Source organism: Olleya sp. YS, from assembly GCF_029760915.1.
Lineage (GTDB): Bacteria > Bacteroidota > Bacteroidia > Flavobacteriales > Flavobacteriaceae > Olleya.
In genome coordinates, this window is sequence record NZ_CP121685.1 from 873,700 (window position 1) to 931,370 (window position 57,671).

The following is a 57,671-nucleotide window of genomic DNA, read 5'->3' on the forward strand; positions in this document are numbered from 1 at the left end:
AATTGGTTGCTCAACTATCTGAATTTGTAAAAGGCAGTCGCGAGTTAAACACCCTAGGTTATGTGTATCTTCGAGCTAAAGCTTACGATAAAGCAATCTATACCTTTACATTAAACACACTTATATTCCCTTATAAATATAATGTTTATGATAGCTTAGGAGAAGCCTATTTTGAAAGTAAAAACTACACAGAAGCCATAAAAAATTACAACAAAGTTTTAGAGTTAAACCCAGAAGATAAAAATGCATTGGATATGCTTGAAAAAATTAAATTAGAAACTACAGACTAACTCTAAACTTATCCAGTAGGATGCTTAATTTTAATATCTTGTTTTTTATCTTTGAAAGGATTAAAAACTAATAATTATGAAATTTTTAAAATTCCTATTACTTTTTATAACGTTTAATGTTTCTGCCCAACAAGGTGGCATGTGGATTCCTTCGTTGCTAGAAGGGATGAACGAAACCGAAATGACCAATCTTGGTAGTAAACTAACTGCAAAAGATATTTATGATGTCAACAACTCGAGTTTAAAAGACGCCATTGGACATTTTAATGGTGGCTGTACCAGTGAAGTGATTAGCGATAAAGGATTAGTATTAACCAATCACCATTGTGGTTTTGGACAAATACAATCACATTCGTCATTAGAAAACGACTATTTAAAAGATGGATTTTGGGCAATGTCATTAGACCAAGAACTGCCAAACGAAGGATTATACATCGAATTTATTGTTAGAATAGAAGATGTTACCAATCAAGTCCTTAACGGAATATCAGACAACATGACTGAAAAAGAAAAGCAGTCATTAATCGATAGAAATAGCAATGCCTATCAAAAAGCAGTTGCTAAAGAAGCTTGGCAAGACACTAAAATCAAATCATTTTATAATGGCAATCAGTACTTTTTATTCGTTACAGAACGTTTTGAAGATATTAGATTAGTTGGTGCACCACCAACTAGTATTGGTAAATTTGGAAGCGATACAGATAACTGGGTGTTTCCTAGGCATACTGGAGATTTTTCGATGTTTAGAATTTATGCTGATGAAAACAATAGACCAGCTAAATACAGTAAAAACAATAAACCATATAAACCAAAACACTTTTTACCAATCTCTTTAGATGGTGTTGAAGAAGGTGATTTCACAATGGTATTTGGTTTTCCTGGTCGTACAAACGAGTATTTACCAGCTGTTGCCATTCAGCATATTACAGAAGAATTTAACCCAACCAATATTGCCATTCGTGAAGCTGCCTTAAAAGTTATAGATGCTAAAATGAAGGAAAGTGATGCAGTTAGAATTAAATATGCGTCTAAACAAGCACGTATTGCTAATGCATGGAAAAAATGGATAGGCGAAAATCTTGGGATTGAAAAAAGTGATGCAGTTGCAAAACGTCGTGCATTTGAAGCCACTTTTACTAAAGCTTTAAAAGAAAAAAATCTTGAAGATAAGTATAGACATATCTTATCGGATTTTGATAAATTATATAAAGATTTTGGTCCAATAAATATCAAACGTAGAAATTTTATTGAAGTCTTTTTGGTAACAAATGAGTTGATGCAAATGACCTTTAGAGCTTACCAAATGGAACAAGCTATAGCAGCTAATCTAGAAAATTTTGAGAAAGCAAAAGCAGGTTTAGTTGCAAGATTGGAAGGGATTCATAAAAATTACGATGTTTCAGTAGATCGAGGCGTCTTTAAAAATGTAATGCCTTTTTACACCAATAAAGTAGATGCTACTATCTATGATAAAACAGCGTTTACCAACTTAGACTCTGCTTTAAAGTTATTGGAAGGTGATGCTAAAGATGTTCTTAAAAAACTAAATAAAGATGCAGCTTACCAATATGCTAAACCTTTAATTGATACGTTTTACAACTCTATTGATAAAGACTACCAAGAAAAAAACGAACCGATTACTGCCTTACAAACTAAATATATGACTGCATTAATGGAAGCCTTACCAAATGCACGTTATTTTCCAGATGCCAACAGTACACTTCGTGTGACCTATGGTCAAGTAAGAGGCTATTCTCCAAGAGATGCTGTGTATTATAATCCTGTAAGTTATTTAGATGGAGTTATTGAAAAATATGTTCCTGGAGATTACGAGTTTGATGTACCAGAAAAATTACTAGAACTACATAAAAACAAAGATTATGGACAATATGCAGATAGTAACGGAAAAGTACCTGTTTGCTTTTTAGGAACTAATCATACCACTGGAGGAAATTCTGGTAGTCCTGCAATTGATGCTAATGGTAACCTTGTTGGATTAAATTTTGACAGAGTTTGGGAAGGCACAATGAGCGATATGAATTATGATCCAGAAATTTGCCGAAACATAATGGTAGATCTGCGTTACGTTCTGTTTATTGTAGACAAATATGCTGGAGCAACCCACTTAATTGACGAGATGAAGTTGGTGCATCCTAAAAAGCAATAAGTCATAATCAATTTAATTAATGAAACACTTACTAATCTTATCCTTGATAATTCTTTTTTCTTCTTGCTCCTCTAAAACAGATACAAATCAGAACGATTTTATAAAGGATTATTTAGAACGATTAGAAAATTCTAAAACGTATTTAATTCTTGTTGCTCAAGAGATGCCAGAAGACAAATATGTGTTTAAAGCATCTCCTGAATCCATGAGTTTTGCGGAACATCTAATGCATATTGCTTGGGCAATGGATTGGCACAGTCAAACGCTATTAGGTGGTCGTAAAGCAAGAGATTGGGACACAGATTTAGAACTTAAAGTTGATAATAAGTCTAAAAAGGAAATGATTGCAACCATTAACAAAACATTTAATCAAACGCTAAAATTAATTTCAGAATTTGACATTACTAAGCTGAATGATAGATTGGATTATTTAGGATTAGAGAGATCCAAACGACAAATTTTTCTATTGCTCGCTGACCATATTTCCCACCACAGAGGGCAAATGATTGTTTACTTACGACTAAATGGACTTAAGCCACCTAGATATGTTTTGTATCAATAAGTTTAGTGCAGACAAATTAGTTTAAAATTAAAAGGATTACACAATCTCCATCTTTTTCAATAAAAAACTAGCATTCATATTTTGGCAAACGCCTTTTTTAAAAGTATAATCAAAATAGAGTTCGTCATTTATGATTTGTGCATCAAAATAATAGTTTTTAACTTCCTCTAACTCTTTTTCAATTTCGCAAAGACTTAAATCGTGAGTAGCTATTATTCCTGTAGCGTGACTAGAGACTAGTTTTTCGACAAATTTTCTGGAACCAATTGCTTTGTCTGTGCTATTTGTTCCTTTTAAAATTTCGTCTAAAATAATAAAGTAATTATCTTCTTTTATAGCATCAACAATATACTTTAATCGAGTTAATTCAGAAAAGAAATAACTACTGTCGTCTGTTAAACTATCGCTTGTTCGCATGCTAGTAATTAGTTTTACAGGACTGTAAACAGAAGACGTTGCACATACTGGCAAACCTACATTTGCCATTACAATATGCAAAGATACTGTGCGTAAAAAGGTACTTTTTCCTGCCATATTTGCTCCAGTGATAATAAAAAACTGCTGGTTTTTTATTTCAAAATTATTGTCAATACGTTTATCTGGATGTAATAAAGGGTGACCTAACTGATTTACTTTAGTGTCTTGATTAACCTCAACAATATCTGGATACACATAGTGCTGGTGGTTAAAGGCGTAATTACCTAAGCTATTATAAGCATCAAAAAAGCTAACTACTTCAAACCAATGACTTACTGTGGATTTATAATTGTCTATCCATTGCTCAATAGTATACGTGTGCTTTATATCTGTTAAAAAATAACCATTTCCGAAGATTGCAGAAATTAAATTATTGCGATTATCCAAAGCGTCCATTGCTTTTGACAATTCGTTTAAAATAGTAGAAGCTTTTTTGTCTTTTAAGTTAATCTTAGCTTGTTTTTCTAGCAATAATTTTGAAGTAAATGTTTCGTTTTCAATAGCATGCAACAATGCTGCATATTGTCTAAACGTATCGCGCATTTTGTCTGTGTTGGCGCTTAGCATATTAATTTTTTTTAGGTAACGACTAGTAATTAATAACCCAACAAATATCCAATATCCAAGTATCGCTAATGGAATAATCTTAGTTAATGCTAGTCCAATAATCGTTACTGTAGCAATTGAAACAACTAAAGGTAGATACTTAAACACTTGTGGTAAGAACGGTTGGTGCGATTGTAAAAATTTAAGAATGGCTTTGGCTTCCGTGTCTACTTGTATCAAACTTGCGGTAGCCTGAAACTGTTGTCGCCATCCTGCTTTTTGAGACAATTCTTTAATGGCATCTTGCCTTTTAGTAATATCTTTAATTTCATTAGCTTTTAAACTATTGGCAAGTGTAATTGTACCATCGACTGTTGCTGTTCTGTCTAAAAACTGAAAAAAGCTACCACGTCCAAACAAATCGATATCTAAAGCATAGTTATGGGTAGAATTTAGAAACTGTAAGCCTTCTTGTTTATGAAAAAAATCTCCTGATGCTATTCTAATTTCTTCTTGATTAATCTTTAACAATTCTTGTTTTAAAAGATAGGTAGATTTTATATTGGTATAATACGATAATAATATAATAAATAAAACAGAACCAACTATTAAAACACCTCCAAATACTACCCAATTACCAAATGTAAAATACAATCCAACTGCTGTTACAACAAATACTAATAATCTAGCTACACTTAAGCTAGTTAATTGTTTATAAAGTTTAGAAATCTCGGAAGTATACTTTATACTATTGGAATTGTAATAATCGATTGTTTTTGTCATATAGTTAGCAAACTTAATAAAGTTATATATTTGTAAAATAAACAATATTCGAAAATAAATGTTATATAAAAATAGATTTGTAATACTATTTTTACTGTCCATTGTAGTTTTTAGCTGCAATACATCTTCTCCAGAAAACAAAACACCTAAAAACTATCTTCTTGAGCAACTCACTCCCGAAGAAACTGGTGTTGATTTCTCCAATCAATTAAAAGAAGATGAAAACCATAGTATAATTAATTACATATATTTTTACAATGGTAGTGGTCTTTGTGCAGGAGATATCAATAATGATGGTTTAAGCGATTTGTATTTTGTGTCTAATCAAGGACAAAATAAATTATACCTTAATAAAGGGAATCTTCAATTTGAAGATATCACAAAAAGTGCGAATATAAATTCTAATTCAGACTGGAATACAGGTGCCACAATGGTAGATATTAATAATGACGGTTTTTTAGATATTTATTTATGTTCTGTTTCTGGAATACTTGATTTTAAAGGTCGTAACGAACTTTTTGTAAATAATGGTGATGGTACATTTACTGAAAAAGCTAAAGAGTATGGATTAGATTTCTCAGGGTATTCTACACAATCTTACTTTTTTGATTATGATAAAGATGACGATTTGGATGTGTACATTGTCAATCATGCAGTACATACTAATCTGTCATATGGTCCTGCGTCACAAAGAAATAACAGAGCGGATTTAGTTGGTGACGTCTTATTAAAAAACGATAACGGTAAGTTTGTTGATGTTAGCGAAGAGGCTAATATTTTTGGTGGACCTAATGGTTACGGGTTAAGTGCCTCTATAGCAGATTTTAATAATGATGGTTGGGATGATATTTATGTGTGTAACGATTTTCATGAAGATGACTATTATTATATAAATAACCAAGATGGGACGTTTACAGAAAGTCTATCGGATGCGTTTTCTACCATTAGTCGATTTTCTATGGGAAGTGATGCAGCAGATATCAATGGAGATGGATTTGTAGACTTGATAACTTTAGACATGCTTCCAGATCAAGAAAAAGTCATTAAACAGACTGAAGGTGATGATGCCATGTATAACATGCAAAAACAGTTAAAAAAGCTTGGTTACAGAGATCAAATATCCAGAAATATGCTTCAAATAAATAATAAAGGAGACTATTTTATAGAAACAGCATCTTTTAATAACATTGAAGATACAGATTGGAGTTGGGGACCGCTTTTTGCAGATTTCGACAATGATGGCTATCAAGATTTATTTATTTGCAATGGTATAATAAGACGACCAAATGATTTAGATTTTAGAAAATACGTATCTAGTACCTTTAAAAAATACGGTAGTCACGAGGGTTTAAAATGGTTATATAAATCTATTGACAAAATGCCTACTGGCGAATCTTCCAACAGGATTTTTAAAGGAAACAACAGCAAGTTTGAAGATAAAACTGGACATTGGATAGCAGATACTCCATCGTTTTCTAATGGAGGTATTTATATAGATTTAGATTTGGATGGCGACTTAGATATTGTCACCAATAACCTTAACGGAAAAGCCGAAATTTTTAGAAATAAAACTAACAAAAGTAAAAACCATTTAACCCTAACATTTAATTATAAAGGCAATAACAAAGAAGGTTTAGGAACTAAAGCAATTCTGTATTCCAATGGGACCTCACAGTTTAAACAACTATATAAATCAAGAGGGTTTTTATCTGCTGGAGACGGAAAACTATATTTTGGATTAGGTGATAATTCTGTGGATTCATTACATATTATTTGGCCTAATAATAAGCTACAAAAAATTACTACGGTTGACATTAACAAAAATCTTAAAATCGATTATCAAGATTCAGAAACACCTTATTCATATCCTAATTTAAAAGCGAATACGATCTTCAAAAAAGAAGCTTTAATAGATTACACACATATTGAAGATACTTATGACGATTTTTTCCATGAACGATTAATACCATATAGAGTCTCTATTCAAGGTCCTGCAGTAGCAATTGCTGATATTGACAATAATGGATTTGAAGATATTTTTATTGGTAATACCTCTGGTAAAAAGGCAAAGTTATTTATGAATAATGGTTTATCATTTAATGAAAAAGAAGTTGCCGATATCCAAAAAGACTTGCTATTTGAAGACAATGTAGCTACATTTTTTGATGCAGATGGTGACTCGGATTTAGATCTTTATATTGGTTCTGGAATAGAACTTATTAGAAGAAAAGCGTTTGAAAACGACCGATTGTATATTAACAACAACAATACCTTTGAAAAATCCACTAATAAAATTCCAGATAATTTAAATAATACCTCAAGTGTGGTGGCTTATGATTATGATCAAGATGGAGACCAAGATTTATTTGTCGGTAATTTATCTAATCCAGATCATTTTGGGTTAAATCCAACCTCTTACATTTTGGTTAATGATGGTCAAGGTAATTTTACTAAAGACCAAACTTTTAGCTTAAATGTAAAGGTCACTTCTGCAACTTGGAGAGATATTAATAATGATGGAGTTAAAGATTTATTAGTGTCTTCAGAGTGGGATTCGCCTAAAATATATATCAATAATACAGGTAGTTTAAGCCCAATAGAAATTCCTGAACATTTAAATGGACTTTGGCAAACCATTACAACTTATGATATTGATGCAGATGGAGATGAAGATATTTTATTAGGAAACTGGGGGGAAAACACTAGATTCAATAAGGTTTCAACCGAGTCACCTTTACGAATGTATAATTCAGATTTTGATAATAATGGAACAAACGAAACCATATTAGCCTATAAAATTGACGACAACTATTATCCAGTTAACTCTAAAGACGAGTTAGCCTCACAAATGAATATAATTAGTAAACGCTTTGTGGACTATAAAGATTTTTCGCTTAGACCTATTGAAGAAGTCTTAACACCTCAAGCGCTAAAAAAGACGACTATCAACGAGGTACAAACATTAGCTTCTGGTTATCTTGAAAATAATAACGGAACGTTTAACACGTTTATTGAGTTTAAAGCCCAATTACAATTGGCACCAATCAACTCGTTTGATGAAGTTACAATCAATAACGAAAAAGGATTGATAGTTAGTGGTAATTCTAACAAAGTTGGTACTTATCATGGTGCCTATTTAGCATTAAAAGGTATCTTTTTGAAAACAAATGAAGACTTTGAACAAGTTTCAAATTACGGAATTGAGCCTTTTAATGGGCAAGTCAAACAGACTGGGCTTATAAAAATGAAGAACAAAGATGTTTTTTATGTAATAACTAATAATGAAGAGCTTAAAACTTACACCTCAAATTAACATATTATGATTTTTAAGGTTAAACATATCCTTTCTATTTTAATAGTTTTAGTACTTTTTTCTTGTCAAGAAAAAAGTACACCTATTACAATAACACCTAATCATTTTCATGAAACGGTTGACCAACTAACCAAAGTCATGATTCATGATGTGTTTTCGCCACCAGTTGCTAGTAGAATTTATGTGTATCCTAATATTGCTGCTTATGAAGTGATTAGTTATAATAACAAGACCTACAACTCACTAACTAATCAACTAAATGATTTTGAGCAGTTTCCAGACATTCCTTTAAATGAAAATACCAACACACCATTAGCAGCCCTTATTGCTTACATGGAAGTAAGTAAGGAATTAGTGTTTTCTAGAGAAAAACTTCTTGTTTACACAGACAGTTTATACAACCATTGGTCAAAAACTAATTCAAAAGAATTTAATGACGCCAAACTGTTTGGAGAGCAAGTTGCAAATCATGTAAAAAACTGGATGCATAAGGATAAGTATATTGAAACCCGAAATATGCCTGTCCATAATATTTTAACAGACGATCCTTTTAAATGGATACCTACTCCTCCAGCGTTTATGGCTGGTATAGAACCACACTGGAATAAAATAAGACCACTAATCTTAGACTCAACTAACCAGTTTAAGCCTAAAGCACCTCCTACACCTTCTTTAGACAAGAGTAGTGATTTTTACAAAGAACTCATGGAAGTTTACGCCATAGGAAATTTAATTAGAGAAGATGGTAACGATTCAGAAAAGCTAAATATTGCAAGGTTTTGGGACTGTAATCCTTATGTGTCTGTAAACAAAGGACACTTTATGTTTGCAGAGAAAAAGATTACTCCTGGAGCACATTGGATTGGCATTTGTAAAATAGCTTGTCAAGACGCTAAAAAAGATTTTGAAAGTACAATCTATGCTTATACCAAAACATCCATAGCAATTAATGATGCTTTTATTAGTTGTTGGGATGAAAAATATAGAAGTAATTTAGTAAGGCCAGAAACCTTAATCAATAATCATATTGATAATGCTTGGTTACCTTTATTACAAACACCTCCATTTCCAGAATATACTAGTGGACATTCAGTGGTTTCAGGTGCAGCAGCAGAAGTATTAACCACTATTTTTGGAGATCATTTTGCATTTGATGACACTACTGAACTACCATATGGTTTAGGAGTTAGACAATTTTCATCCTTTAGAAATGCTGCTCAAGAAGCAGCAATTAGCAGGTTTTATGGCGGAATCCATTATATGTCTGCTGTAGAATTAGGTCTAGAACAAGGTAAAAAAATAGGACATTTTGTGAATGATAATATTACCTTTAATGCAAATAAAAACCCAAGCGTTAGCTTAGGTTTTTAGTGATATAATTTATTTTAAAAGTGTGTTTACCCTTTTAAACTCGCTGCTAAATATTCGCGATTCATACGTGCAATATTTTCTAATGAGATGCCTTTAGGACATTCCACTTCACATGCTCCAGTGTTGGTACAATTACCAAAACCTTCTGCATCCATTTGGTTAACCATATTTAAAACACGCTCAGTCGCTTCTACTTGACCTTGAGGTAATAATGCAAATTGAGATACTTTAGCTCCTACAAATAACATTGCAGAAGAGTTTTTACACGTTGCAACACAAGCACCACAACCAATACAAGTTGCTGCAGAAAACGCATCATCTGCATCTTCTTTATTAACTGGAATTGCGTTAGCATCAATTGTATTTCCAGAAGTATTTACAGATATAAATCCTCCAGCATGTTGTATACGGTCAAAAGCAGTTCTATCTACTACTAAATCCTTAATTACAGGAAATGCTTTAGCACGAAATGGTTCTATAAAAATAGTATCACCATCTTTAAACATACGCATATGTAATTGACAAGTGGTTACACCTCTATCTGGTCCATGCGCTTCTCCATTTATGTATAAAGAACAAGATCCACAAATACCTTCACGACAATCATGATCAAATGCTACTGGCTCTTCTCCTTTTTCTATTAATTCGTTATTTAAAACGTCTAACATTTCAAGAAAAGACATATCTGGTGACACATCGTTGATGTTGTAATCAACCATTTTCCCTTTATCGTTAGCGTCTTTTTGACGCCATATTTTTAACGTTAAATTCATAGCTTTTCTTTATTTATTTTCAAAATTCATATTAGACAAAAGCTTTTTGATTTTAGAATTCTCTTTATCCTTAATTCTATCATAAGCTTCCATTGCTTTTGCTATATTATCTTCTTTTTCTTCAGTTTTATCAGCATTAACTACATTGGCATTGATATGTTTTCTCAAAACTTTTTTTATACGTTTAACATGCTTTTTATTAGTCGGCTCATATGGCTCTACTCCCACAGCAGCTATAAACATTCCCATTTTTGCTCTTAAGTCTATAACGTAAGTTTTATTAGCTTCTAAATTTGCCTCAACAAAATCTCTATTCTCTGATGCTGCCCAAAATAAATGCTCACCTGGGTCACACTCATAAATAAAATAAGCGCCTGAAGGAAGTGCCCCTAAAAATTTATCTTTATCATAAACTCTAAAATTAAGTCCAGCACCAAGGTTATTACTTCTCATAATATATACTAAAGACTTTCCTTCGGTTGGCTTTTCTAATACTTGAGAGGTAGCTTTATATGATGTAAAAGCAAATACTATTAATAAAATGGTTGTTATTTTTTTCATTTCTTAAATACTCTATTTATAACTTCTTTCTTTTACTTGAATATTCTCGTATACTAAGTCTTCTTTATGAAGCACTGCATCTTTTGGTTCTCCTTTATATTCCCAAGCAGATACATATTGGAACTCTTTACGACGCATTGCTTCACCTTCAGGTGTTTGATACTCTTCTCTAAAGTGTCCACCAGCAGATTCTTCACGCTGTAACGCGTCCTTAGCAAATAATTCTCCTAGTTCTAAAAAGTCTGCTACACGTCCTGCTTTGGCTAATTCTTCATTAAACTCGTTTGCAGTTCCTGGTACTTTAACATCTTTCCAGAATTCTGCTCTTAACTCAGAAATTTCAGTAATTGCAGATTTTAGATCTTCAGCATTTCTAGCCATTCCACATTTATTCCACATGATTTTTCCTAATCGCTTATGGAAATAATCTACAGAATGTGTCCCATTATTATTAATTAAATGGTCAATATTTTTTCTAACTTCAGCTTCAGCATCATCAAACTCTTTAGTATCTGTAGGTATTGGACCTGTTCTAATATCATCAGATAAATAATCTCCTATCGTGTATGGCAATACAAAATAACCATCTGCTAAACCTTGCATTAATGCAGATGCACCTAAACGGTTAGCACCATGATCAGAGAAGTTTGCTTCTCCTATTGCATATAAACCAGGTACTGTTGTCATTAAATTATAATCTACCCAAATTCCTCCCATAGTATAATGTACCGCAGGATAAATCATCATAGGTGTTTCGTATGGGTTTTCATCAACAATCTTCTCATACATTTGGAATAAGTTACCGTACTTATTCTTAACCACTTCTTGCCCTAACTTTTTAACTAAAGCAGCATCGTTTTCATCTAAACCTTTAACGTGTGCTTGTTCTTTTCCGTATCGCTCTATTGCTGCTGCAAAATCCAAGTATACAGCTTCACCAGTTGCATTTACACCATAACCAGCATCACAACGTTCTTTAGCTGCACGAGAAGCTACATCACGTGGTACTAGGTTACCAAATGCTGGATAACGACGCTCTAAATAGTAATCGCGATCTTCTTCAGCAATCTGTGTAGGCTTTAATGTTTTGTTTCTTATTGCTTCAACATCTTCTTTCTTTTTTGGTACCCAAATACGTCCATCGTTACGTAACGACTCTGACATTAAGGTTAATTTAGATTGATGGTCTCCAGAGACTGGAATACAAGTTGGGTGAATTTGTGTATAACAAGGGTTTGCAAAAAAGGCACCACGTTTGTGAGCTTTCCATGCTGCAGTTACATTACTTCCCATTGCATTAGTTGATAAGAAAAACACGTTACCATAACCACCTGTACCTAAAACGACAGCGTGAGCTGAATGTCTTTCAATGTCACCAGTAATTAAATTACGTGTTATAATTCCTCTTGCTTTACCATCTACTTTTACAACGTCAAGCATTTCATGACGGTTGTACATTTTTATTTTTCCACGTCCTATTTGACGGTTCATTGCAGAGTATGCTCCTAGTAATAACTGCTGACCTGTTTGTCCTGCAGCATAAAACGTACGAGACACTAAAACTCCACCAAATGAGCGGTTATCTAACAGTCCACCATACTCGCGAGCAAAAGGAACACCTTGAGCCACACATTGATCGATAATGTTAGTTGACACCTCTGCTAAACGATACACGTTAGCTTCGCGAGAACGATAATCACCTCCTTTTACAGTATCGTAAAACAATCTGTAGGTAGAATCTCCATCTCCTTGGTAATTTTTTGCTGCATTAATTCCACCTTGTGCTGCAATAGAGTGAGCACGTCTAGGAGAATCCTGAAAGCAAAATGCTTTTACATTATAACCTAACTCTGCTAAAGTAGCAGCAGCAGATCCACCAGCTAAACCTGTACCAACAACAATAACATCTATGTTACGTTTGTTAGCAGGATTTACTAAATCTATGTGATTTTTATAATTAGTCCATTTGTCTGCAAGTGGACCTTGAGGTATTTTAGAATCTAAAGCCATATTAGATATTGTTTTTAATGATTAAAGTGATGAAATAATGCAATGAAAATAAATCCTAACGGAATACCAATTGCATATACTTTGCTAAATCCCTTTAATCCTTTGGTGTATTTATTATTTGCTCCAACAGATTGGAAAGCAGAATTAAATCCGTGTAATAAGTGTAGTGCTAAAAACACAAATCCAATACAATATAAGGCGACACGCCAAATTGGTTCAAACTTATGTACTAACTCTTCATAATATCTAAACTCACCATTAGGTAAAGTCCCTGACATATCTCCTACAATATATTTAGTGTTGATTTCTGGAATCCAAAAATCTATAAAATGAATAACTAAGAACACTAAAATGAAACCACCACTCCAAATCATGTTTCGGCTCATCCAAGTAGAATTTGCTGATCCATTATTTTTAGCGTAGCTAATTGCTCTTGCTCTGTTGTTTTGGATTTCTAAAATAAATCCCATAACAAAATGAAAAATAACACCAAAAATCAATACTGGTTGCAACAAGTATTGAACAGCCCAAAACGTTCCCATAAAGTGAGACGCTTCATTAAAAGCATCTGGACTAAAAACAGAAAGGATATTGATTGCAAAATGTTGTAAAATGAAAATCATAAGAAAGAGTGCTGAAAGTGCCATAGCAAACTTTCTTCCTATTGAAGAATTAAAAATTCCGCTCATTATAATTGTAGTTAATTATTTGTTATACAAAGATAAGGCTCAATGCATACTGAAACAAATTTTAACTATTTTTTATGCTATTTAGAATGTGTTTAAGTAAGTGATATTTATTCTACTTCAAAACTCTTTTCTACACCATCTATTTTGACTTTATACTTTCCTTTAACAAGGTAATATTTATCATTTTTAGCTTTATTAATGTCAAGAGTTGTATTATCCTTCATTAAGGCTTTTCTTCCTTTTTCATGGATGGTTAAATCGTAATTTACATAATTAAATCCTTGATCTAGTTGTACTGAAAAATTTTGAAGTTCTTTATTATTTTCAGATAGTATTGTCACGTCTTTTTTCCCCGAAGTATTGCTATATACTTTAATTGTAGTACTTGGTTCAAACGGTTGCATCCATTTACTCCATGAGTTTCCCCAACGTGAATAATAGCGAATAGCATCCAAGTCGAAAATAGTAAGCTGATTACGTAAAGTCATACCAGCATCAAACTTTTGAAGTGGTGCTACATTGGCTTTGTAAATACTTCTTCCATGAGTTCCTAACAGTAAATCATTGCTTTCTTTTTGCATTTTAATATCATGTACTGCTACAGCAGGTAAGTTATTGGAAAACGCATTCCAATTTTCGCCATTATTAAAGCTTACATATGCTCCATTATCTGTTCCTAAATACAAAATATTGTCTTTAACTTCATCTTCAATAATGACATTCACAGGTGACTTTGGTATATTTCCATTAATTGGTTTCCAAGTTTGTCCATAATTATCACTCATATAAACGTAGGTGTTAAAATCATCATTTCTGTAACCATTTAAAGTAGCATAAACACGTTCTTTTTTATGCTTAGAAGCCACCACACGACTGACCCATAAATTTGCTGGTAAGTTTGTTGAAATATTATCCCAAGTGGCACCTTGATTTTTAGTCACATGGATTAATCCATCGTCACTACCAACGTATATTAGTCCAAACTCAAAAGGAGATTCGCTAATAGTAGTTAACGTTCCGTAAGCCACATTACCTTGTTTTCCGCCTTGTGTTACATCGTTACTTATAGCTTTCCATGTATCACCTTTATCTAAAGATCGCATTAACTTATTACCACCTAAATACAGAATATCTTGATTATGACGTGATAAATGAATGGGTGTTTGCCAATTAAATCTGTATGGTTTTTCGCCTAATTCATGCTTAGGTTGAATATAGGTTTGATCTCCAGTCTCGCGATTTAATCTAAAATAATTTCCGAATTGATACCCAGTGTAAACTATGTTAGGATTACGGTTGTCAATCTCTATTTGCATTCCATCTCCTCCCATAATACTTTCCCAAGGATACTGTCCTGATTGGTGCCAAGCTTTGTTTTCTGGAGCGTTGTGTGCACCAACCCAAACACCGTTATCTTGCAATCCACCATACACACGATATGGGTTTTGGTTATCTACATTAATAGCATAAAATTGTCCTACAGAAGGCGAGTTGTTTTTAATCCAATTCTTACCATCATCGTAAGAAATATTAACTCCTCCATCATTACCATTAACTAAATGGTTAGGGTTTTTTGGGTTTATCCATAGTGCGTGGTGATCTGCATGCACATTTTCTGCACTTATAGAGGTAAACGTTTGTCCACCATCTTTAGATTTTAAAATAGGCACACCATAGATATAAATATTATTCTGGTTAACAGGTGACACGTGTACATGCCCAAAATAGTAACCATAACTATAATATAAATCGTCCAGATAATCGTCGTGAGTTTTGCTCCATGTTTGTCCACCATCTGTACTTTTATAGACTTCTGCTCCAATAACTGGTGTGTCAAACAACATAGAATTAGCATCTTCTAAATAATGAGCTAAGTCTATTGGTTTTACATTTCCGCTACGTACCATTTGCTTCACATTTTCTGCTCTGTATTTTTCTTGAAAACCATTTGTCTTTAAAAACCCATTTAACTTTTTATCCTCTAAGTTTAAGAACTCGGTAGTACTCATGGTTTTAAAATCGTCTTTTTGCAAACCTCTTCGTTCTTCTTTTTTTCCTTTAGAAGGTCGTCTAAATTGGCTATCATGAATCGCATAAACAATATTATTATCATAAACCGCCAAGCCAATACGTCCTACACCATTTCCTGTAGGGAAACCACTTTTTTCTGTGGACACTTTAGTCCAAGTCTCACCAGCATCTGTACTTTTATAAATAGCCGAATTATTTCCACTTCCATCAAAATTCCATGCTTTTCTATCTTTTGTCCATGACGAAGCAAACATCACATTATAATCGTTTGGCGAATGCTGCACATCTATAATTCCGCTAACCTCATCCACATACAAGGTTTTAGTCCAAGTTAGTCCTCCATCTTTAGTTTTATAAATTCCTCTGTCGTTACTTTTAGTATATAAAGCACCTGTCACTCCAACAACTACTTCGTTAGCATTATTAGGGTTTATTAATATGCGTCCAATATGTTGCGAGTTTGGTAAACCTACGTTTTGCCACGTTTTTCCGTTATCTGTAGATTTTAAAATCCCAATTCCAGCGTAGGAAGAACGCGAAGCATTATTCTCTCCTGTACCTACCCAAATAGTTCTATTTTTCCAATCGACTCCTATATCACCAACATTTTGCGTGGAAGAACTGTCTAAAATAGGTGTGAAAGTTGTTCCATTGTTGGTGGTATGCCAAACACCACCAGATGCGTAGCCTACATAAAATTCTGTTGGGTTTTCTGGATTTACATCTAAATCGGTAACACGACCACTCATAACTGTTGGTCCAATGTTTTCAAAAGGAATGTTTTTAACTATCGATTGCTGTTGAGCAGATAGTTGAAAAGTCAAAAAACATAAAATAGATAGAATATAATAGCGCATAGTTTGTAAAATTAAAGATGAAAGATAATTAAAGTTCATTCAACCTCAAAGCTTAATAATAATTTTAAGAGTGACCAGACCTTTAAGCTACCTAGAATCTTCAAATTAAAGACCTCTTTATTATTACATCTGTTTTAAAGTTGTTATTTTTGAGAAAGACAAATTAATAAATTAAGATTTCCATACTTATGGAAATTAAAAATATGTTTTTCAATGAAATACCATAAAATAGACTCCAAACTCTTTATCAAAAACCGCAAGAATTTTGCTGCGCAAATGCAACCAAAAAGTATTGCTTTTTTTAACTCTAACGATATTTATCCAATAAGTGCAGATAGTACTATGCCTTTTGAGCAACACAGAGACATCTTTTATTTAAGTGGTGTGGATCAAGAAGAAAGTATTTTAGTCCTATTTCCTGACTGTCCAAACCCTAAAAACAGAGAAGTATTATTTTTAAAAGAAACTAACGAGCATATTGCAGTTTGGGAAGGCGAAAAGCTAACTAAAGATGCTGCTTTTAAAACTAGCGGAATCAAAACCGTGTATTGGATACAAGACTTAGACAAAGTTTTGTTTGAAATGATGACACAAGCAGAAACCGTTTACATCAATACCAACGAACATTACAGAGCCAATGTAGAAACCGAAACTAGAGAAGATCGTTTTACCAAATGGCTTAAAGACAAATATCCTGCGCATCGTGTCGCGAAGAGTAATCCTATTTTACAACGTTTACGCTCTGTAAAAGACCAAATAGAAATTGATTTAATCCAACACGCGTGTGATATTACCGAAAAAGGATTTAGACGTGTTTTAGATTTTGTAAAACCTGGTGTTTGGGAGTTTGATATTGAAGCCGAATTTATGCACGAGTTTTTACGTAACCGTTCCAAAAAATTCGCTTATACACCAATTGTAGCGTCTGGAAATAATGCTAATGTGTTGCATTATATAGAGAATAACCAGCAATGTCAAGCAGGTGATTTAATTTTGCTAGATGTTGGTGCAGAATATGCCAATTACAGTAGTGACATGTCACGTACTATTCCTGTTTCAGGACGGTTTACAAAGCGTCAAAAAGAGGTATATAATGCAGTTAACCGAGTAAAAAATGAAGCCACAAAACTATTAGTCCCTGGAACTTTATGGAAAGAATACCATGAAGAAGTCGGTAAAATCATTACCAAAGAGTTGTTAGACTTAAAACTACTAGATAAGACAGATGTAAAAAACGAAAATCCAGAATGGCCAGCTTATAAAAAATACTTTATGCATGGGACGTCTCACCATATGGGATTAGACACGCATGACTACGGGATTTTAACCGAGCCTATGCAACCTAATATGGTATTTACTGTTGAGCCAGGAATTTATATACCTGACGAAGGGTTTGGAATTAGATTAGAAGACGATGTGGTGATTCAAAAAACAGGAGAACCTTTTAATTTAATGCGAAATATACCTATTGAAGCAGATGAGATTGAGGAGTTAATGAACAAATAATAGTGCATAATTTTAAAAAAAGAGAGCCTTTACAGCTCTCTTTTTTAATTAGTAGAAATTTTGACTTTCAAAAAAAAAATCTGCTAACTTCGTTTAATGACTGATATAAAACATTGAAACGTTTTCATATCATATAAGTTGTAACACATTTAACCAAACCAATAAAAATTGAGTAAATTAAGTGAATTAATAGACCAAATCACGGAATTCGGAATTAATCCAAAAGTGGAATTGACCAACAAAACTGATGTTCTGAAAAAACTGTTAGTTGGAATTTACTCGGAATTTATAAATGTGGAATTTGAATTTGACGAAACGGATTATGATGAAGAACCTGATTTTGATTACAACGAAATAAAAGAAAATGTTAAGTCTAATTTCCCTGACTTCGATTGGTATAGAATAGTTTTGGATTCAAACAAAATGGAACCTAATATTGAAATCGGAATTGGAGACGAATTGGACGATTTGACTGACATTATAAAAGATTTGTTGGAAGTTAAATGGAGATTGGAAAATACCAGCGTGAATGACGCTCTTTGGACTTTTGAGTTTTTTATGCGAACACACTCTGAACAGCATTTAGTAGATTTATTAAAACGACTGAAAGAAAGGAATGAGTAGCATTTTAGAACCAAAGAAAATAAAATGGACGAAAGGAATGTCAATTATAAGTTTCATTCTCATTTTAATGATATTCATAATCGATAATATCAAAGAACCTTTATTTGGATTAAAAGATGGTTATGCACCATATAATTTTGGTCTGTACATATTCATAGTTGGACCTTCGATGTTATTATCGTTTGTTTTAAGCATAATTGTAACAGTTAGAATTATTAAATATTGGAAAGTTTGGCCAAATTCAAATAGTAAATATTTATTTTTTGGGCTTGCTCTACCTGCAATAATAATTTATATTGATTTGCTAATTAGAATATTTAAAAATTAAAAACGTTTTACAACAACGTGTATAATTCATTGCTAGTACTCTCCTACTTACGAAAATCCTCGCGGATTTTCTATTCGGTTTGTATTTGCTAAATTAGTTGCTGAAACACGCAACGAAATCATACACAAACACGTTAAACGAAAGATTATTAAATTAAAATTTTACCTTTACACAAATTGTTAATTATTTAACAGCATGAAAACTATTGCTTCCTGTGTAGAAGACATTTTAATGACGCAACCTTTTTTAGAAGAAGCCTTGTCTAGACATATTATTAATTATTCTGCTTTAGCTGAAGAACTGAATGCACCAATTAGTGCTATATTAGGTAAACCTATAAAATCTGGAGCCATCATGATGGCTTTGCGACGTTATAACACACCTAACACTACTCTACGTCATTCTTTAAAATTAAAACGTGCGCTACAAAAATTAGGAGATATTACAGTACGCTCTAACCTTAGTGACTTTACGTTTCAAAATTCGGAAACCCTAATACAAAGTCACACCAAAATTTTAGAGCAAGTAGAAGCTAACAAAGATATTTTTTACGCCTTTACTAGAGGAATTTTTGAGAGCAATATTATTATTTCAAGTTCTGAAAACAAACAAGTTTTAGCGTGTTTTTCTGCTGAAAAGCAAATAGGATTACAAGAACATTTATCTGCCATAAGTGTACGTTTGCCTAAAGATAACTCCAAAGTATCTGGTTTGTATTACCAAATCTTTAAACGATTAGCTTGGGAGAACATACCTATTTATGAAGTGGTTTCAACCACCAATGAGTTTACTATTTTGGTTGAAGACCATGTGGTGGACAAAGCGTTTTCTGTGATTAAAAATTTGAAGAATTAACTCTTTTTTACAATTAATTCGCCAGCTTTTAAAGCTTTATTATAATTAGCTTCAACTGTAGTTTGTAAACCAAAAAACTTAGTGCCATCTTTTTTCTTTAACACCACATATGTATTACCATTGTCTTTGGTTATGACCTCATCTACCAAAACTTCATTATTAATAACAGGTGTATAGCTAGCTAATTTACCACGTTTTACTAATGTGTTTAATTTAGGAAAATCTATTTGGTTATAAAATTGTGCAGAAGGTGATTTTACTATCAACACATCGCCAACTTTAGGTGTGTTTTGAGCAAATGAAAACAAACAAACGCAAATAAATGATAAGGTTAATAGTAGCTTTTTCATGAGTAAAAGGTATTAATTTGATACTCAAATTTAAGAAAAGCTTTTCTTTTTATGAAACAAATTAACCAAAACAAAACCAATAAAAGCAGGTAATACCCAACCCAAACTATCTTTTGCAAATGGAATGTAACCCATTATTTGTCTTAAAGTATCTGAAGGACTTAAAAACCCAACAACATCAGGAATACTAAAAATAAAGGTTAATATTACAACCACTTTAAATACTAAACTAGATGCGTATGCATTTGGAATGGCGTTTAGTAGTATAAGTACAATGGTTATAGGATAAATAAATAATAATATTGGTAATGCAATAACGATAATGGAGTTAAAATCTAGTTGCCCAACAACCACACCAAATACACAAGCGATTATTGCAGTAATTGTATAAACTAATTGCGAATTTTTAATTAAGCCTTTAAAATAGTCTGCTGTTCCAGTAACAATACCTACTGCTGTAGTAAAGCAAGCCAAAGAGATTAATACGCTTAAAACAGTGTTGCCAAAAGTTCCTAAAGCTTTTGTGCTTATTCCAGTTAGTAAATTAGCACGTTGCATATCACTACTTAACTCTTGATTTAGGTTAATTTCTGATCCATAAAAGGCTCCAACCGAAATTAATCCAGCATAAATAATAAATAAGCCAAAGCCAGCAATTAATCCTGACTTTTTAATTAAGTCTTTTTTAACTTCAAAAGAGGCATTAGATTTTAAGTTGATAGAAATAATAATAACAGCTCCAACCACTACTGCTCCAATAGCATCAAACGTTTGGTAGCCTTCTAATATTCCACTAGTAATAGGTACTTCAAATTGTGGAGTGTTTGTAATCATCTGTGTAGAAAATAAACCAATACCAATTACTAAAAGCAACATAATAACTATAAAAGGTGTCAAATATTTGCCAATAAGACTTAATATTTTTGAGCGGTTTAAAGCAAACACTAATACCAAAACAAAATAAATACTACTAGTTAACAATGGTGACGTCCCAAAGTTTGGATGTATGGCAATTTCATGCGTTGCTGCTGCAGTACGTGGTGACGGGATTGCGACTGCAATAACATAAATAAGCACACAATAAATTAAACTAAAAGCAGGAGATACTTTTTTACCAAAGTCATACAACGTCCCTTGTAATTTGGCGTGTGCATAAATCCCAATTATTGGTATAGCAACAGCTGTAATGATAAATCCTAGTGTAACCCAAAACCAATCGTCACCAGCTTTATAACCTAAAAGTGGTGGAAGTAGTAAGTTTCCTGCTCCAAAAAACAGAGAGAATAAGGCAAAACTGGTAATAAAAAGGTTTGTATTGGTTTTCAAATTAATTGGTTTTTTTAAGTTCTAAATTCTGGAAATCGAAACTAAAATCGGTAATTGGAGCAATATAATTCATGGTTGCACTAACTGCCTTCCCTTTTTCATTAAAAGTAAATTGTACAAAAACATCTGCATCATAGCTTCTGTTATTCCATTTTGCAACGTATGTTGTTGCGTTGTATGGCAACAATTGACCTGTTAACGTTTTAGAGTTCTTACAAATAATGGTTAAGCCATTATTGCTTTCAGAAATAATTACATCTCCAAACCAATCATCTGTATAAGTTCCAGTAATTGCTGAAGGTTTAGTAAGTGTTGGGCTGTTTTTCATTTTTGATACTTGTGCATACACACTTGCCTTTATACTATCGTTATACTTTAACCAATTGGTGTTGCTTTTACCTAAACGCTCTAACCAATTTCTATTGTCGTATCCTAAATAGCTATCTTTAATCGTATTGGTAATAGTTGTAAACGCAGAGCCATTCATTTGATTAGTTAATACAACTATTGCCAAATCCAAATCTGGAATCATAGTAAATTGTGTAACAGTTCCAAGCAGTCCACCTGTGTGATACACTTGTTTGTATCCACCTTTAACATCTGTAACAAACCAACCTAATCCATAACCTTTAAAATTAGAATCGTAACTGTCATTTTTTCTTACTTTTAAAGGGGTTTGGAGTTGCCAAAGCTCGTGAAACTGTTCCTCAGATAATAAACATTCGCCATTTTTGGTCACTGCATCATTCATTAAAAATTGTGCCCAAGTTAGCATATCTTCTACATTACTTACAATTCCTCCTGCTGCATTTGCAGTATCACTCCAATCATGCGGAATTTGCTCTAACTTACCATCTGCCAACGTATGCGCTTCAATGATATTTGATTTGTCCGTCACACGATTGTAAGAGGCTTTACTACTTGTCATTCCTATAGGCTTCATGATTTTAGTTTCAATAAACTCTTCCCATGACAATCCGCTTACACGTTTTAATACTTCTCCAGCAACAATAAACATGTTGTTATTATATTCAAAAGTGCTTCTAAAAGAGGATTGTGGTTCTAAATGTTTCACATTCTTAATAACGTCTTCCACTTTAAAATGACCATTTTCTGGAAAAAACATCAAATCGCCAGAGCCCAACCCTAATCCACTTCTGTGAGTGACTAAATCTCTAACGGTAAAATGTGCTGTAACCCATGGATCTTGTAATCTAAATTCTGGAATATGCTGTGTGACTTTATCATCCCATTTTAGCTTACCTTGATCTACCATCATGGCTAATGCAAAACAGGTAAAGCCTTTACTATTGGACGCAACACCAACTAAGGTGTTTTTATTCATCTCTTTTTTATTGGATAATGCGCGTACACCATGACCTTTGGCATAAACGACTTCACCATCTTTTATAATACCTACAGAAATCCCTGGAACTTCAAATGTTTTTAAGGTATTTTCTATAAGTTGGTCAAGCTGAGCCTCTTCGATTTGTGCCGAAATGAAATATGGACAGATTAAAAGTAGTAAGAATAGAACATTTTTTAGCTTCATAACAACGATTTTAAATATTGAAAGTCATCAAATATAGTAAAAATACTTCCGTGTAAAACGGAAGCAAAAACACAACAAATACTATCTTTGTTTTTATGACAATTACATACAAAAATGCATCTATTTGGTATACAGTAACTGGAAATGGACCTGCTATTGTTCTACTTCATGGGTTTTTAGAGGATAGCTCTATGTGGCGAGACTTAGTACCATTACTTTCCAAAAAAAATAAAGTAGTGTGCATAGATTTATTAGGTCATGGAAAAACCGAATCTATAGGTTATGTGCACACGATGGAAGATATGGCAGATGCTGTTTGTGCAATCTTAAAGTATTTAAAACTCAGAAAATATACATTTATTGGACACTCCATGGGTGGATATGTCGCACTGGCTTTTGCAAAACTATACACCAAAAACGTAAAAGGACTGTGCTTATTAAACTCTACTTACGAAGCTGATGACGAGGAGAGAAAACTATTAAGAACTAGAGCTAACAAAATGATTCAAACCAATTTTAACAATATGGTACGCATGAGTTTTGCTAATTTATTTAGTGCAGAAAGTAAAGTTAAACATCAAGAGGCTTTTGATGCTGCTTTACAAATTGCACTTAAAACACCACTACAAGGTTACATGGCTGCACAAGAAGGTATGAAGTTACGTGAAGATAATTCTAAATTTTATGCAAATGCGACATTTAAAAAGCAAATTATAATAGGTGAAAAAGACCCAGTTATAAATGTAGAAAGCACTATTGCTTTTGCTAAAAAATATTCTATTGACTATCAAGTGTTTAGTGAAGGACATATGTCTCATATTGAAAATAAGGAAGAATTCTTACAAGAAATAGTGCATTTCATCGAATAAATATAACTTTTTGTCGAAGTTGTTGTTTTTTGTTTATATATTAGAACATCGCTAATTATCAGATTGTTAATCTAATATGTAAAATCTCACAAAAAAACCTACTTATGAAAAAAGTTGAAAACATTAATAGACACAAAGGTAGTTTGTATTGTTCAATTTTTGGGCATAACTTTCAAGTTAGCAAAAAAGTGACTTATCATGTAAAAGAATATAACTGCTGCAATTGTAAAAAACAAATGACTACAAATGGCAATGGATATTTAACAGAGTTGACTGATAAGTTTAGAGAAATTAATTCGGTTTTAGAGCGTATTCATAAAAACAAAATGAAACGATTTGCTAAAAACAAAGAGGCCTTTTCTAATTTAAAAATGACCTCTTAATCTTTATCAAAACTATTCCAACCTTGAGCAGTTAGTTTTATTTTTTGATCAGCTCTAGTCACTAAGTGTGCTCCAGCATTTTCTTCTGTTATAAAACCAATAACCGTCAAATTTGGATTAGCTTTTATTTTTGGAAAATCTTCTTGAGAAATGGTCATTAATAATTCATAATCTTCACCTCCATTTAAGGCTATTGTCGTACTATCTAAGTTAAATTCTTCGCAAGTAGAGATTACTTGAGGGTCTAACGGTAACTTATTTTCATATAAATCGCATCCTACTTTACTATGCTTACATAGATGTAAAATCTCAGAAGATAACCCATCACTAATATCTATCATTGAGGTAGGCTTAACATCTAAATCTTGTAATAATTTAATGATATCTTTTCTAGCTTCTGGCTTTAATTGACGTTCTATTATATAGGTATAAGCATCTAAATCGGGTTGATTGTTTGGGTTAACTTTAAATACTTCTTTTTCACGTTCTAAAACTTGAAGACCTAAATAAGCACCTCCTAAATCTCCTGTAACCACTAATAAATCATTAGGTTTTGCTCCATCCCTATAAACTTCATTTCCTTTCTCAACTTGACCAATAGCAGTCACAGAAATAATTAATCCAGACGTTGATGACGTTGTATCTCCTCCAACTAAATCTACATTGTATAATTTACAAGCAGTTTGAATTCCTGCATATAATTCTTCAATTGCTTCTAAGGGAAAACGATTAGATACAGCTATAGAAACTGTAACTTGAGTTGCTTCTGCATTCATAGCATACACATCAGATAGGTTAACAATAACAGCCTTATAACCTAAATGCTTTAAAGGCATATAACTAAGATCGAAATGAACACCTTCTACTAAGAAGTCTGTGGTAACTACTACTCGTTTATTTTCAAATTCTAAAACAGCAGCATCATCACCAATAGTTTTAATGGTAGACTGTTGTTTAACTTCAAAGTTTTTAGATAAATGGTCAATTAATCCAAACTCTCCTAACTGACTTAATTCTGTACGCTGTTGATTTTTGTCTTCTATCATAGTGCAAAAATAGTAACCATAACTTAATAGTAGATAAAAAAGGAATGAAATTGTTTTTATCTTTTAAAAATTACATAGTAATCTGGAGAAATTAAGCAATTTAACACGCGTTTTAGGCTATTTGTCGGTAATTCTGCTAAATTTGTAACACTAAAATTTAGAAGAACTTAACCTGATGACTATTTCAAGAAAATTATTGACAACTTTAACATTAATAATTAGTCAATTAATAATGGCTCAAAGTCCGTGTGTTGGTGGTTTTGCAACTCAAACTATAGACGGTATAACAACTAGTTATCCTTGTGATGGATACGATTTAATGTCTCGAGTACCAATTTCAACTTTAGCAACCACTCTTGGTAACGAAGAAGGTAGCGATATTTGGGGTTGGACTGATCCATTAAATGGTGACGAGTATGCAATTGTGGCTACTACAAATAGCACAGCTTTTGTTAATATAACAGACCCAATTAATCCTATTTTTTTAGGCAGAATAGAAACTGCCAATGGTAATACCTCTTATTGGAGAGATGTAAAAGTGTACAACAATCATGCTTTTATAGTCGCAGACATTATTGGCAACCATGGTATGCAAGTTTTTGATTTGACTAATCTGCGTTCTGGACCAAATCCAGATTTAACCTACACTAGTAGTCCTTCCGATGGTAATGTTTTGAGGTTTCAAGGTGACAACGGTATAACTATAGGAAGTTGTCATAATATTGTAATAAACGAATCAGAGGGTATTGCTTATTTAGTTGGATGTGCTGGAGCTGCAAGTGGAGGTCCTGTTTTTGTAGATATTTCCACACCTTTAAGCCCAACAATAATTGGTAGTTATTCTGCTGCTGGTTATACACACGATGCTCAAGTTATTACATATAATGGAACAGATACTAATGCAGACATCAGTGGTGTATCAAGTTATGTTGGTAGAGAAATTTTGTTGGCAAGTAATGGTGGTTCAAATGATAGAGTTGTATTATTAGATGTAACGGACAAAACTAATCCACAGTTTATTTCAGAAATTACGTACCCAAATCCTGGATATGCACATCAAGGATGGTTCACAGAGGATCATCGTTATTTTATTTTTGGAGATGAAACAGACGAGCAATCCTATGGAAGCAATACCAGAACATTTGTTTTTGACCTCCTAGATTTAGATAATCCTGTGCTATCCTCAATTTACACAGGTCCTTCATCTGCAATAGACCATAATGGATACGTTAAAGGCGATTTATTTTACATGGCTAATTACAGAGCTGGCTTACGCATTTTAGATATAACTAATATAGGAGCAGCTACAAACTCTATGACAGAGATTGGTTATTTTGACACCTATCCTAACAATAATGGAACTGCTTTTAATGGTGCATGGAGTACATATCCTTACTTTAATAGCGGAAATATTGTTATTAGTGATATAGAACGCGGTTTATTTGTAGTTAGAGCAACTAATAACCCTTTAACTACTGAAGAGTTTAACTTAGAAACTACGTTTATACTCTCACCAAATCCAGCTAAATCAACTTCAACAGTAAAAGCTAGTAAAGGACAAACAATTACCTCTATTGAAATATATAATGTATTAGGTAAAAAGCTATTTTCTAAAAGCAATATTAATAAAGAAACTTTCGTTTTACCAATACAACAACTTAACAATGGCATATATCTAGTCAAGATTAACAATTCTACTTCTAAAAAATTAGTTGTCAATAAATAATACTATGAATCTACTTAAAAAGCTATTAAAATCTACTACTCTTATACTAACAGTTTGTGCTATAGTGTTAGTATATCAAAGTTGCTCAAACGACGATGATAATTCAGGAACTAACGCTCCTGACACTGATCAAGATGGTGTAGCTAATGCAGTAGATAATTGTCCAGATATCGCAAATCCCAATCAAGAAGATGCAGATAACGATGGTATTGGTGATGCTTGTGAGTTAGACAGTGATAACGATGGTATTATTGACGATTTAGATAATTGTCCAAACACGCCAAATCCAAATCAAGAAGATGCAGATAATAATGGTATAGGTGATGCTTGCGACACACAACAACCTCTACCTCAATTTCCGTGTGTAAATGGTATGGCTGGTCCGTATCCTTGTAATGGTTATGACTTGATGGCTGAAATAGACCTAGCTACTTTAAGTGGTATTGCTAATGCTGATGGAAGTGACATTTGGGGCTGGACAGACCCTTTAGATAATAAAGAGTATGCTATAATAGGACTTTCTAATAGTACGGCTTTTGTAGATATCACTGATGCTGCCAACCCTGTGTTTTTAGGAAGACTAAATACAAATGCTGGATCAAACGTTTGGCGAGATGTTAAAACTTACAACAATCATGCTTTTATAGTTGCTGATAATGTTGGACCACATGGTATGCAAGTGTTTGATTTAACGAGATTAAGAAATGTAACCAATGCACCAGAAACGTTTACTGCAGATGCAGTATTTAACGGTGTTGGAAGCTGTCATAATATTGTAATTAATGAAACTGAAGGCATTGCGTATTTAGTGGGTTGTGTAAGTACTAATGGAGGAGGTCCTATCTTTGTAGATATTTCGGACCCTACAAACCCAATTTACTTAGGAGATTATACTGCTGTAGGCTATACACACGATGCACAAGTGGTCACATATAATGGACCAGATTCTGATTATTCAGGTCGAGAAATTTACGTAGGTAGTAATGGTAATACAGATCAGGTCGTAATTTTAGATGTTACAGACAAATCAAATATCACTGAAATTAGTAGTTTCACCTATCCACAAACCTCTTATGCACATCAAGGTTGGTTTACAGATGATCAAAAATATTTTATCCTAGGTGACGAAACTGATGAAACGTCTTTTGGTTTTAATAGTAAGACAATCATTTTTGATTTCACAGACTTAGATAATCCTGTTTTACATGCAGATTACTTTGGACCAACACCTGCTATAGACCACAATGGATATGTTAAAGGTGATGAATATTATTTAGCAAACTACAGAGCTGGATTACGAGTTTTGGATATTTCTAATATCGATTCTACTACTAACCCAATGAACGAAACAGGTTTTTTTGATACTTACCCATCTAGTGACAGTGCTAATTACAATGGAGCATGGAGTGTCTATCCTTACTTTGCCAGTAATAATATAATTATTGGTGATATAGATAGTGGATTAATAATTGTTAGAAAAAGTAATTAATAATGCTTTTAAAATCGTCTTATTATTCTTCATTAACAATAATTATGATATTGTTATTTACCTCATCTTGTAAAGATGATGATAACCTTTTACCTGCTAATAACCCAACCTCAGCACAAGGAATTCTTGAACAAGTTACTACTTTAGGAGGCACAAAAAACGAAAGCGGACAATCCGTTAAAAACACCTCAGATGGTGGTTTTGTTATTTTAGGATTTACACAATCTATGGATGGAGATGTGATCACTAAAGACAATGAGAGTTATGATGTTTGGCTATTAAAATATGATGAAGATAGTCAATTAGAATGGTCAAAAACTTATGGTGGAACCAATGACGAAAGAGGTAATCAGGTCATTCAAACCCAAGATGGTGGCTACGCTATAATTGGACATACTTATAGTAGTGATGGTGATATTACTATCAACAATGGTCAGGAAGATTTTTGGGTTATTAAAACAGACGCACAAGGTAATTTAGTATGGCAAAAAACTTATGGTTACTCTGGAATAGATACTGGATATTCAATCTTGCAGACTAGTGATGGTGGTTATTTTATCACTGGTGTTTTAGATGTAACCGCTTCTGGTGGTGCAGGAAATACTAAAAGCTTACAAACACAACACGCTGGAGGTGATTATTGGACCCTAAAACTAGATCAAACTGGAACTATTCAATGGAGTAAGTACCTTGGTGGATTATTCACAGATACAGCTTTTGATGCTTTACAAACTGATGATAATGGCTTTTTAATTGTTGGTTCATCAGATAGTGAAGATACCGATATCTCTAACAATAAAGGGTCTTATGATTTTTGGGTAACTAAAGTCTCTTCTTCAGGAGTTTTACAATGGGAAAAATCTTTTGGTAGTACAGAAATTGATGAAGCTAGAGCAGTTATCGACTCTGGTGATGGTAATTATCTTATCATTGGAGATACCAGAGGAGAAGATACAGATGTTAGTTCAAATTTTGGAGCAGCAGATGTTTGGGTCATAAAAATTTCTCCTACTGGAGAATTACTTTGGGAAAAGACTTATGGTGGTGAAAACTTTGATGTAGGTCGTGCTATTGCGGTAACTAACGATAATGGTTTTGTTATCTGTGGAAGCTCTAGAAGCGCATCCGGAAACCTAACCGAAAACCAAGGACAAAATGATGCTTGGATTATTAAAATTGGTAGTTCAGGAAATCTAGTATGGCAACAAGCTGTTGGTGGAACAGATGTCGATTTTGCTTACGGTATTGCAGAGCTTGAAAACGGAACTATTATAACCGTTGGAGAATCCAGTAGTAATGATGTGGACATTACAGAAAACAAAGGGTTTACGGATTTACTGTTAATAGAAATACAATAAAAATGAAAAAGACATTATTACTTTTAATAGCATCTATTTTAGTAGTTGCTTGTCACGAAGATCCAGATGACAATACCACGCCATTAGCAAGCGTATCATTTAACTTCACACACCATTGGGATGACACGGTAATAGATAATAGTAATCTTCAAACCGAAATCGTTACAAACGAAAATGGAGAAGTAATTAGTATGAGTAGAATTAGATATCTAGTGTCAAAGTTTCAATTAGCGAATACATCTGGAGATATATATACTTTTGATGGTTACAAATTTACTGATGTTTCTGATGAAACGACTTATAATTTCACTCCAGAAATTAATAACATTCCAACAGGAACTTACACTCTAAATTTTATTTGGGGTTTTAATGAAGCAGATAATATTGATGGTGCTTATCAAGATTTAAATACAGAAAGTTGGAGTTGGCCAGCAAATTTAGGTGGTGGTTATCACTTTTTACAATTTGATGGAATGTACAACGTAGATACAACAGCATCAAGTCCTTTTAATTATCACAACGGAACAGCAAGAGTAAGTGACGGAGTGTTTGAACAAAATTTTGCAGTCATTGTATTAGAGACGCCAATTATTATATCAAATGATGCTTCCATAGAAGTTAAAATGAATATTGCAGAGTTCTTTAAAAATCCAAACACATGGGATTTAAATGTTTTGGATACACCACTAATGCCAAATTATAATGCACAAAAAATGATGCAAAACAATGTGTTGAGTGTGTTTAGTATTGGTGAAATTTCTTTATAAAATGAGATATTGGATTACATTATGCAGTATTATATTAGTGGTTTTATCATGTTCTAAAACAGATGAAACGTCTCAGAATGCTTATGTGCCAATACCTTATCAATTAGAAATCCCTCCTCTTTTTGAAGAAAAATTGATAGACCCAATCATACCAATAAATAATCCTCTAACTGTTGAAGGTGTTTCTTTAGGCAAACGTTTGTTTTTTGACAACATCCTTTCAATAGATAACTCTAAGGCTTGTGCTAGCTGCCATTTACCACAAAATGCGTTTTCAGATCCAAACCAATTAAGTATTGGTGTTTCTGGTGGTTTAGGTAGCAGAAACAGTATGCCATTATTTAACTTAGCGTGGAATTTTGACGATAAATATTTTTGGGATGGTCACGCTTTAGGGCTAGAACAACAAGCATTAGAACCTGTAATTGACCCAAACGAATTGGGTAATCTAGATTGGTCAACAGTCGAACAAAAACTTAATAATCATCCAGAATATCCCACTTTATTCAATCAAGCGTTTGGAACTTCGACTATAACAAAAGAGTTAGTTTCAAAAGCAATTGCACAATTTGAACGGATTATAATTTCTGCTAATTCTAAATTTGATAAATTTTTAAACGGACAAGCTACACTAACACCTCAAGAGCAAAATGGTTTTGATGTTTTTATGGACGAAGAAAGAGGTGACTGTTTCCATTGTCACGGAAACCCAAATAATCCCTTATGGACAGATAATCAGTTTCATAACAATGGATTAGATGCTAGTTTTACTGATTTAGGATTAGGTCAAGTCACTGGTAATCCAAACGATAATGGTAAATTCCGTTCACCGTCACTACGTAATTTAGCATACACAGCGCCTTACATGCACGATGGACGATTTACAACTCTAGATCAAGTCATAGAGCAATACAGCACAGGGCTTAAAGCTTCTTCAACCATTGACCCATTAATGAAAAAAGTAGATCAAGGCGGAGTTAATCTTTCCAATCAAGATAAAGCAGATTTAAAAGCCTTCTTATTAACCCTATCTGACCCTTCATTTATTAATAATCCTGCTTTCCTTCCTCAATAAACAAAATCAATCAAACCATATGCTAATATAATGTTAGTTGATGTGGTAAAAAGCGACTGATGTTGTATCTTTGCACTCAATTTAGATTTAATCTATTTAACAGATATGATAAAAGTTTCTGATACAGCTAAAAAAAAGGTCATCGAGCTAATGAACGATGATGGCTTTAACCCAAGCACAGACTACGTTCGCGTGGGTGTCAAAAGTGGTGGTTGTTCTGGTTTGTCTTACGATTTAAAATTTGACAAACAAAAAGCAGAGGAAGATAAAGTTTTTGAAGATAATGCTATAAAAATTATTGTTGACAAAAAAAGCTTTTTGTACTTAATAGGAACTACTTTAGAATATTCAGGAGGATTAAACGGAACTGGTTTCGTGTTTAATAATCCTAATGCTAACCGTACTTGCGGTTGTGGTGAATCGTTTTCATTATAATTTAATATAAAGACAAACTATGTCAAAATATACAGAGGATGACCTTAGAGAAGAATTAAAAACCAAAGAATATGAATATGGTTTTTATACAGATATAGAATCTGAAACTTTTCCTATTGGTCTAAATGAAGATATTGTTCGTGCTATTTCTAAGAAAAAAGAAGAGCCTGAATGGATGACTAATTGGAGATTAGAAGCCTTTAGAGGTTGGAAAGACATGGCAGAACCAGAATGGGCTAATGTAAATTATAAAAAGCCAGATTTTCAAGCTATAGCTTATTACTCTGCTCCAAAGTCTGTGGATCCAAACAAGACTTTAGACGATGTTGATCCTGATTTATTAGCGATGTATAAAAAATTAGGTATTTCTGTTGACGAACAGAAAAAGATGAACAACATTGCTATGGATATAGTTGTAGATTCTGTTTCAGTAGCTACAACATTCAAAAAAACACTTGCAGAAAAAGGTATTATTTTTATGAGTATTTCTGAAGCGATAAAAGAGCATCCAGAACTCGTAAAAAAATACATTGGTACAGTTGTCCCGACAAAAGATAATTTTTATGCTGCTTTAAACAGTGCAGTTTTTAGTGATGGTTCTTTCTGTTACATTCCAAAAGGGGTACGTTGTCCTATGGAATTATCAACTTATTTCAGAATTAACCAAGCAGGAACAGGTCAGTTTGAGCGTACATTAGTAATAGCAGATGAAGGTAGTTACGTATCCTATTTAGAGGGATGTACTGCACCAAGTCGAGATGAAAACCAATTACACGCAGCAGTTGTAGAGCTTATTGCTTTGGAAGATGCAGAGATAAAATATTCTACAGTTCAAAACTGGTTTCCAGGAACTGCAGAAGGAAAAGGTGGTGTTTACAACTTTGTAACCAAACGTGGTATCTGTGAGAAAAACGCAAAAATCTCTTGGACACAAGTAGAAACTGGTAGTGCTGTGACATGGAAATATCCTAGTTGTATTTTAAAAGGAGACAATTCTGTGGGCGAGTTTTACTCGATAGCAGTTACCAATAATTTCCAACAAGCAGATACAGGTACTAAAATGATTCACTTAGGAAAAAACACTAAGTCAACTATTATTTCAAAAGGTATTTCTGCTGGACAATCACAAAACTCTTATAGAGGGTTAGTACAAATTAGTAGTCGTGCAGAGAACGCACGTAATTTTTCACAGTGTGATAGTTTATTAATGGGTAATGATTGCGGTGCACATACCTTCCCATATATTGAAGCTAAAAACAAATCAGCTCAGATAGAACACGAAGCTACGACCAGTAAAATTGGAGAAGACCAAATTTTTTATTGTAACCAACGTGGTATAGATACAGAAAAAGCTATTGCCTTAATTGTCAATGGGTTTAGTAAAGATGTATTAAATAAATTACCAATGGAATTTGCAGTAGAAGCTCAAAAACTTCTTGAAATTTCTTTAGAAGGATCAGTTGGATAAAACCCATTTAATATGAAAAAACTAATCATCATCATTATAACCTTATCGTTTTTTGTGTCTTGTAAGCAAGACAAAAAAGAGACCAAAACTGTTGATACTAAACAACAAGAACCCGTAAAAATGTTCATGTTTGATGGTGGAACAGTTCAGGTCAACATGTTGGAAATTTTCTCGCAAGGAGATTTGTATAAAGGAGAAACTAAAACGTTTGCAGATGCCTTTTATGTAGTTCAACATCCAGAAGGGAATTTGCTTTGGGATGCTGGTTTGGGTGAAGGACTGGTTGGACAAGAACCATTTACAACGCCAAATGGCGCTTTTACGGTGTCAAGAGAAAAAGGTATTGATGAGCAACTTAAACAAATAGGTTTAACACCAAAAGATTTTAAATATATAGCATTATCACATACACATTTTGATCATACTGGATCCGCTTCAAAATTTACTGATGCGACATGGTTGGTTCAAGAAGAAGAACTTGAATTTGTTACCAGCGAAGCACAACAAAAACAAAATGCGGATAACTATAATGCTATAAAAGATCTTAAAAATATTAAAAGACTTAATGGCGATTTTGATGTTTTTGGAGATGGTAAGGTTGTGATTAAATTTACACCTGGTCACACACCTGGACATCAATCTTTGTTTATAGATCTAGAACAAGAAGGTCCATTGCTATTAACTGGAGATTTGTATCATTTTGAAGAAAATAGAAGTGGTGGAGTTGTTCCTAGTTTCAATTTTAATGTCGAAGATACCAAAGCCTCAATGTCTGCATTTGAAGAGTTTGCAGAACAAACAGGAGCGCGTGTTATTATACAACACTCGCAAAAAGATTTTAACAGTTTAAATCATGCACCAGAACCAATTCAATAAGTATTAAAAATGAAAAAAATAGTCACTCTTTTAGTATTACTAGCATTTGTAAGTTGTAAAACTGATCAAGGAGAACTTTTAATTGGCGACTTTGTGTATTACGCAGATGCTGCAGTGTTTCAGGTTGGTAATGATATTCATGGTGTCATTTTAAATGACAAGGTAGATGATATTGCTAAACAGGCTAAAGACCTTCAAAAAGAGCCAACAGATATGGTAAAAATTGAAGTTTTAGGGCATTTAATTGCCAAAGATTCACTTGAAGAAGGTTGGCCTTATAAATTGAAAATAAACAAAGTTATAAGCGTAAGCGCTTTAGACTCTAATAGAAACGACGTTATCAAACTAGGAAAATAATTAGTATGTTAAAAATAAATAATTTGCACGCAAGTGTCGAAGACAAAACAATATTAAGAGGTATTAACCTTGAAGTAAAGGCTGGAGAAGTACATGCAATCATGGGACCAAATGGTTCTGGTAAAAGTACTTTAGCATCAGTTATTGCTGGAAAAGAAGATTATGAAGTTACAGAAGGTAACATCTTTTTAGATGATGAAGATATCGAAGAGTTATCGCCAGAAGAGCGTGCACACAAAGGTGTGTTTTTATCGTTTCAGTATCCAGTAGAAATTCCTGGAGTTAGCGTAACTAACTTCATGAAAACTGCAATAAACGAAACACGAAAAGCTAAAGGATTAGAAGATATGCCTGCTAACGAAATGCTAAAGCTAATCCGTGAAAAATCTGAGCTTTTAGAAATTGATCGTAAGTTTTTATCACGTTCTTTAAACGAAGGATTTTCTGGAGGTGAAAAGAAACGTAATGAGATTTTTCAAATGGCTATGTTAGAACCTAAATTAGCTATTTTAGATGAAACAGATTCTGGATTAGATATCGATGCGTTACGTATTGTCGCTAATGGTGTAAATAAGCTTAAAAGCAAAGATAACGCTGTTGTTGTAATTACACATTACCAACGCTTGTTAGACCATATTGTACCAGATTTTGTACATGTATTATACAATGGACGTATAGTTAAATCTGGTGGTAAAGAATTAGCGCATCAACTAGAAGAAAAAGGTTACGATTGGATTAAAGAAGAAGTAAATGCTTAAATAGTTGACAGTAACAGTCGCAGTTTTTTAGTACTTACTCGGTTGTGAACATTCAAAATTTTAAAGCATCAATTAATATAAAAATTAGTACAGAATTTTTTCGCTTTTTTATACAACTGAAAACTGCGACTGAAAACTGAAAACTGAATAATATGAGTTTAAAAGATAAATTAGTGTCATCCTTTTTAGCATTCGAAAATCATGTCGATATCGATTCTAAAGTGCATGATATTAGAAGCGAAGCTATAAAGACCTTTGAAAATAAAGGGTTTCCAACAAAAAAAGATGAAGCTTGGAAATACACGTCTTTAAATAGTGTTTTAAAGCACGATTATAGTGTCTTCCCAAAGCAAGAAAATGCATTGGAATATAGTGATGTAAAAAAATATTTTATTCACGATATTGATACTTATAAAATTGTGTTTATCGATGGTAAATATTCTTCTCATTTGTCTCAAACAACTCATGATGGTATTGATGTATGTTTGATGTCTGCAGCACTAAGCAAGCCTAAGTATCAGTTAATCATTGAAAATTATTTTAATAAGGTCGCTGTAAAAGATGGGCTAACATCTTTAAATACCGCTTTTTCTAAAGAAGGCGCTTACATACATATTCCAAAAAACAAAGTTGTTGCAAAACCTATACAAATTGTACATTTTTCAACTGGCAAAGAGTCTGCATTAATGCTTCAACCTCGTAATCTAATTGTAGTTGACGAAAACAGTCACGTACAGATTATAGAGCGTCACCAAAGTATTACAGATAATCCAGTATTAACTAATAGTGTCACTGAAATTGTGGCTAACAAACGTGCTATTGTAGACTATTACAAAGTACAAAATGACAACCTAAATGCGTCTTTAATTGACAATACATTTGTCGAGCAAAAGCGTGAAAGTCACGTCTCTGTTCACACCTTTAGTTTTGGAGGAAAACTAACACGTAACAATCTTAATTTTTATCAAAACGGAGAGTATATGGACTCTACATTAAATGGTGTAACAATAATTGGCGACAAACAACATGTCGATCACAATACATTAGTACACCATATTGAACCAAATTGCGAAAGTCACCAAGATTACAAAGGTATTTTTACAGATAGTGCAACTGGTGTTTTTAATGGTAAAGTCATCGTTAATAAAGAAGCACAAAAAACCAATGCGTTTCAATCTAACAACAATATATTACTAAGTGATAAAGCTACTATAAACTCTAAGCCACAATTAGAAATTTTTGCAGATGATGTAAAATGTTCTCATGGATGTACCATTGGACAATTGGATGACAGTGCTTTATTTTATATGAAATCTAGAGGAATCCCAGAAAAAGAAGCCAGAGGTTTATTAATGTATGCATTTAGTAATAATGTCCTTAACTCTGTTAAAATACCAGAGTTAAAGCAAAGAATCACCAAGCTAATAGCCAATAAATTGGGTGTAAATATTGGTTTTGACCTATAGTAAAAGCTATGGATATTTTAAATTTATCGTCAAAGACTTTTATTAAAATAATTTGTATTTGCTTATTAATCGCAACCCTAACTGGATTAACTTACTATTTTACTAAAGGTGGTTTTTTTGATGGTATATTATTAACCTGTGTTGGGTTATCCTGTACTTACTTAATTCTAGTATTATCGCTTTTAATATTTAAAAGCATAACTAATGTCTTAGCCAAAAATACCATAAAAGTGTGGATGGTCATTCTTTCATTTGTCGCTACAGTTAGTATCTGTGGCTATTTGTTTCTGTTTCTTTTTAATAGGATAGCAGGAGAATTTAAAGTGTAATAAATTATGTTTGATGTTAACAAAATACGTAAAGACTTTCCAATACTTTCAAGACAAGTAAATGGAAAACCTTTGGTGTATTTTGACAATGCAGCAACGTCACAAACACCACAACAAGTCATTGATGTTATTGTAGATTATTACTCTAATTATAATGCTAACATCCACAGAGGTGTTCATACCTTAAGTCAGGAAGCTACAGATAAGTATGAAGCTGCAAGACATACCATACAACAACACTTTAATGCTAAACACGCTTATGAGATTATTCTAACCTCTGGGACAACTCATAGTGTAAATTTAGTTGCAAATGGCTTTGTTTCATTATTAAATAAAGGAGATGAGTTAATTGTTTCAGCTTTAGAGCATCACAGTAATATTGTCCCTTGGCAAATGTTATGTGAAAAAACAGGAGCTATTCTTAAAGTTATTCCAATGACTTTAGAAGGTGAGTTGGATATGGATACTTATTCTAAATTATTGTCTGATAAAACAAAACTAGTTTTTGTCAATCATATTTCTAATGCATTAGGAACTATTAACCCAATTGAGCGTATAATTAATCAAGCACATCAAGTAGGAGCAGCTGTACTAATAGATGGTGCACAAGCCTGTCCACATATCAAACCAGATGTCCAAGCACTAGATGTTGATTTTTATGTCACCTCAGCACATAAAATATGTGGTCCAACAGGTGTTGGAATGCTATACGGAAAAGAAGTATGGCTTAATAAAATGCAACCGTATCAAGGAGGCGGAGAGATGATAGACCAGGTTTCTTTTGAGAAAACAACATACGCAGGATTACCTCATAAATTTGAAGCAGGCACACCCAATATTTGTGGAGGCATCGCTTTTGGAGCTGCAATAGATTATATGAATGCTATTGGTTTTGACCAAATTGCAGCTTACGAGCATGAACTTTTAGAATACGGAACAAAAAAATTATTAGATATTGAGGGTTTAAAACTCTATGGTACATCCAAAAACAAAACCTCGGTCATCTCTTTTAACTTAGAAGGTATTCACCCATATGATGTCGGTACTTTACTAGACAAAATGGGTATTGCAGTGCGTACTGGACACCATTGTGCACAACCAATCATGGATTTTTATAATATCCCTGGAACTATTCGTGCCTCTTTTGCATTTTACAACACCAAAGAAGAAATTGACGCTTTGGTAGAAGGTGTTAAAAAAGCCAAACTAATGCTCTCTTAAGACCTTACATACATAACAAAATAAACGCTCAGCCAGTTGTCTAATTGGTTGAGCGTTTTTATTTATTATACATCTTATCGAAAAAGTGCCAAATAAATTTATATCTCTTAATTTATTTGTTGATTTTGCTTATTTTCAACAAATCTTTAACAAAATTATAACAAATATGAAAAAATTATTCCTAAGTATGGCTGTTGTGGCCTTACTATTCTCATCATGTAGTGATGACAAATCAGAAGTTATAAATGACGACCAATCTAAAGTTGATATGTCTGATTTTTACGTTTACACAGATGCAGATGTAGACGAAACCGCTAGACAAGCTCAAGGAAAAACGGTGTGTCATAGTATGGTTAACTTAAATAGACTACTTAATGAAAATCCAGGTTTAGAAAAGAAAATGTATGATATTGAATATGATACCAGGTCTTTTCTTGCAAATGCTAAAAAACCAGGTAAAGGAAACGGTAATGGTGGAGGACCTGGAGGAGGTGGCTCTGGTGGTGGAGACCCAATAGATAACTTAGGTGTTGTAAATATTCCTGTATACGTACACGTTGTGTATAGCAACTCTCAAGAGAATGTAAGCGATCAAAAAATAAACGCTCAAATTTCAGTGTTAAACAACGACTTTAGAGCTTCAAATAATGATGTAAACCAAGTTCCTTCTGAGTTTGCTGGATTGGTAGCAGATACAGAAATTAACTTTACACTAGCTGGTACGTTTAGACATGCTAACTCAACATCTGCTTGGAGCACTAATGACGCAGTAAAAGCTGCTTATCCACCTGTGACACCTTCAACTCACTTAAATATTTGGGTATGTAACATTAGTGGTGGTATTTTAGGATATGCACAATTTCCTGGTGGTCCATCTGCAACAGATGGAGTTGTTGTATTATATTCTAGTTTACCTGGTGGCTCTGCAGCACCTTATAATCAAGGTAGAACATTAACTCATGAAGTAGGTCATTATTTAAACCTGCGTCATATTTGGGGAGACGGAAGATGTAAGCAAGACGATTTTGTTGCTGACACACCATCTTCAGATGGACCAAACTACGGTTGCCCATCATATCCTACAGTTAATTGTCGTTCAAATGACATGACAATGAACTACATGGATTATGTTAACGATGACTGTATGTATATGTTCTCAACTGGTCAAAAGTCTAGAATGAGAACTATTTTCCAATCAGGAGGCTCAAGAGCAGCACTAGTAGGAAACTAATATTTTATTGATTTTATATAAAAAGACGCCAACTTTGGCGTCTTTTTTGTATTATTAAGTTAAAGAAACAAATTTTACAATGAAAACAATTACTATATTTCTATTTTCAATACTATTAAATGGTTGTGGAAGTACAAACCAAGCTAATGCTACTACAGATATGAAGCAAAATATAAGCGATAATCTAAATGGCTCTTTTGTTGTAAGTAAATTAGGAGAAAGCACCTCTGTACAAAACGACTTGACTATAAAATTTGATGATGCCACCAAAAGAGTATCTGGTTTTTCTGGTTGCAATAATTTTTCAGGTAGTTATCAAATTAAAGATAAAAAAATAGCTATTCTTAATCTAATTTCGACAGAAAAAGCATGTTTAGACGATACAAACATGGTAGAAAGTAAATTCTTACAATCGTTAACAAAAGCTAACAATTTTAAAATTAAAAACAATGAAATTGTTTTTTTAAATGACTCTAAACAATTGTTTAATGCTAAACCTAATACGATTACAGATACTGCTAAACAAAGTCAAGATAACTCAATGATTATTGAATATACAGCAATAACAAGAGGGACTTACAAGATGGTTAAAGTTGACCAAAATAGTATTAAGTCACAATTAAGTAGAACTGCACAAGAAGAAACAACTGCTTGCAGCAAAGACAATTGGGACACTTTAAAGAGCTTAGTAGAACCTATTAATTTAAAAGCTTTAAAAACCTTAGAACCGCCTAGTAAAGCTCATCAACATGATGGTGCTGCAATAGCAAATTTGACTATCATAGTTAATGGTGAAACTTATCAAACACCAGCTTTTGATCATGGAAATCCTCCAAAAGAAATTGCAGATTTAGTAAATAAACTTCTAGATTTAACAACACCTGAAACAAAAAAAGAAAACTAAAACAGCTAACACTATCTTTAAGACTTCTTTAGTAGTAAATCATTGGATATTGATTAATTTTGTAGCCGAATTAAATTTGAAAAATGAAGACGATTAAAGAAATACAAGACGACATTATTGATGAGTTTTCAATGTTTGAAGATTGGGAAGAGCGCTATCAGTATATGATAGATTTGGGTAAAACACTTCCGTTAATAGCTCCAGAATATAAAACTGAAGACAATATTATTAAAGGTTGCCAAAGTAAAGTTTGGGTACACGCAGAGCTAAACGACGATACAATTGCTTTTACAGCAGATAGTGATGCTATAATAACAAAAGGGATTATTGCCATTTTAATCCGTGTATTTTCCAACCAACACCCTAAAGACATAATTGAAGCTAATACCGATTTTATTGATGCTATAGGATTAAAAGAACATTTATCACCTACCAGAGCTAATGGCTTAGTTAGTATGATAAAACAAATAAAAATGTATGCAATTGCATACCAAACACAATTACAATAATTATGAGTGACACTACAATAGATACAGCAGAATTAGGTGAGAAAATAGTACGCGTATTAAAAACTATTTTTGATCCAGAAATACCAGTAGACATCTACGAACTAGGGTTAATTTATGATGTTTTTGTTAATGAAGATTACGATGTCAAAATATTAATGACCTTAACCACTCCTAATTGTCCAGTAGCCGAAACTTTACCTTTGGAAGTAGAAGAAAAGGTAAAATCTTTAAACGATGTAAAAGATGCAGAAGTAGAAATTACTTTTGATCCACCTTGGACGCAAGACTTAATGAGTGAAGAAGCTAAACTTGAATTAGGAATGCTTTAATCCAGTTGGCAATGTCCAGTTGCAGTTGGCAGTGCTTACTCTGCTTTGATTACTCAAATGTAATACGCATATCCTAAAACTAAACTAAATGTCACACTGAGCGCAGTCGAAGTGTCTTGTTAGTAAAACTTAACAACCTAAAAATTGAAAGACGAAATCATAAATCGCGTCGCGAATAGCAAATTGGTCACCATAGACCTTGAGGACTTCTATCCTGAAGGGAAACGTGTACTTTTTGATATTAAAGATTGGTTGTTTCAAGAGTTGGTTTTAAAAGAGAAAGACTTTAGAGATTATATAAAAAATCACGACTGGAGCCAATATAAAAATCAGTACGTTGCTATCACTTGTTCGGCAGATGCTATCATTCCTGATTGGGCTTTTATGCTATTGGTCGTTAATTTAGAGCCTTTTGTCGAAAAATGCCATATTGGCTCATTGGAGGATTTAGAGACTTCGATTTATCAAGATATCATTAATGACATTGATGGTACAATATACCAAGATAAACCCGTCATTATAAAAGGGTGTAGTAATAAGCCAGTGCCTGTAAATGCTTATGTTTTGCTAACAAATAAGCTTAAACCTTATGCTAAATCCATCATGTATGGTGAAGCGTGCTCTTTTGTTCCTTTATTTAAACGTTAACAACTCTGTTAATTATTTAATTGATTGATTTCTAAATATTTATGTTTCTGTTATATTTTTATTGAAATTATAGCGATACGTTATATTTGCAACCGTTTTATTAAAACTTAAAATTTATGAAGAAAATAGTATTATTAGGAGCATTTTTTATTGGATTGGTATCAATGAATGCTCAAACAAAAGAAGAGTTACAAGCTCAAAAAGCAGAAAAACAAGCAGCAGCAGATGCACTTCAAAGTGAAGCTGATGCACTACAAGCACAAATAGATGCACTTCCAGGATGGCGTAAAGGTATGTTTGGTACTATTGGTGGAAGTATTTCAGAATTTAGCAACTGGTACTCTCAAGGAGCTGCTAACAATGCTTCTGGTAACATTGGTTTTACGGTTAATGGTTTTGCAAATTTAATTGAAGACAAATTTTTCTGGAGAAATAATCTTAATGTTAATTTAGGTTGGGTTAAGTTAGACAATAAAGACATTGCAACAGATAGCGAAGATTTTAACGCTACTACAGATGTATTTAATATTTCTTCTTTATATGGAAGAAACATTGCTAAAAATTTAGCAGTTTCTGGATTAGCAGAATACAGAACAACTATTCTAGATAATTTAAATGATCCAGGGTATTTAGATGTTGGTGTTGGTTTAACTTGGACACCAATTGAAAACTTAGTAGTAGTAGCACACCCTTTAAACTACAATTTTGTTTTCGCAAAAAATGATGCTGTTTTTCAGTCTAGTTTAGGTGCTAAAATAGTAGCAGATTACACGCGTCAAATAGGATCAGTTAGTTTTAAATCTAACTTCTCTACTTTCCAATCATATGAAAATGGAGATTTATCTAACTTTACTTGGATAAATAGTTTTGGATATAACTTATGGAAAATGATTGGTGTTGGTTTTGACTTTGGCTTAAGAAGTAACAGACAAGAGGCTGCTAACTTCCAAGGGACAACCTTATCTGCAGCAGATAATAAATTACAATCGTACTGGTTAGTTGGATTAAACTATCAATTGTAATATCTAGAATATACAATATCATAAAAAAAGCACCTTAATTAAGGTGCTTTTTTATGCGTTAAGGATAGGAGTGACATCCTTTTTTTGCTGCCACATATGGCAAAAAAAGATATAACGGATAGCCTGACCCTTTAGGGTAACGCCCAAATCAAACTACTCCTCTTCTCCCATATTCTCATAATCGTAATCTGGATATAGAAAGTGATTATAAGGAAAGCGTGTTACATGAATTTCTCTAACCTCATCATACACTCGTTTTTTGAAATCTTCAAGATTTTTCTTGTTTAATGCAGATATAAATAAAGCATTATCCTCTCCTACTCTATTCATCCAAGTTTTTTTCCACTCGCCTAAAGTATAGTGTTCTTTTGTTCGCACTTCTTGTAAATTTGAAGGATCAAAAGGTTCTGGCTTATAAGCATCTATTTTATTAAAAACCATAATCACAGGTTTGTCTGCACTATCAATTTCGCCTAAAATTTTATTTACTGACGCTATATGGTCTTCAAAATTAGGATGTGAGATATCTACGACATGTAATAACAAATCGGCTTCTCTTACCTCATCTAATGTGCTTTTAAAACTTTCTACCAATTGCGTTGGTAGCTTACGTATAAATCCAACAGTGTCTGTTAATAAAAAAGGTAGGTTTTGTATCACTACCTTTCTAACAGTGGTGTCTAGAGTTGCAAATAATTTGTTTTCGGCAAAGACGTTGCTTTTGCTAATGGTGTTCATTAATGTAGATTTACCAACGTTAGTATAACCTACTAAGGCTACACGTACCATTTTACCACGATTACCACGTTGCACAGACATTTGCTTGTCTATAGTCTTGATTTTAGCTTTTAATAAGGCTATTTTGTCACGTACAATACGTCTATCTGTTTCAATTTCTGTTTCTCCAGGTCCACGCATTCCGATACCTCCTTTTTGACGTTCAAGGTGCGTCCACATACCTCTAAGTCTTGGTAGAAGATATTCGCATTGCGCCAATTCTACTTGCGTTCTTGCAGAACTGGTTTGTGCGCGCTGCGCAAAAATATCTAGTATTAAATTAGTACGATCTAGTACTTTTATATTTAATATTTTACTAATGTTTCGCTCTTGAGATGCAGATAACTCGTCATCAAAAATAGCGGTACTTATGTCATTATCTTCTACATATTGTCTTACTTCCTCCATTTTACCAGTCCCTAAAAAAGTTTTAGGATTAGGCATCTCCATTTTTTGGGTAAAACGTTTTTTTACATCTCCTCCTGCTGTGTAGGTTAAAAACTCAAGCTCATCCAAATACTCTTTAGATCTATCTTCATCTTGATCTTTGGTTACAACACCTATTAAAACTGCTTTTTCAAGCTCTGTATCTTTTTTTTCTAACATATAATTATTTATACTGCAAAGTTACATAATTGTAACCATAATAAATTTGCTATTTTTAAACCTCTAAAATTAGTGATAATTGAAATTTAATCTCTTTAAATCCAAGACCAATAAACAAACTGTTGCATTTTACAACATAGAGAACCTGTTTGATATTTATAAAGACGAATTGACACGGGACTTAGATTTTAATCCAACTTCAGAAAAACGTTGGACTATAAAACGTTACAATAATAAATTGCGTAAAATTGGCTATGCAGTATCCAATATTGGACGTAAAGAAACTAATACGCATCCTGCCATTATTGGATTAGCAGAAATAGAAAATGAAGCAGTAATTAAAGATTTGTTAGCCTCAAAACATCTTAAGGAATACCCTTACAGTTATGTACATTATGATAGTAAAGACGAACGTGGAATTGATGTCGCTTTATTATACGACCGCAAAAAATTTAGTGTTTTACATTCTGAAATCTTTGAGTTTTCGTTTCATACTGAAGGCTATATAGATCATACTAGAGATATTTTGTGGGTTAAAGGGTTATTTTTAAACGAAGAGATAAATTTTATTGTCAACCATTGGCCATCAAGACGATCAGGTAATAACGAAACAGAACACAAACGAAAAGCTGCTGCTGCATACGTAGAAATGATTATATCTAAAATAAAAGTAGACAAACCAGATGCTAAAATTATAATCATGGGTGATTTTAATGATGATCCATCTAGTAAAAGTGTACGACAATTAGTTAATAATCAAGGATTATTTAATCCAATGGAAACTTTAATTTCTATAGACAGAGGGACTACTGTTCATAATTTTGAGTGGAATTTATTTGACCAAATAATTATTACTCATAATTTTTTTGAACGTAAAGCCAAAAGCCTGCGCTACGTTAAAGCCGATATTTATGATGCTGATTTCCTAAAGCAATTTGATGGTAAATATAAAGGCACTCCTTACAGAACTTATGTTGGTAAACACTATAAAGGTGGTTATAGTGATCATTTTCCTGTATATATGATTTTAAATAAAAAATGACTTTAATTATGTAAGCTTTTGTAAAAATTATATAAAGCTAATTGCTTATTGATCCTGTAATTTTGTTGTGCATTTAATTATAAATCTTAAAAATCATGATACAATATCAAGTGGGCAGTGCTGCAATACAAAACATACTTGCAATGAGTTATGATTTGGAACGCTCTTTACAATATTTAAAATCTCAAACCAATACTATTGCTATACAATCATGGATTGATGAAAAATTGTCTCATACTTTGGCTTTTAAACTTAAAAGTTTAAGTCTTTTAAATAACATGACAATAGAACAAAAAAAGCGTTCTAACTTAAAAACTTCATTGCGTTTTTTCTGGTTCGATTTTAAAAGATTATTTTATAAAAATGAAGATAGAAAAATCATTAAAGAGTGTATGGAATTAAGTGCTTCATTTATAAACGAAATTAATAAAGAGATTGGCTCTGGTATACATTGTGAAACAACTTACAGCTTATTGAATGACTTAAAGACTAAGGTGTTTAGCAACAAAGACCATCTAAACTTAAATAAATTAATACCTAATTAATTTTAATTTTTCCTTAAACATTATAGCTGCACTTGTATAACCACCTTCACTACCATCAACAAAATGAATGTGTTTTTCTTCTCTATCTTCAATATAACAAGACATGATGGACGCGTGTGTACTATGCAATCCATAGATAATAAGCTTTTTAGACTCTAAATCATCTAGTAAAAGCTTAAGCTTACTAAGTTGCTTATTAGTACCTGCAATAACTGTATTAATTGATCCATCCAACATTATGGTATCAGATAGTTGAGTTACTCTGTAAACATATAATTTTCCAGCTTTAGAGAATTTAAAATAATACTTACCAAATACCGTAATTAGCCAATTGTTAATCAAATAACTCCTTTTGTATTTACCTAATCTAGTATACATCTCTCTTCTAATTTTCTCAATAGAAGTATTTAATTTTAACTTTAATGCAGATATAGGATTTCGTTGGTTTAATTCGCCAAAAACAAAATTAATTTCGTTCATAATCATTCCGTAGATCTCTGCTTGTTTTTTTTCGTCATGACAACTAACTAAAAGACATATTACTTTTTTTTCTGGTTTATCTGGGAAAATTTCGTCCCATCGACATTCCATTCCAGTAAGGTTTAAAGATTCAAATTTAGGTAACGCTGTGTTTTGATCTACAAAAGTCCCTTTTATGATTTGCTCTGCATATTTTAGCCCATTACCTAATACAATTGGTGTTGTAAGGTATTGATTGTGTCTTAGCTTAGTAATTCTAACAGAATAATTGTTGTTGTAAACCTCTTCTAAAGATAAAGAACCAATGCGCAAAACCAAGTTTAAAGTTTTTTCAATATGGTAACTATAATTGTGTAAAGCATTTAAAACATCTTCTAAAACCGTATTGGGTATTAACAAAGTAGAACCATCACCTCCAAAAAAATAAGGTATTTCAATGTTTTTATTAATTTTTTTTAGGGTATTTAATACGGTAATAATGCTTCCTGTGGCACTTAAATTAACATCGTTATGTTGACCTTTAGCTACTGCTGCAGTTGAGTTTTCAACATCTGTTACTACGACAGACCAATTTTTAGGGACACCAACAAATAAACTTTCATCGTTTAAAAGTTGGGATAGAGGCATGTTGTTTTTAGGGATATTATTATAAAAATTTAAATCATCTTTCATTAACCTCATTTTCAAGTTAGCCTGTAAATATAACCTTAATAAAGCTATCCACTGTCCGTAATTAATAAATTATATAACGTTTATAAAAAATTATGTAATGCCTAAAGCGGTGTTGTGTATTAATTTAGCAGTGTAAACTTATTATAACAATCAATCACCAATCAACTAATTAAAAAACCTATTAAAAAATAATCATGAAGGCATTAAAAAACATATTAATTATACTAGCAATTGTTTTTTGGGCATTGGGTTATATTTTTTTTGGAGGTCAAATTGCACACACATTTAAAATCTTGTGTTTTACAGCAATATTAGTTAGAATGATTGTGTATGCTAAATATGAATTTTATCCAAATAAAAGGACACCAAAAAACCCAAAAGATTTAAGAGAACAACAGTCCAACGATTAATAAAACTTCATTATTAGATTATCGATTAATATTAACTAAAACCAAAAAAATGAATCCTAATAAATTATTATCAATTATTGTTATTTTATGCATCTTACCACTAATAGTAATGACTGCAAATTCTGGTGTAGAGGTTGTAGATAATTTAGAACCATTACATAATAACAATCAAGCTGAACAATCAATAAACAAAACTTTAAAAGTAGGTGATGCCTATTTTGACGTTAAAGTTAAAGTGCCTAATTATAAAATTGTAAAAACTGTAAATAAACCTATAGTTATTAGCACTAATAAATTAACTATTGAGTTAGATGAAGTTGCCACTAATAATACTACTAAATACAACATTTCTAACAACTCAAAAATAACCAAGATTAAACCAATCAAGTAATCTTTAGCCTCAATAAACTGTAGTCATATAATAATTAACTGTAATGTATTATTTTTACAATAAAATTATTATATGACTTTATTTTTTAAATTTAATTTCAATTCACTTTGTCAAAAAATTTTAGATGAAGTTCTAATTAATCAAGGTATCAAATATAATGTCATTGCGTTTGGAGAAATTGAATTATTAGAAAAATTAAGCAAACAAAGACAAGAAGATTTACAACAGGCTCTAGAAAATTACCATATAGAGGTTGTAGAAAACCAAAAAAGCATTTTAGTTCAAAAAATCAAGGACACTATTATAGATATGGTTTTTAACGAAAACACTACTGTAAACGTCAAAAGCTCTGTATATCTTGCAGAAAAATTAGGACATAGCTATGGTTATTTATCAAACTTGTTTTCAGAAGTTACCTACACTTCTATAGAACATTTTATAATACTTCAAAAAATAGAACACGCCAAACAACTTATTATTAAAGAAGATTTAAGCTTAACAGAAATTGCTTTTAGGCTTAACTATTCTAGCGTAGCTCACCTAAGTACACAGTTTAAAAATACAACAGGAATTACACCTTCAGCTTTTCAGCGAATCATTGCTAAAAGAAGAGAATTTAATCAAAATAACAACTAACTAATATGCAGGAAGACTATATATCTATAGCATTAGCAGATGATGACGAAGATGACAGAATGTTTTTTACAGATGCGTTTGAAGATCTAAAAATAAAAAGTAAAGTTAGCACCTTTAACGATGGTGTGTACTTAATGGATTATCTTAACAGTGAAGGAGCAACATTGCCAAACGTCTTGTTTCTTGATTTAAATATGCCAAGAAAATCTGGATTAGAATGTTTAAAAGAGATTAAGAAAAATACTAAGTTTAAAGATATAGCTATCGCAATTTATTCGACTTCTGCATCAGAGGAAGATATTGAAAACACGTTTATCCAAGGAGCTAACATTTATATAAAAAAGCCTAGTGACTTTAAAACTTTAAAAAAAGTGTTATCAGATGTGGTTACTATTAATTGGCAGTACCATACTAACAGCATGAATAAAGATAATTTTTTATTACGTTTTTAAATCATGATAAAAACATTAAACAACAATATTAATTTTTTTAAAACACTACTTTACATTAGTGCTTTTTTTATTTTACTACTTGGTGCTTTATCCTACAGAAGTGTGAGCGATCTAACAAAATCTGGTGAGCTAGTTACACATACCTACCGTGTAAATGTAGAATTAGAACAAATATTATCTTATTTAAAAGATGCCGAAACTGGACATCGTGGATTTTTAGTTACAAAAGACTCTATTTTTCTAGAACCCTACTTAAATAGTCGCGAAAGGATAAATAATAATTTTGCAGAACTAAAATCACTAACTAGCGATAATCCGACATATCAATCCAATCTAAAAAACCTAAATTTATTAATAAGCAATAGGCTAGAAACCTTCAAAACAACTCTAGAATATGAAAATCCTGAAGATTACTTTGATAGTAAAAAATTTAGTGATGAATTAAAAAAGGGAAGAAAAGAAATGGATACCATCAGAAATCATATAAATAATATGATTAGTACTGAAAACCAACTTTTAGAACAAAGAAAATCAGATTATCAAAGTAATTTAAGCGCTACACCACTACTACTATTTACATTACTATTACTAACATTGGCGATCATGTTTTTAGCATACTTAAAAATTTCTAAAAACATGAAAAAATTAAAAGAGGCAAACGAATCTTTAGAACTCTTTAAAGAATCTGCTAATCAATCTGAAATTGTAAGTAAACATGGTAATTGGACTTGGCATGTAGAAAGTAACACCTTTAAGTATTCTGATAATTTATATAGATTATTAGGTGAGCAACCACAGTCTTTTGAACCTACTCTAGAAAATTTTATGCAATTTGTACATCCTGAAGATGTAGACCAATTAGCACATCAAGTAGAGCAAATGATGAAAAACGTGGAACTACCTTTTATTAACTATAGAGTTGTACACAAAAACGGAACTATAAAACATTTAAAAGCTTACGGAAAATCATTAGTTAATGACGACGATGAGTTGATACTATTAGGGACAACTGCAGATATCACAGACGAAATTACTAGCTACAAAGCACTAGAAGAACGTAATACAGAGTTAGAACGTAGTAATAAAGAACTCTCTTCCTTTAACCATGTAGCCAGTCATGATTTGCAAGAGCCACTTAGAAAAATTCAAACATTTTTATCAAGACTTGAAGATGAAGAAGCTGAAAAATTATCTGAAAAAGGTTTAAAATATATAGACAGAATCCAAAACGCAGCAACCAGAATGCGCGTATTAATAGATGATTTATTGCAATTCTCCAGATCTAATAAAGCGGATAAAGTTTTTGAAGAATCCAACATCAATATACTACTAGAAGCAGCCAAACAAGACTTAGCAGAAGTGATCTCTGAAGAAAATGCTATTATTGAAGCTGACACATTCCCAACAATTAGAGTCATTCCGTTTCAAATACAACAACTATTTGTTAACATCATTGGTAATGCTATCAAGTATAAAACTAATAACAGGGTACCAAAAATTAAAATATCGCATCAAATTGTAGATGCCAATGAGGATGAGAATTTAAAAAAAGCTAAAAAACCTTACTATCATAAAATTACATTTGAAGATAATGGTATTGGTTTTGATAACCAGTACGCAGAACAAATTTTTATATTATTTAGTAGACTACACAATAAAGACGAGTATTCTGGTACTGGAATAGGACTATCAATCTGTAAAAAAATAACCGATAACCACAAAGGAATTATAAAAGCAGTTGGTAGACCTAGTGAAGGAGCCACATTTTTAGTCTATCTACCCATAGACTAAATTTAAAAGTTTTAACCATGTATTAGCCTTACTTATATGTAAGGCTTTTTTTATGCCTTGATTTAATGTTTACATATTAAAATCTTGTAATCCAATTTAAAAATCATGTAACATATCAAGCACCAAATTACTGTTACTTTGTAAAGTGTTACGCTTAAAGGCTTACAAACATTATAAAAATGAGAATTCTATAACTAATGTTTAAAATGTTGTAAAACAATAACGCTTAAGCCTTAGCATATTTGTAGTAATAAATTAGAAACGAAAATGAAGTATTTAAAAAATAGAAGAATAATCGTGTTAATGCTATTAATAGCTGTATTAGCTATCAACTTTAGTTCATGCGATAAGTTTATAAAAAACGAAAAATCTGAAATAACTAAAAACGAAGAAACTATAGAAGATATTAACGATAGTAAAAACGAAGCAAAATTATTACTAATGCTTTCAAAAGATAACCAAGATGCAATTACATTAAGTCAAATTTTAAAAGACAAATTAGAGAAAGACAGTATTGCAGAGTTAGCAAAAACCATTGAGGATACACATATTTACGTTGCAAAAACTTATAATGATGTGGCTTCAAAAGCATTAATTTCTATACCAAATTATTCAGAATTATCAGAGAAACAAACTATCGAAAATGATAACGTTAAGATAGCTAGCCAATTAAAATCTAAAATAGACAGCCAATTATTTTTATTAGAACAATTATCAAAAACCACTAAAAATAAAGAGTTTAAAAAATTAGTAAATACTACAAACTCTAAATTAAAAAGTAGTCTAAATAAAACTAAAAACATAATTAACAACCTAAATACTAACAGTTAAAATTAACAATCAAACTTTAAAACTATGAAAAAATCAATATTTACTTTAGGACTTATAGCTTCAAGTATATTCTTTGCTAATGCAGCAGAACTAGACTTATTAGACAACCAATTATTAGATAGTAACAACCCAAAAGTTGTTGTTGCAAAAACGCAAGTGTATCAATGGACAGTCAGAACTACATCAGGTGTTTTTACAGGAACTTCGGACACTTTTGAAGAAGCAAACAATAACATAGAAACACTAAGTAAAAACTCTACAATCTTAGAAAAAGACGTGACCGGAATTGTATTAAAAAACGAAAAAAACCCAGAGCGTGTGTACACTTGGGGAATCGCAACAGATCGTGGATATGCAACAGGAGTTGCAACCTCTTTAGAGCAAGCACAAAAAATGGTGAAATTAATGGGTAATGTAGAGGTTGCTAAATCAAATATCATTGAATCATTTAAAACCACAAAATAAATCATCAAAACCAATTCTGTTATGAGAAGCCTACTATATATAATAGCTGTAATATTAGTAATCGGCTGGGCACTTGGATTTTTTGTCTACAGTGCAAGTGGATTAATCCATACACTTTTAGTGATAGCAGTAATTGCTGTATTACTTAGACTAATTGGTGGTAAAGGAGTATAAACTAACAAATAATAAACTTTAAAACAATTAACATGAAAAAATTATTCTTTTCAATTTTAGCAATCACTATAGCAACATTTACAATTAATGCTCAGGACATTTCAAGTAATGCAATCGGATTAAGATTTGGAGATAATAACGGTTTAGGAACCGAGATTTCTTACCAAAGATATTTAAAAGAAAATAACAGATTAGAATTTAACTTAGGCTGGAGAGATTCAGATAATGTGGACATCATTAAAATAGTTGGTTTATACCAATGGGTTATGCCTTTAGATACTAATTTTAATTGGTATGTTGGTGCTGGAGGAGGTTTTGGATCCTTTGATGCGGGAAATGTTGATGGAACTTACGGATTAATTGCTGGAGACATTGGAATTGAATATAATTTTAATATTCCTTTACAACTATCATTAGACTTTAGACCAGAATTAGGTTTTAACGATGACTTTAGTGATGACGTCGATTTCGATATCGCATTAGCATTACGTTACCGATTCTAAAAATTACTAACAATTTAAAGCATAAAACTATGAAAACTACACAATCAAATCAAGATACAGTAAATGCACTACAAGATTTACTACAAAAAAACTACGACGCAGAAGCAGGTTATAAGCAAGTAATGACTAAAACAGACAATCAGCCATTAAAAAACTGGTTACAACAAAAGGCATTACAACGCAATACGTTTGCTACAGAATTAGACCATCAAATTAGAAAGCACAATGCAGAACCTAAAGCAGATGGAACTTTAAAAGGAGACTTACACAGAGGTTGGATTAATATAAAATCTACTTTATCTAAAGATACTGATGAAGCATTATTAGAAGAGTGCATTAGAGGTGAAAAAGCTAGTATTGCTGAATATGAATCTCAGTTAGAAAAATTTAACAATAATCCAGAAATTAAAACAATAGTACAGTCTCAATTAACGACTGTTAAGTCTGCACTAAACACTGTAAAAAGACTTGAAGACATAATAGACTAATTATATATTATATCAACACATTAACCATTAAAATAATACTCATGAAAAAAATAATATTCACAATATTGGCACTAACTTTTATAACTACTTCTTTTACGTCTTGTAGAGAAGAATCTGAAAAAGAAAAAGTTATTCAAGAAATGAAAGACGAAGGTGCAGAAATTAAAGTTAAAGACGATAAAATTAAGATGGAAACCGAAGATAAAAAGGTTAAAATCACAGACGACGAAATAAAAATAAAAGAAGAAGATTAATTATTTAAATAAAAAAGGCTCGCAAATGCGAGTCTTTTTTTATTAGGCTTATTATAGCTTTAGATTTACATCAGTTAAAATATCTTTAATTAAAATTTAAAACTACCCTTTTGTTTAAGTATTAGCTTTACTTTCTGGCTTATTTTTGTAGTATATCTTTAAATAATGGACAATAGATACAGTAGAAATAGAATATACTTAACTCCAGAAGAACAAGAAGCTATTAAAAATTATCCTATTATTTTAGGAGGTTGTGGTATTGGTAGTGTCATTGCAGAATGTGCATTACGTTTGGGTTTTGAAAATATAACCATAATTGATGGCGATCAAGTTGAACTTTCAAATCTAAATAGACAAAACTACACAGAAGACGATATTGATACAGATAAAGTTAGCGCTATAAAAAAAAGACTGTTATCTATTAATAACAAAGCAAACATTACAGTCCACAATTGTTTTTTAACAAAAGACAATGTAGAAACATTAGTTGAAGGCCATAAAATTGCTATTAACGCTTTAGATTTTACCTCAGACATCCCTTTACATTTTGATAAAATATGTCAACAAAAAGGAATCCCTGTTTTACATCCATATAACCTAGGTTGGGGAGGATTAGTAACTATTATCACTCCAGAAGGACTGCTATTAGACTCAATAGAAAAACCTAACGAAAAATTTAATGAACTTAAGATGGTAGAATATGCTACCAGCTATTTAAAGTTTTGGCAAACACCACATGATTGGATTGATGAGTGTATAGAAAAGTACCTGAAAGAAAAAGAAGTGTTACCACCACCTCAATTGCCAATAGCCTCTTGGACTGTAGCTGCAATGTGTACGCATTTGCTGTACAATATTGCAACAAATAAGAACATTAAAAGGTTTCCTGAATTTTATTTATCTACTATAATGAATAGTTAAACTAGATTAACTTATTATTTGTAGCGTAGGCAATAGCTTCAGAGATATTGGTTACCTCTAATTTTTCAAACAGTTTTTTTCTGTGAAACTTAACCGTATCTGGCGAAACAAATATTGCTTCTGCCACTTCGTTAATAGTAAATCCTCTAGAAGAATATTGTAAAATTTCTTTCTCTCTACTAGTCAATTTTACAGCTTCTGTTTCTTTCCAAAAATCACCATCTAAATCGTAAGTAAAAATTGTATTACTCCCTTTTTTAGACACTATTATATTCCCAGATTTATTTTCTGAAGACAGAGAAACAATTGCAATAGCCTTCCATAATTTACCATCTGAGGTTAAAAATAAAGGCGTCATTTTATGATTAATTAACGTTTTTTCTCCGTCTTTATTAATTAAATGAAAGTCATAAGATATTGTGTAATCTTTCCGCTCTTCAACTGGCACTTTATCATAAAAATCAAACCCGATTCTATTTATTTTTAAAAGAAGATTTAAATCAGATTCTATCACGTGTTTGAAGTAAAATGCGTATCCCATTTCTTTAACTTCTTCTGCTGTATTACCACATAAAAACAGAGGGTTCTCAGATACGTAGTCAAACCCTTTCTCTTTATAATCAACTATATAAAGGCTTTTATAAGTAGTCCTAGCTAAGGCATCGATTGATTCTAGGTAGTTAATGGCTTGTTTCTGATCTTCTTCTGAAACATCGTTAAGACTGTTTTTAAAAGAAAAAAAATCATTTACATCAGGCATAACAGTGGTTTATACTCAAATATAATATTTTTTTAAATAGGGTATCATCTTTTTTCAATTTTACTAAACCTAAAATACCTACCCTTAAGTGTGGTTTTTTTGTAACTGCCTCACTACCACCTTTTTGTGTAACAATATTGCTTAATCATCTAAATAGCTTTGAGTATAAAACTTATATATTATGATACTCACAAAAAACTATTTAGAAAAGCTTCAAAAAAATCAATTATTAAATCTTGCAGAATTTGTTGTTAAAGAAAACTTTAAACATCACTCTAACAATAACTTGCCCAAAGACTATAAAGATGATGTAAATGCTATTTATAAAGAAGAATTAAGCTTTTATGAAAACTCAGAAATTTACGCTTCAAAGAACTACTCTGGATCTATCTTAGGTGCCATTCGTGTTCTAAAATGGAATTACATTGATGTTTTACCGCTTCAGAAAATTTTTGGAATTAATCCACTTCTAGCAATTAACAAACCTAGTGTAAACCATATTTATCATGTAGGCAGATTTGCAGTAAAAAAAGAGGTACGCGATATTAGCTTATTTAAAGAATTGTTGGTTTGTGTGGCAAAACTAATCTGTAACCATAAAGATAATATTGCATTTGCAGAATGTGATAGCAAACTATTAAGAATATTAAATCTGCTAGGTGTAAAAACTAACATCCTTGGAGAATCTGTAAACTACTTAGGGTCTGAAACTATACCAATTGCTATGACCTATGATGGTGTGTTAGGTTTTTATAATAACAACAAACATTTAATAGATAAAAACTTAGAGAACACCACAGAAGTGTATACACTACCTAAAAGTGTAGTTTTAAATACTTCCAGACATACTACTCTTTAGGGTAGCGTAATCTTCTATCTAAGTAACTAATTTTGAATATGATATTGCAACATCTTCTAGGCGGAAACTGAAAAGCCTTTAAAAGAGTAAGTAAAATACTAATAATTAAATATTATGAAAATTAATTTAAAAGACAGCTCAAATAAGAGTCAAATTTCAAGTATTAGAGGTCAAATTAAAGACGCAGGTGATTTAAAAAAGTTTGATGCGTTTTTAGCACAACATGATTCGTTTGATTTTAACGATGAAACAGATTTAAAGGCAGCCAAAGGTTGTTGCGGTGGTGACAAATGCTGTACTATTACTATAGAGGTTCCTTCTCTTAAGGCAAACTAATTTAAGATAGGAAACTAAACAGGTAACTCTGTAAAAGTAATAGAGGCGAAAACCGAAAAGCCTTAAAAGAGTAGGTACAAATTTCTAACAAATAATATTATGAAAATTAATTTAAATGACAAATCTAATAAGAGTCAAATCTCTAATGTCAGAAGTCAAATTAAAGATGCTGGCGATTTAAAAAAGTTTGACGCTTTTTTAGCAAAACACGATTCATTTGATTTTAATGATGATAATGACCTGAAAGCTGCTAAAGCTTGTTGTGGTGGTGACGAATGCTGTACTATTATAATTAGTATGCCTAGCTTAAAAGCTATGTAGTATTGATTTTAAAAATCAAGTACACTTCAAATTTAGTAATCCAATTTACTTACTGTATTTTTTGATTAACAATCTATTAGATAGGTTAATTTTTAAAATACAGTAAGTTAAAATTAATCTTTAAAAATATAATCCTATGGACTTAAATATAAACAACAAACAGACTTATTTTGAAACTATAAATAAAACTAAAGCGGATATTTATCAAACAAAATTTGATGAGATCGAGAGTATGGGACTTTTAGGTATGTATTTAATGATGTCAGCTAATTTATCAACGTTTATTCCTGGATTAAAAGATGAGAATCACTACAAAACTATTCAAGATATCCAACTTCACCGTTCACTATCTGCTATAGATCAATACTACTTTCATCTTTTGGATGAATTAAAAGTGACAGACAATTCAAACATTCTTAAAAATTGCCATAAAGAAGGGCATATTTTTGTTACATACCATACAGGATCTTACAGACTATTTATTCAAAAATTAAACCAAGAGAACATCCCTTTTTGTTTAGTTACAGAAGGAAACTACATAAAAGAACAGGGAAGTGAAACACATAAGCTTTTTAAGGAATTAAACAATAATACAAGAGACCTAGAAATATTACCTGCCGAAAATCCAAGACTAATATTTGAGTTAATAAAAAGATTAAAACAAGGTAAATCTATTGTGTTTTACATTGATGGTAATAAAGGAGCTACTGACAAAAATTT

Annotated in this window: 59 protein-coding genes (2 of these 59 only partly in view); 46 read left to right on the forward strand and 13 right to left on the reverse strand. The window is 32.1% G+C overall.

Going from position 1 to position 57,671, the window contains the following annotated elements:
- The 3 genes from Ollyesu_RS04055 to Ollyesu_RS04065 form a co-directional block, all read left to right on the forward strand.
- Nucleotides 1-290, forward strand: partial view of a tetratricopeptide repeat protein gene (locus tag Ollyesu_RS04055; RefSeq protein WP_279302519.1) — the final stretch only. Its footprint begins 610 nt before the window's first position; the window shows 290 of its 900 coding nt (coding positions 611-900); the start codon falls outside the window, past its left edge; it ends in the stop codon at nt 288-290.
- A 76-nt stretch (nt 291-366) separates the two neighbouring features.
- Nucleotides 367-2,457: a S46 family peptidase gene (locus Ollyesu_RS04060; protein ID WP_279302520.1), complete on the forward strand. Its 2,091-nt coding sequence runs from the start codon at nt 367-369 to the stop codon at nt 2,455-2,457.
- Nucleotides 2,458-2,476: 19 nt separating this feature from the next.
- Nucleotides 2,477-3,019: a DinB family protein gene (locus Ollyesu_RS04065; protein WP_279302521.1), complete on the forward strand. Its 543-nt coding sequence runs from the start codon at nt 2,477-2,479 to the stop codon at nt 3,017-3,019.
- Nucleotides 3,020-3,055: 36 nt separating this feature from the next.
- On the opposite strand, the gene Ollyesu_RS04070 is transcribed toward Ollyesu_RS04065, so the two are convergent.
- Nucleotides 3,056-4,825, reverse strand: a complete 1,770-nt coding sequence (locus tag Ollyesu_RS04070) for a DNA mismatch repair protein MutS (protein WP_279302522.1) — start codon at nt 4,823-4,825, stop codon at nt 3,056-3,058.
- A 58-nt stretch (nt 4,826-4,883) separates the two neighbouring features.
- Here Ollyesu_RS04070 and Ollyesu_RS04075 point away from each other — a divergent pair, with 58 nt between their 5' ends.
- Both Ollyesu_RS04075 and Ollyesu_RS04080 read left to right on the forward strand, forming a co-directional pair.
- Nucleotides 4,884-8,138, forward strand: coding sequence for a VCBS repeat-containing protein (locus tag Ollyesu_RS04075; protein WP_279302523.1), 3,255 nt, complete (start codon nt 4,884-4,886; stop codon nt 8,136-8,138).
- Between the two features lie 6 nt (nt 8,139-8,144).
- On the forward strand, nt 8,145-9,509 hold the full coding sequence (locus Ollyesu_RS04080; protein WP_279302524.1) for a vanadium-dependent haloperoxidase: 1,365 nt from the start codon (nt 8,145-8,147) through the stop codon (nt 9,507-9,509).
- Between the two features lie 26 nt (nt 9,510-9,535).
- Here Ollyesu_RS04080 and Ollyesu_RS04085 read toward each other — a convergent pair whose 3' ends face one another.
- From Ollyesu_RS04085 to Ollyesu_RS04105, 5 genes are all read right to left on the reverse strand, one after another.
- On the reverse strand, nt 9,536-10,282 hold the full coding sequence (locus tag Ollyesu_RS04085; protein WP_279302525.1) for a succinate dehydrogenase/fumarate reductase iron-sulfur subunit: 747 nt from the start codon (nt 10,280-10,282) through the stop codon (nt 9,536-9,538).
- A 9-nt stretch (nt 10,283-10,291) separates the two neighbouring features.
- Nucleotides 10,292-10,843, reverse strand: coding sequence for a hypothetical protein (locus Ollyesu_RS04090; RefSeq protein WP_279302526.1), 552 nt, complete (start codon nt 10,841-10,843; stop codon nt 10,292-10,294).
- A gap of 12 nt (nt 10,844-10,855) precedes the next feature.
- Nucleotides 10,856-12,853, reverse strand: a complete 1,998-nt coding sequence (locus Ollyesu_RS04095; RefSeq protein ID WP_279302527.1) for a fumarate reductase/succinate dehydrogenase flavoprotein subunit — start codon at nt 12,851-12,853, stop codon at nt 10,856-10,858.
- Between the two features lie 14 nt (nt 12,854-12,867).
- A complete protein-coding gene (locus tag Ollyesu_RS04100) occupies nt 12,868-13,542 on the reverse strand; it encodes a succinate dehydrogenase cytochrome b subunit (protein ID WP_279302528.1) in 675 nt (224 codons plus the stop codon).
- Nucleotides 13,543-13,649: 107 nt separating this feature from the next.
- Nucleotides 13,650-16,430 (reverse strand): glycosyl hydrolase, encoded by a 2,781-nt coding sequence (locus tag Ollyesu_RS04105; protein ID WP_279302529.1) that lies wholly within the window; start codon nt 16,428-16,430, stop codon nt 13,650-13,652.
- A 213-nt stretch (nt 16,431-16,643) separates the two neighbouring features.
- Between Ollyesu_RS04105 and Ollyesu_RS04110 the strand changes: the two genes are divergently transcribed.
- The 3 genes from Ollyesu_RS04110 to Ollyesu_RS04120 all read left to right on the forward strand — a co-directional run bounded on the left by Ollyesu_RS04110 (nt 16,644) and on the right by Ollyesu_RS04120 (nt 19,743).
- A complete protein-coding gene (locus Ollyesu_RS04110; RefSeq protein ID WP_279302530.1) occupies nt 16,644-17,936 on the forward strand; it encodes an aminopeptidase P family protein in 1,293 nt (430 codons plus the stop codon).
- 168 nt (nt 17,937-18,104) lie between these two features.
- A complete protein-coding gene (locus Ollyesu_RS04115) occupies nt 18,105-18,560 on the forward strand; it encodes a DUF5063 domain-containing protein (RefSeq protein ID WP_279302531.1) in 456 nt (151 codons plus the stop codon).
- Nucleotides 18,561-19,083: 523 nt separating this feature from the next.
- A complete protein-coding gene (locus tag Ollyesu_RS04120) occupies nt 19,084-19,743 on the forward strand; it encodes a hypothetical protein (protein ID WP_279302532.1) in 660 nt (219 codons plus the stop codon).
- Here Ollyesu_RS04120 and Ollyesu_RS04125 read toward each other — a convergent pair.
- Genes Ollyesu_RS04125 through Ollyesu_RS04135 form a run of 3 tightly spaced genes read right to left on the reverse strand, consistent with a single transcriptional unit; the run spans nt 19,740 to nt 22,971 of the window.
- A complete protein-coding gene (locus Ollyesu_RS04125) occupies nt 19,740-20,093 on the reverse strand; it encodes a hypothetical protein (RefSeq protein ID WP_279302533.1) in 354 nt (117 codons plus the stop codon). The two genes, Ollyesu_RS04120 and Ollyesu_RS04125, sit on opposite strands and share 4 nt — an antisense overlap.
- A 30-nt stretch (nt 20,094-20,123) precedes the next feature.
- The gene (gene brnQ / locus Ollyesu_RS04130; RefSeq protein ID WP_279303060.1) at nt 20,124-21,425 is read right to left on the reverse strand and encodes a branched-chain amino acid transport system II carrier protein; all 1,302 of its coding nucleotides are present in this window, start codon (nt 21,423-21,425) and stop codon (nt 20,124-20,126) included.
- Nucleotides 21,421-22,971, reverse strand: coding sequence for a serine hydrolase (locus Ollyesu_RS04135; protein ID WP_279302534.1), 1,551 nt, complete (start codon nt 22,969-22,971; stop codon nt 21,421-21,423). Before Ollyesu_RS04135 ends, brnQ begins: the two co-directional genes overlap by 5 nt.
- A gap of 95 nt (nt 22,972-23,066) precedes the next feature.
- Here Ollyesu_RS04135 and Ollyesu_RS04140 point away from each other — a divergent pair, with 95 nt between their 5' ends.
- Both Ollyesu_RS04140 and Ollyesu_RS04145 read left to right on the forward strand, forming a co-directional pair.
- On the forward strand, nt 23,067-23,840 hold the full coding sequence (locus Ollyesu_RS04140) for an alpha/beta hydrolase (protein WP_279302535.1): 774 nt from the start codon (nt 23,067-23,069) through the stop codon (nt 23,838-23,840).
- 104 nt (nt 23,841-23,944) lie between these two features.
- Nucleotides 23,945-24,223, forward strand: a complete 279-nt coding sequence (locus tag Ollyesu_RS04145) for a hypothetical protein (protein ID WP_279302536.1) — start codon at nt 23,945-23,947, stop codon at nt 24,221-24,223.
- Here Ollyesu_RS04145 and thiL read toward each other — a convergent pair.
- Nucleotides 24,220-25,269: a thiamine-phosphate kinase gene (gene thiL, locus Ollyesu_RS04150; protein WP_279302537.1), complete on the reverse strand. Its 1,050-nt coding sequence runs from the start codon at nt 25,267-25,269 to the stop codon at nt 24,220-24,222. The two genes, Ollyesu_RS04145 and thiL, sit on opposite strands and share 4 nt — an antisense overlap.
- Nucleotides 25,270-25,444: 175 nt before the next feature.
- Here thiL and Ollyesu_RS04155 point away from each other — a divergent pair, with 175 nt between their 5' ends.
- The 18 genes from Ollyesu_RS04155 to Ollyesu_RS04240 all read left to right on the forward strand — a co-directional run bounded on the left by Ollyesu_RS04155 (nt 25,445) and on the right by Ollyesu_RS04240 (nt 43,237).
- Complete coding sequence (locus Ollyesu_RS04155) at nt 25,445-26,995, forward strand: choice-of-anchor B family protein (RefSeq protein WP_279302538.1); 1,551 nt, start codon at nt 25,445-25,447, stop codon at nt 26,993-26,995.
- Between the two features lie 4 nt (nt 26,996-26,999).
- A complete protein-coding gene (locus Ollyesu_RS04160; protein WP_279302539.1) occupies nt 27,000-28,484 on the forward strand; it encodes a choice-of-anchor B family protein in 1,485 nt (494 codons plus the stop codon).
- A 44-nt stretch (nt 28,485-28,528) separates the two neighbouring features.
- Complete coding sequence (locus Ollyesu_RS04165) at nt 28,529-29,842, forward strand: hypothetical protein (protein WP_279302540.1); 1,314 nt, start codon at nt 28,529-28,531, stop codon at nt 29,840-29,842.
- Nucleotides 29,843-29,844: 2 nt separating this feature from the next.
- Nucleotides 29,845-30,609 carry an MbnP family protein gene (locus Ollyesu_RS04170; RefSeq protein WP_279302541.1) on the forward strand — a complete coding sequence of 255 codons (765 nt, stop codon included), beginning with the start codon at nt 29,845-29,847 and terminating at the stop codon, nt 30,607-30,609.
- A 1-nt stretch (nt 30,610) separates the two neighbouring features.
- Nucleotides 30,611-31,684, forward strand: a complete 1,074-nt coding sequence (locus Ollyesu_RS04175) for a cytochrome c peroxidase (RefSeq protein WP_279302542.1) — start codon at nt 30,611-30,613, stop codon at nt 31,682-31,684.
- Between the two features lie 105 nt (nt 31,685-31,789).
- On the forward strand, nt 31,790-32,119 hold the full coding sequence (locus tag Ollyesu_RS04180) for an iron-sulfur cluster assembly accessory protein (RefSeq protein ID WP_279302543.1): 330 nt from the start codon (nt 31,790-31,792) through the stop codon (nt 32,117-32,119).
- Nucleotides 32,120-32,138: 19 nt separating this feature from the next.
- On the forward strand, nt 32,139-33,587 hold the full coding sequence (sufB, locus tag Ollyesu_RS04185) for a Fe-S cluster assembly protein SufB (RefSeq protein ID WP_279302544.1): 1,449 nt from the start codon (nt 32,139-32,141) through the stop codon (nt 33,585-33,587).
- A 12-nt stretch (nt 33,588-33,599) separates the two neighbouring features.
- The gene (locus Ollyesu_RS04190) at nt 33,600-34,463 is read left to right on the forward strand and encodes an N-acyl homoserine lactonase family protein (RefSeq protein WP_279302545.1); all 864 of its coding nucleotides are present in this window, start codon (nt 33,600-33,602) and stop codon (nt 34,461-34,463) included.
- Between the two features lie 9 nt (nt 34,464-34,472).
- A complete protein-coding gene (locus Ollyesu_RS04195; protein WP_279302546.1) occupies nt 34,473-34,820 on the forward strand; it encodes a hypothetical protein in 348 nt (115 codons plus the stop codon).
- A gap of 5 nt (nt 34,821-34,825) precedes the next feature.
- A complete protein-coding gene (sufC, locus tag Ollyesu_RS04200) occupies nt 34,826-35,578 on the forward strand; it encodes a Fe-S cluster assembly ATPase SufC (protein WP_279302547.1) in 753 nt (250 codons plus the stop codon).
- Nucleotides 35,579-35,730: 152 nt separating this feature from the next.
- Nucleotides 35,731-37,044 carry a Fe-S cluster assembly protein SufD gene (sufD, locus tag Ollyesu_RS04205; RefSeq protein ID WP_279302548.1) on the forward strand — a complete coding sequence of 438 codons (1,314 nt, stop codon included), beginning with the start codon at nt 35,731-35,733 and terminating at the stop codon, nt 37,042-37,044.
- 335 nt (nt 37,045-37,379) lie between these two features.
- Nucleotides 37,380-38,594: a cysteine desulfurase gene (locus tag Ollyesu_RS04210; protein ID WP_279302549.1), complete on the forward strand. Its 1,215-nt coding sequence runs from the start codon at nt 37,380-37,382 to the stop codon at nt 38,592-38,594.
- A 166-nt stretch (nt 38,595-38,760) separates the two neighbouring features.
- The gene (locus Ollyesu_RS04215; protein ID WP_279302550.1) at nt 38,761-39,825 is read left to right on the forward strand and encodes a M43 family zinc metalloprotease; all 1,065 of its coding nucleotides are present in this window, start codon (nt 38,761-38,763) and stop codon (nt 39,823-39,825) included.
- 79 nt (nt 39,826-39,904) lie between these two features.
- Entirely contained in the window at nt 39,905-40,729 is an 825-nt protein-coding gene (locus Ollyesu_RS04220; RefSeq protein WP_279302551.1) for an META domain-containing protein, read from the forward strand.
- Between the two features lie 83 nt (nt 40,730-40,812).
- On the forward strand, nt 40,813-41,238 hold the full coding sequence (locus tag Ollyesu_RS04225; protein ID WP_279302552.1) for a SufE family protein: 426 nt from the start codon (nt 40,813-40,815) through the stop codon (nt 41,236-41,238).
- Nucleotides 41,239-41,240: 2 nt separating this feature from the next.
- Nucleotides 41,241-41,567 carry a DUF59 domain-containing protein gene (locus Ollyesu_RS04230; protein WP_279302553.1) on the forward strand — a complete coding sequence of 109 codons (327 nt, stop codon included), beginning with the start codon at nt 41,241-41,243 and terminating at the stop codon, nt 41,565-41,567.
- Between the two features lie 144 nt (nt 41,568-41,711).
- The gene (locus tag Ollyesu_RS04235) at nt 41,712-42,215 is read left to right on the forward strand and encodes a DUF2480 family protein (protein ID WP_279302554.1); all 504 of its coding nucleotides are present in this window, start codon (nt 41,712-41,714) and stop codon (nt 42,213-42,215) included.
- 116 nt (nt 42,216-42,331) lie between these two features.
- Nucleotides 42,332-43,237: a DUF3078 domain-containing protein gene (locus Ollyesu_RS04240; RefSeq protein ID WP_279302555.1), complete on the forward strand. Its 906-nt coding sequence runs from the start codon at nt 42,332-42,334 to the stop codon at nt 43,235-43,237.
- A gap of 153 nt (nt 43,238-43,390) precedes the next feature.
- Here Ollyesu_RS04240 and hflX read toward each other — a convergent pair whose 3' ends face one another.
- Nucleotides 43,391-44,620, reverse strand: coding sequence for a GTPase HflX (hflX, locus tag Ollyesu_RS04245; RefSeq protein WP_279302556.1), 1,230 nt, complete (start codon nt 44,618-44,620; stop codon nt 43,391-43,393).
- A gap of 79 nt (nt 44,621-44,699) precedes the next feature.
- On the opposite strand from hflX, the gene Ollyesu_RS04250 reads away from it, so the two are divergent.
- Complete coding sequence (locus Ollyesu_RS04250) at nt 44,700-45,662, forward strand: endonuclease/exonuclease/phosphatase family protein (protein ID WP_279302557.1); 963 nt, start codon at nt 44,700-44,702, stop codon at nt 45,660-45,662.
- A 95-nt stretch (nt 45,663-45,757) separates the two neighbouring features.
- The gene (locus Ollyesu_RS04255) at nt 45,758-46,207 is read left to right on the forward strand and encodes a hypothetical protein (RefSeq protein ID WP_279302558.1); all 450 of its coding nucleotides are present in this window, start codon (nt 45,758-45,760) and stop codon (nt 46,205-46,207) included.
- Here Ollyesu_RS04255 and Ollyesu_RS04260 read toward each other — a convergent pair.
- The gene (locus Ollyesu_RS04260; protein WP_279302559.1) at nt 46,193-47,359 is read right to left on the reverse strand and encodes a DUF3095 family protein; all 1,167 of its coding nucleotides are present in this window, start codon (nt 47,357-47,359) and stop codon (nt 46,193-46,195) included. The genes Ollyesu_RS04255 and Ollyesu_RS04260 overlap by 15 nt on opposite strands.
- A 194-nt stretch (nt 47,360-47,553) precedes the next feature.
- Here Ollyesu_RS04260 and Ollyesu_RS04265 point away from each other — a divergent pair, with 194 nt between their 5' ends.
- The 12 genes from Ollyesu_RS04265 (at nt 47,554) to Ollyesu_RS04320 (ending at nt 54,675) form a co-directional block, all read left to right on the forward strand.
- Nucleotides 47,554-47,769 (forward strand): hypothetical protein, encoded by a 216-nt coding sequence (locus Ollyesu_RS04265; RefSeq protein WP_279302560.1) that lies wholly within the window; start codon nt 47,554-47,556, stop codon nt 47,767-47,769.
- Between the two features lie 49 nt (nt 47,770-47,818).
- Nucleotides 47,819-48,160 carry a hypothetical protein gene (locus Ollyesu_RS04270; protein ID WP_279302561.1) on the forward strand — a complete coding sequence of 114 codons (342 nt, stop codon included), beginning with the start codon at nt 47,819-47,821 and terminating at the stop codon, nt 48,158-48,160.
- A gap of 72 nt (nt 48,161-48,232) precedes the next feature.
- Nucleotides 48,233-48,796 carry an AraC family transcriptional regulator gene (locus Ollyesu_RS04275; protein WP_279302562.1) on the forward strand — a complete coding sequence of 188 codons (564 nt, stop codon included), beginning with the start codon at nt 48,233-48,235 and terminating at the stop codon, nt 48,794-48,796.
- Nucleotides 48,797-48,801: 5 nt separating this feature from the next.
- The gene (locus tag Ollyesu_RS04280; RefSeq protein WP_279302563.1) at nt 48,802-49,248 is read left to right on the forward strand and encodes a response regulator; all 447 of its coding nucleotides are present in this window, start codon (nt 48,802-48,804) and stop codon (nt 49,246-49,248) included.
- 3 nt (nt 49,249-49,251) lie between these two features.
- Entirely contained in the window at nt 49,252-51,039 is a 1,788-nt protein-coding gene (locus tag Ollyesu_RS04285; RefSeq protein ID WP_279302564.1) for a CHASE3 domain-containing protein, read from the forward strand.
- Between the two features lie 267 nt (nt 51,040-51,306).
- Entirely contained in the window at nt 51,307-51,870 is a 564-nt protein-coding gene (locus Ollyesu_RS04290; RefSeq protein ID WP_279302565.1) for a hypothetical protein, read from the forward strand.
- Nucleotides 51,871-51,894: 24 nt separating this feature from the next.
- A complete protein-coding gene (locus Ollyesu_RS04295; protein WP_279302566.1) occupies nt 51,895-52,335 on the forward strand; it encodes a hypothetical protein in 441 nt (146 codons plus the stop codon).
- A 21-nt stretch (nt 52,336-52,356) separates the two neighbouring features.
- The gene (locus Ollyesu_RS04300; protein ID WP_279302567.1) at nt 52,357-52,509 is read left to right on the forward strand and encodes a lmo0937 family membrane protein; all 153 of its coding nucleotides are present in this window, start codon (nt 52,357-52,359) and stop codon (nt 52,507-52,509) included.
- A 32-nt stretch (nt 52,510-52,541) separates the two neighbouring features.
- The gene (locus Ollyesu_RS04305) at nt 52,542-53,012 is read left to right on the forward strand and encodes a hypothetical protein (protein ID WP_279302568.1); all 471 of its coding nucleotides are present in this window, start codon (nt 52,542-52,544) and stop codon (nt 53,010-53,012) included.
- A 29-nt stretch (nt 53,013-53,041) separates the two neighbouring features.
- A complete protein-coding gene (locus Ollyesu_RS04310; RefSeq protein ID WP_279302569.1) occupies nt 53,042-53,500 on the forward strand; it encodes a PA2169 family four-helix-bundle protein in 459 nt (152 codons plus the stop codon).
- A gap of 41 nt (nt 53,501-53,541) precedes the next feature.
- Nucleotides 53,542-53,754, forward strand: a complete 213-nt coding sequence (locus tag Ollyesu_RS04315; RefSeq protein ID WP_279302570.1) for a hypothetical protein — start codon at nt 53,542-53,544, stop codon at nt 53,752-53,754.
- Between the two features lie 165 nt (nt 53,755-53,919).
- Nucleotides 53,920-54,675 (forward strand): ThiF family adenylyltransferase, encoded by a 756-nt coding sequence (locus Ollyesu_RS04320; RefSeq protein WP_279302571.1) that lies wholly within the window; start codon nt 53,920-53,922, stop codon nt 54,673-54,675.
- Nucleotide 54,676: 1 nt separating this feature from the next.
- Here Ollyesu_RS04320 and Ollyesu_RS04325 read toward each other — a convergent pair whose 3' ends face one another.
- Complete coding sequence (locus Ollyesu_RS04325) at nt 54,677-55,435, reverse strand: LuxR family transcriptional regulator (RefSeq protein ID WP_279302572.1); 759 nt, start codon at nt 55,433-55,435, stop codon at nt 54,677-54,679.
- A gap of 181 nt (nt 55,436-55,616) precedes the next feature.
- Here Ollyesu_RS04325 and Ollyesu_RS04330 point away from each other — a divergent pair, with 181 nt between their 5' ends.
- The 4 genes from Ollyesu_RS04330 to Ollyesu_RS04345 form a co-directional block, all read left to right on the forward strand.
- On the forward strand, nt 55,617-56,294 hold the full coding sequence (locus tag Ollyesu_RS04330) for a hypothetical protein (RefSeq protein WP_279302573.1): 678 nt from the start codon (nt 55,617-55,619) through the stop codon (nt 56,292-56,294).
- 114 nt (nt 56,295-56,408) lie between these two features.
- Nucleotides 56,409-56,630, forward strand: coding sequence for a hypothetical protein (locus Ollyesu_RS04335; protein ID WP_279302574.1), 222 nt, complete (start codon nt 56,409-56,411; stop codon nt 56,628-56,630).
- Between the two features lie 99 nt (nt 56,631-56,729).
- Entirely contained in the window at nt 56,730-56,951 is a 222-nt protein-coding gene (locus tag Ollyesu_RS04340; protein WP_279302575.1) for a hypothetical protein, read from the forward strand.
- Between the two features lie 136 nt (nt 56,952-57,087).
- A protein-coding gene (locus tag Ollyesu_RS04345; protein WP_279302576.1) for a hypothetical protein crosses the window boundary here: on the forward strand, nt 57,088-57,671 show its 5' portion. Its footprint extends 610 nt past the window's final position; 584 of the gene's 1,194 nt are visible here — the first part of the coding sequence; the start codon lies at nt 57,088-57,090; its stop codon lies beyond the right edge, outside the window.

What these genes read in the sequence shown, in the direction of transcription:
- Ollyesu_RS04190 (WP_279302545.1), top strand. Translation starts at nt 33,600, where the DNA reads ATGAAAAAACTAATCATCATCATTATAACCTTATCGTTTTTTGTGTCT.
- Ollyesu_RS04105 (WP_279302529.1), bottom strand. Translation starts at nt 16,430, where the DNA reads ATGCGCTATTATATTCTATCTATTTTATGTTTTTTGACTTTTCAACTA.
- Ollyesu_RS04065 (WP_279302521.1), top strand. Translation starts at nt 2,477, where the DNA reads ATGAAACACTTACTAATCTTATCCTTGATAATTCTTTTTTCTTCTTGC.
- Ollyesu_RS04090 (WP_279302526.1), bottom strand. Translation starts at nt 10,843, where the DNA reads ATGAAAAAAATAACAACCATTTTATTAATAGTATTTGCTTTTACATCA.
- Ollyesu_RS04305 (WP_279302568.1), top strand. Translation starts at nt 52,542, where the DNA reads ATGAAAAAATTATTCTTTTCAATTTTAGCAATCACTATAGCAACATTT.
- Ollyesu_RS04335 (WP_279302574.1), top strand. Translation starts at nt 56,409, where the DNA reads ATGAAAATTAATTTAAAAGACAGCTCAAATAAGAGTCAAATTTCAAGT.
- Ollyesu_RS04125 (WP_279302533.1), bottom strand. Translation starts at nt 20,093, where the DNA reads ATGAAAAAGCTACTATTAACCTTATCATTTATTTGCGTTTGTTTGTTT.
- Ollyesu_RS04295 (WP_279302566.1), top strand. Translation starts at nt 51,895, where the DNA reads ATGAAAAAATCAATATTTACTTTAGGACTTATAGCTTCAAGTATATTC.
- Ollyesu_RS04180 (WP_279302543.1), top strand. Translation starts at nt 31,790, where the DNA reads ATGATAAAAGTTTCTGATACAGCTAAAAAAAAGGTCATCGAGCTAATG.
- Ollyesu_RS04085 (WP_279302525.1), bottom strand. Translation starts at nt 10,282, where the DNA reads ATGAATTTAACGTTAAAAATATGGCGTCAAAAAGACGCTAACGATAAA.
- Ollyesu_RS04215 (WP_279302550.1), top strand. Translation starts at nt 38,761, where the DNA reads ATGAAAAAATTATTCCTAAGTATGGCTGTTGTGGCCTTACTATTCTCA.
- Ollyesu_RS04100 (WP_279302528.1), bottom strand. Translation starts at nt 13,542, where the DNA reads ATGAGCGGAATTTTTAATTCTTCAATAGGAAGAAAGTTTGCTATGGCA.
- hflX (WP_279302556.1), bottom strand. Translation starts at nt 44,620, where the DNA reads ATGTTAGAAAAAAAAGATACAGAGCTTGAAAAAGCAGTTTTAATAGGT.
- Ollyesu_RS04315 (WP_279302570.1), top strand. Translation starts at nt 53,542, where the DNA reads ATGAAAAAAATAATATTCACAATATTGGCACTAACTTTTATAACTACT.
- Ollyesu_RS04080 (WP_279302524.1), top strand. Translation starts at nt 8,145, where the DNA reads ATGATTTTTAAGGTTAAACATATCCTTTCTATTTTAATAGTTTTAGTA.
- Ollyesu_RS04280 (WP_279302563.1), top strand. Translation starts at nt 48,802, where the DNA reads ATGCAGGAAGACTATATATCTATAGCATTAGCAGATGATGACGAAGAT.
- thiL (WP_279302537.1), bottom strand. Translation starts at nt 25,269, where the DNA reads ATGATAGAAGACAAAAATCAACAGCGTACAGAATTAAGTCAGTTAGGA.
- Ollyesu_RS04135 (WP_279302534.1), bottom strand. Translation starts at nt 22,971, where the DNA reads ATGAAGCTAAAAAATGTTCTATTCTTACTACTTTTAATCTGTCCATAT.
- Ollyesu_RS04340 (WP_279302575.1), top strand. Translation starts at nt 56,730, where the DNA reads ATGAAAATTAATTTAAATGACAAATCTAATAAGAGTCAAATCTCTAAT.
- Ollyesu_RS04275 (WP_279302562.1), top strand. Translation starts at nt 48,233, where the DNA reads ATGACTTTATTTTTTAAATTTAATTTCAATTCACTTTGTCAAAAAATT.
- Ollyesu_RS04325 (WP_279302572.1), bottom strand. Translation starts at nt 55,435, where the DNA reads ATGCCTGATGTAAATGATTTTTTTTCTTTTAAAAACAGTCTTAACGAT.
- sufD (WP_279302548.1), top strand. Translation starts at nt 35,731, where the DNA reads ATGAGTTTAAAAGATAAATTAGTGTCATCCTTTTTAGCATTCGAAAAT.
- sufC (WP_279302547.1), top strand. Translation starts at nt 34,826, where the DNA reads ATGTTAAAAATAAATAATTTGCACGCAAGTGTCGAAGACAAAACAATA.
- Ollyesu_RS04225 (WP_279302552.1), top strand. Translation starts at nt 40,813, where the DNA reads ATGAAGACGATTAAAGAAATACAAGACGACATTATTGATGAGTTTTCA.
- Ollyesu_RS04320 (WP_279302571.1), top strand. Translation starts at nt 53,920, where the DNA reads ATGGACAATAGATACAGTAGAAATAGAATATACTTAACTCCAGAAGAA.
- Ollyesu_RS04240 (WP_279302555.1), top strand. Translation starts at nt 42,332, where the DNA reads ATGAAGAAAATAGTATTATTAGGAGCATTTTTTATTGGATTGGTATCA.
- Ollyesu_RS04095 (WP_279302527.1), bottom strand. Translation starts at nt 12,853, where the DNA reads ATGGCTTTAGATTCTAAAATACCTCAAGGTCCACTTGCAGACAAATGG.
- Ollyesu_RS04310 (WP_279302569.1), top strand. Translation starts at nt 53,042, where the DNA reads ATGAAAACTACACAATCAAATCAAGATACAGTAAATGCACTACAAGAT.
- Ollyesu_RS04330 (WP_279302573.1), top strand. Translation starts at nt 55,617, where the DNA reads ATGATACTCACAAAAAACTATTTAGAAAAGCTTCAAAAAAATCAATTA.
- Ollyesu_RS04170 (WP_279302541.1), top strand. Translation starts at nt 29,845, where the DNA reads ATGAAAAAGACATTATTACTTTTAATAGCATCTATTTTAGTAGTTGCT.
- Ollyesu_RS04270 (WP_279302561.1), top strand. Translation starts at nt 47,819, where the DNA reads ATGAATCCTAATAAATTATTATCAATTATTGTTATTTTATGCATCTTA.
- Ollyesu_RS04140 (WP_279302535.1), top strand. Translation starts at nt 23,067, where the DNA reads ATGACAATTACATACAAAAATGCATCTATTTGGTATACAGTAACTGGA.
- Ollyesu_RS04160 (WP_279302539.1), top strand. Translation starts at nt 27,000, where the DNA reads ATGAATCTACTTAAAAAGCTATTAAAATCTACTACTCTTATACTAACA.
- Ollyesu_RS04220 (WP_279302551.1), top strand. Translation starts at nt 39,905, where the DNA reads ATGAAAACAATTACTATATTTCTATTTTCAATACTATTAAATGGTTGT.
- Ollyesu_RS04070 (WP_279302522.1), bottom strand. Translation starts at nt 4,825, where the DNA reads ATGACAAAAACAATCGATTATTACAATTCCAATAGTATAAAGTATACT.
- Ollyesu_RS04110 (WP_279302530.1), top strand. Translation starts at nt 16,644, where the DNA reads ATGAAATACCATAAAATAGACTCCAAACTCTTTATCAAAAACCGCAAG.
- Ollyesu_RS04255 (WP_279302558.1), top strand. Translation starts at nt 45,758, where the DNA reads ATGATACAATATCAAGTGGGCAGTGCTGCAATACAAAACATACTTGCA.
- Ollyesu_RS04265 (WP_279302560.1), top strand. Translation starts at nt 47,554, where the DNA reads ATGAAGGCATTAAAAAACATATTAATTATACTAGCAATTGTTTTTTGG.
- Ollyesu_RS04060 (WP_279302520.1), top strand. Translation starts at nt 367, where the DNA reads ATGAAATTTTTAAAATTCCTATTACTTTTTATAACGTTTAATGTTTCT.
- Ollyesu_RS04120 (WP_279302532.1), top strand. Translation starts at nt 19,084, where the DNA reads ATGAAAACTATTGCTTCCTGTGTAGAAGACATTTTAATGACGCAACCT.
- Ollyesu_RS04285 (WP_279302564.1), top strand. Translation starts at nt 49,252, where the DNA reads ATGATAAAAACATTAAACAACAATATTAATTTTTTTAAAACACTACTT.
- Ollyesu_RS04230 (WP_279302553.1), top strand. Translation starts at nt 41,241, where the DNA reads ATGAGTGACACTACAATAGATACAGCAGAATTAGGTGAGAAAATAGTA.
- sufB (WP_279302544.1), top strand. Translation starts at nt 32,139, where the DNA reads ATGTCAAAATATACAGAGGATGACCTTAGAGAAGAATTAAAAACCAAA.
- Ollyesu_RS04075 (WP_279302523.1), top strand. Translation starts at nt 4,884, where the DNA reads ATGTTATATAAAAATAGATTTGTAATACTATTTTTACTGTCCATTGTA.
- Ollyesu_RS04155 (WP_279302538.1), top strand. Translation starts at nt 25,445, where the DNA reads ATGACTATTTCAAGAAAATTATTGACAACTTTAACATTAATAATTAGT.
- Ollyesu_RS04300 (WP_279302567.1), top strand. Translation starts at nt 52,357, where the DNA reads ATGAGAAGCCTACTATATATAATAGCTGTAATATTAGTAATCGGCTGG.
- Ollyesu_RS04210 (WP_279302549.1), top strand. Translation starts at nt 37,380, where the DNA reads ATGTTTGATGTTAACAAAATACGTAAAGACTTTCCAATACTTTCAAGA.
- Ollyesu_RS04145 (WP_279302536.1), top strand. Translation starts at nt 23,945, where the DNA reads ATGAAAAAAGTTGAAAACATTAATAGACACAAAGGTAGTTTGTATTGT.
- Ollyesu_RS04175 (WP_279302542.1), top strand. Translation starts at nt 30,611, where the DNA reads ATGAGATATTGGATTACATTATGCAGTATTATATTAGTGGTTTTATCA.
- Ollyesu_RS04290 (WP_279302565.1), top strand. Translation starts at nt 51,307, where the DNA reads ATGAAGTATTTAAAAAATAGAAGAATAATCGTGTTAATGCTATTAATA.
- Ollyesu_RS04195 (WP_279302546.1), top strand. Translation starts at nt 34,473, where the DNA reads ATGAAAAAAATAGTCACTCTTTTAGTATTACTAGCATTTGTAAGTTGT.
- Ollyesu_RS04165 (WP_279302540.1), top strand. Translation starts at nt 28,529, where the DNA reads ATGATATTGTTATTTACCTCATCTTGTAAAGATGATGATAACCTTTTA.
- Ollyesu_RS04260 (WP_279302559.1), bottom strand. Translation starts at nt 47,359, where the DNA reads ATGAAAGATGATTTAAATTTTTATAATAATATCCCTAAAAACAACATG.